The organism is Novipirellula rosea (genome assembly GCF_039541335.1).
Taxonomy (GTDB): domain Bacteria; phylum Planctomycetota; class Planctomycetia; order Pirellulales; family Pirellulaceae; genus Novipirellula; species Novipirellula rosea.
Genome location: NZ_BAABGA010000018.1, coordinates 230687 through 288357, shown reverse-complemented (window position 1 = coordinate 288357; position 57671 = coordinate 230687). Strand labels below are relative to the sequence as shown.

Below are 57671 nucleotides of genomic sequence, written 5' to 3'. Positions count from 1 at the left end.
AGTGGTTTGCTTAAGAACCGTTTGAGCTTCAGGTGGCGAGAGGACTCGTAGCGGAAGTCGTCAAGACTTTCGTGAATGGCTGAACAGGTTGAAACTCTCGCGTGAGTTCTGCGGCGTCCAAAATCGTTGCGATGGGGCCTTACTAGCGTCGTTTACGGCGAGGGTCACTGTTTAAAGTGGATCTCGCAGGCATCGTTTTCGCACGATTTTCCAGCGATCTTGTATCGCCGTTTGGCGACTTGGTTGTACATCCACCGCCACAGCCCCGCAGATCCGGGGATATGCAGGATCGGGGCGGCGATCCAGATCGTGGGCAAACGACGGGTCAAATAACGGACCGCATCGGCACCGCCATGGCGTCCGCCGTCTCGATCGACGACGTACATCTGCTTCATCAAATCGTCGTACTGTAGGTCCGGGTACCGATCCGCCACCCGTTTGTCGTGCAGCGACAGGTAGGTCAGTCGCGATCCACCCCAATCGAGTCGCCGCAGGTTAGACACTTGTGAAGTGCAGAAATTGCACTGCCCATCGTAGATCACAACATCGGCGTCGGGATTTTCGTCTGGATCAGGCAGTTTTGGCGAGTTTTTAGGCACTTGAGCCCTGGGTGGAAAGCGGAATGCAATGGTTCGCTCTCATTTTAGGCTGCCCGATGCGCTATACTAAGGGGGAGAGCCTCTTTCTACGCAGGAAATAAGTGATGAACCAAATCGAATCGCGAGTCGCCAGTGCCCGCCGACGTCTGATTTTCGCCCAGTTCGGCCGCAATCTTTGCTGGACGTTGTTTGCCGCCATTTTGGTGGCGGTCATCGCGATCGCGGTGCCGGCGATGCGAGTGATGGAGGTCGATTTCTCGCTTTGGACGAATGCGTGGTTGGTCGGAGCCGGCGTGGTGGCGGTGATTGCTGCGGCAGTGCATGCGATCGCAACGGCGCCATCAAAGCAGTCGGTCGCTGCCGAGGTCGATCGTCGCTTTGGGCTTCGTGAACGATTGAGCAGTTCGATCAGTATGGATGCCGACTCACGCAACAGCGATTTTGGTTTGGCCTTGGTGAGCGATGCCGAGAAAAAGGCGGCGAAAATCGCCGTGGCTGAAAAGTTCTCGCTGCAGCCCACGCGATTAGGGTGGCTGCCGATTTCGCTGATTCCTGTTTTGGTGATTGTGTTGGCGTTGCTTGAGCCTGCAACCAGCACAAACGCAGGCGGCACTCCCAAAATCGATATCGCCGAAGTGACGCAAGTGAAGACGGCGGCGACTCAGTTGAAAAAACGGATCCAACAACAAAAACGCAAAGCCTCGGCCGAAGGGCTAAAAGAGGCTGAAGAATTGTTTGAAAAGATGGAAGCGGATCTCGATAAGATTTCCAAACGTGAAAACATGGATCGCAAAGAAGCGATGATCGCGCTGAATGATCTGAAAAAGCAACTCGAAGAACGTCGTGAACAACTCGGTTCCCCGGATCAAATGCGCCGTGCGATGTCGCAAATGAAGGGGCTCGAGTCGGGGCCGGCCGACAAAATTGCCAAGTCGATTGAGAAGGGTGAATTCGGTAACGCCAAAGATTTAGTCAAGCAGTTGGCCAACAAGATGCGTGATGGAAAGCTGAGCGAGGAAGAGAAGTCGCAGCTGAAAAAGCAGGTTTCTCAGATGAAAGAGCAGCTCGAAAAAGCGGTCAAAGAGCACGAAAAGAAGAAGCAAGAGTTGCAGCAAAAGATCGACCAAGCTCGCAAGGAAGGTCGTGGAGAGGATGCTGCAAAGATGCAGCAAAAGATGAACGAGATGAGCCAAAAGGATGCTCAGATGCAGCAGATGCAAAAGATGGCCGAAGCGATGAGCCAGGCCCAGCAGGCGATGCAGCAGGGAGACGCCGGGCAAGCCGCCGACGCGATGGAGCAGATGGCCGATCAGTTGGGCGAGATGCAGCAGGAGATGTCCGAGCTCGAAGATTTGCAGTCGGCGCTAGAGGATCTTTCGCAATCCAAAAGCCAAATGCGATGTGAAGGTTGTGGAGGAGCAGGGTGTCAACAATGCCAAGGCGGCGGTATGGGAGGCATGGGCGAAGGGCAAGGGCAGGGCGATGGTTTGGGGAAAGGCAGTGGGGCTGGTGATCGACCCGAAGACGAAGTCGATACCAATACCTACGAGACTCAGGTCCGCGGCAAAGTGAAAAAGGGCAAGGCGATCATTGCCGGGTTCGCCGATGGCCCCAACCGCAAGGGGATCACGCAAGAGGACGTCAAGCAATCGATCGAAGCGGCGCTGTCAAAAGAGAGTGATCCATCGGAGAACCAGACGCTGCCACGGTCCGAACGCGAGCACGCTCAGCAGTACTTTGACCGTCTTCGCGAAGGCAAGTAAAGCGTTCGAAATTTACCGGGCGGTTCGCGCCGCTCCGCTGTAAAAACCACCCGGTTAGGGCCAACGCAGATGGCATTTGCCTCGCGTCACCAACGCCACTAAGGACCGTCGGAAGAGCAGCTGGCGGCGTCTTCCGTAGTGGGCGAGGCGACGAGTCCTTTTTGGCTCAGTGAAGCTGCAGGGACTCGTTGCCTCGTCCACTACCGCCCGCCATTTTTTGTTCCGAACGTGCTAAAGCGGATGCCGCCTTAGAGGTTGGCGAACGCGGCGTCGATCAATTCGGCTTGCTCGATCTTGTGAGCCGCCATGCTGCCGGTGCTTGGGCTGGCTGATTCGTCTCGCGAGATCACCGTAAACTTATGTTTTTCGGCGACCATGTCGCCGAAGTTCAGTTTGATGTAGGGCCACGCGCCCATGTTCGTCGGTTCGTCTTGGACCCAGCGAATGTCCGTACCGGCGGGCAATCCGTCGATGGCAGCGGTCAGCGTCTCGGCTTGCAGCGGGTAAAGCTGTTCGATTCGCATGATCGCCACATCCTTGATCTCTCGCGACTCTCTGGCTTCGAGCAGGTCGTAGTAGATCTTGCCGGTGCACATCAGCAACCGCTTGCAAGTCGCCAGTGGGATCTGGTCGTCGCCGAGGATCTTGTGGAACTGCCCTCCGGCAACCTCTTCAATCGGGCTGACGACAAGCGGGTGACGAAGCAAGCTCTTGGGGGACAGTAGGATCAGTGGCTTTCGCCATTTGCGAAGCACTTGGCGTCGCAAAAGGTGGAAAAGCTGAGCCGGCGTCGTTGGCTGGACCACTTGGATGTTGTGCTCGGCGCTCATTGCGAGGAAGCGTTCAATTCGAGCACTGCAGTGTTCCGGCCCTTGACCTTCGAAGCCGTGCGGCAACAGCATGACCAGTCCGCTGAGCCGATTCCATTTGTCTTCGGCGCTGGCGATAAATTGGTCAACGATCACTTGGGCACAATTCCAGAAGTCACCAAATTGGGCTTCCCAGGCGCACAGTCCATCGGGCCGGTCGAGCGAGTAGCCGTACTCGAATCCGAGCACTCCGGCCTCGCTAAGCGGGCTGTTGTAGAGTTCCACGCTCGCTTGGTCTTCGCTGAGGTGAGCGAGCGGCATGTAGGTTTCGCCGTTCTTGGTGTCGTGCAGAACCGCGTGGCGATGGCTGAATGTACCCCGCTGGACATCTTGGCCCGTCATCCGGATCGGATATCCCTCGGTCAACAAGGTTGCAAACGCGGCGGCTTCGGCGCTGGCCCAATCGAGTGGTTTTTTGCCTTGAGCCATCTCACGGCGAAGTGCCATCGGGCGTTTCAGCTTTTTGTTTGCCGCAAATCCTTCGGGCAATCGCGTCAGCGAATCAAGCAGTTCGCTGAGCTTGGTTTGGTCGACCGTCGTGTCGGTGGTCTCTGACGGTTCAAGTCCCCCATAGTAAACCGACCAATTTGCGGCCAGTGTTTGGGTGTCAGGAACAAAGGGTTCGTTTTTGCTCGCCTCGAACTCGCTCTCGAGTTTCTCGGTTCGCTTTTGCTGGATCTCTTCGCCCTCTTCGACGCTGATTTCACCGATTTCAACCAAGCGATTGAGGTACTGCTCTCGCACACTGGCACGTCGATCGATCTCGGAGTACATCCGCGGCTGGGTGAACCGAGGCTCGTCCCCTTCGTTGTGACCCCAGCGGCGATAGGCGTACAGGTCGATGACGACGTCGCGGTGGAATTCTTTGCGGAAATCCATCGCCAGCGATACGACTTGCGCAACCGCTTCGGGGTCTTCGCCGTTGACGTGGAAGATCGGAATTTGCAGCATCTTGGCGATGTCGGTCGCGTAGGTCGTGCTGCGGCCTTGGCGCGGTTCGGTGGTAAAGCCGACTTGGTTGTTGATGACGATATGCAGCGTACCGCCCGTGCGATAGCCTTCCAGCTCGCTCAGGTTGAGGGTTTCTTGGACCACGCCTTCGCCAGCGAATGCCGCGTCGCCGTGGATCAGGATCGTCATCACTTCGGAACGCTTGGTGTCTTTGCGATAGTCCTGTTTACAGCGGCAGCGTCCCAAGGCGACGGTGTTGACGTATTCCAGGTGGCTGGGATTAAAACACAGCGAGATATGGATCTTGTCACCCGTTGCGGTGACCCAATCACTGCTGTACCCGAGGTGGTAGCGGACGTCACCTCCCCCGCGACTGAGTTCGGGATCGGGATCGTCGAACGACCAGAAGATGTTCATCGCCCGTTTTTTCAGGATGTTCGCCATCACGTTCAAGCGACCGCGATGGGCCATCCCCATCACCACTTCCTTGACCTGGTGTTGACCCGCTTTTTCGAGCGCAAGGTCCAACATCGGGATCAGGCTTTCGGCGCCTTCGAGCGAGAATGTTTTCGCACCGACAAACTTGCGGCGTACAAATTCCTCGAAAATCGAAGCATCGGCGAGTCGAGCGTAGATTCGTCGCTGGACTTGGTGCGATAACTCGAGTCGATTTTCGGTGGTCTCCATCCGCTTCTGCAGCCAATCGCGGATATTGCGATTGTCGATGTGCATGAATTGGGCACCAATGCTGCGGCAATACGTGTTCTGCAGCTTGGTCAAAATGGCGTGCAAAGTACTGCCGCTGACGTTCTCAAGAGCACTGCTATCGAGAGGCCGCTCGAGGTCTTGGTCGGAAATGCCGTAAAGCTGGGGGCTCAATTCCGGAGAATCCGATTTCAGGATTCCCAGCGGATCGAGTTGGGCAGCCAAGTGGCCACGGACTCGGTATTCCCGCACCAATTGGTTGACGCGATCTTGGATCCGCGACATCCAGATGGCTTGATCGGTGGTCTCGTTGCCGGTGGAGCCTCGGCGATCCACGGTAGTGGTCGCGTTGCCCGCAGCGGCGGAGCCAGACGTGACGTCCCCGTTCTTTTTGAATGAGCTCTTGTTCGAAACGACAAGAAATTGTTCAAAATATTGACGCCAAGTATCCGAGACACTCGAAGGGTCCCGAACGTACTGGACATACAAGTCGTCGATGTAGTCCAAGCTGTAGCTATTCATATCGGCAAATTCGCCGTCTGGTTGCTGGAGGGCAGGGGAGGGTAGGGGAGGGGAGGGCAGTTTGACCGCCTCGATCCTACCAAAATCCATGATCGTCTCTAACCTTCAGAATTTAGAATATCGACCGCTAGGTTCCTAGTGGTTGTAAATGAGTTGTTGGGAAAGTCGACGTGCGGCATCGTTATCGGCCAAGACGGTCCTCATCGCGGTCCCTCCTACTTTGGGATTTGCCGTCGGACTGATAAATTCCCACTCCTGCGGCGGTTATTGGATCGCCGATTTTTGTTGCCGCAAGCAAATTTGGAACTGGTTCGATTTGCTCGCAATCGTAATCTCGTTGTCGCCCCAAATTATTTTTTTTGAACATGGCTGTACTGCTCCAACTCCGTGATGCTCACAAGCGATTCGGCGATCAAGTCGTCCTCGAGGGGGCTGATGTCTCCCTGGTGGATGATGTGAAGGTCGGTTTTATCGGTAGAAATGGGGCGGGCAAATCGACCCTGATGCGAGTCCTGCTGGGCGAAGAAGAGCTCGAGCGAGGCGAAATCATCACCCATCCCTCGCTCCGAATCGGCTACCTTCGCCAACATGATCCATTTCAGCCCGGTGAATCCGCACTCGATTTCTTGATGCGAGACAGCGGTCAACCCGAATGGCGATGTGGCGAAGTCGCGGGCGAGTTCGAGCTCAAGGGAGCCTATTTAGAGGGGCCGGTCAAAGCGCTCTCCGGTGGTTGGCAGACGCGTGTCAAGTTGGCCGCACTGCTACTGCACGACCCGAACCTATTGATGCTTGACGAGCCCACGAACTTTTTGGACCTTCGAACCCAAATTCTGCTCGAGCACTTTTTGCGTGCGTTCAACAAAGCAGCGTTGATCGTCAGCCACGATCGGGCGTTCCTGAAAGCCACTTGCTCGCAAACCCTCGAGCTTTCGCGTGGCAAGTTGACAATGTTTACCGGCAAAATTGACGCCTACCTCGAATACCGCGAAGAGCGTCGCGAGCACGATCGGCGAGTGAATGCGACCGTGATCGCAAAACAAAAACAGTTGCAGCGGTTTATTGAAAAGAACCGCGCAAATGCGTCGACCGCCAGCCAAGCGAAGAGCAAGGCGAAGCAGCTCGAACGTTTGCAGACCACCGAGATCGAACGTGACGAACCGACCGTGCACATGCGAGCGCCGCGGGTCGATCCCAGACAGGGCACCGTGTTCCGCTGTACCGAGTTGGCGATCGGGTATCCCGATCACACCGTCGCGGACGGCATCACGCTGGAAATCGAGCATGGGCAACGCGCGGCAATCGTCGGGGATAACGGGCAAGGCAAAACAACGCTGCTGCGGACGTTGGTCAATTCGCTGGAGCCGATAGCGGGGCAGATGAAGTGGGGACATGGCGTCGAGATTGGTACCTACGCGCAACATGTTTACACGAGTTTGGATGAGCGGATGACGGTCATCGAACATCTCGAATACAACTCGCTTCCCGGTACCACGCGACAAGAATTGTTGGCGATGGCCGGTGCCCTCTTGTTCCGAGACGACCAAATTCAAAAGAAGGTCAAAGTGCTCAGCGGGGGCGAGCGCGCAAGACTCTGCATGGCCGGATTGCTGCTCAGTAATTCGAACGTGCTAGTGCTCGACGAGCCCGGCAACCACTTGGATGTCGAAACGGTCGAGGCGCTCGCCGGGGCGCTCGAGCAATATCAGGGGACGGTCGTGTTCACCAGCCACGATCGTCACTTTATGCGCCGCGTGGCGACCTGTGTGATCGAAGTGCGGGACGGCAGTGTGAAAAATCACTTCGGCGATTACGACAGCTACCTTGCCGCGATCGAAAAAGAGGTCGACGACAGCGAGGTGGCGCGTGGGAAAACTCCACTGCCTAAGGATGACAAACCGGGCAAAGGGGGTGGCGGCGACCATCGGCAAGGGCAACGGGATCAGCGCAAAGCCGAGAAAGAACTGAAAAACGTCGAAAAGAAGATTGCCCGCCTGGACGACGAAAAACGAAAGCTCAACGATCAACTGCTAACCGAAACGGATCCCGATGCCGCAGTAAAACTGCATAATCAGGTCAAGGCATTGGAAGTTGAACTCTCGGAGGCCGAAGAGCGCTGGGTCGAGCTCAGTGCCGACCAAGAATGGTAGCGGCGGCTTTCCTGTCGACCTCACCAGCGTGGAAAAGGCCGGTTGTAGCAGTGTTGTCGCTTGTATCGACTTTGGTCGTCAAAGCGGACGCGTGTGAGTTCGGATACCGATGGAATCATTAGCAACCGTTATCGTCGGTTCATTGAAAATGATTTCACTCGCCAGGAAGTGCTTCGGATGTTACTGCGTTTTGCTCTCGCTTGTTGCTCGTTGGGGTGTTTAGCGTCGGTTTCGATGGCTGACAATTTCGATCGCCGTGCGCTCGCCGACAAGCACGCTCCGGCCGGAATCATGGGAGCTCACCTGCATGACAAAGGCGAGTGGATGGTCGAGTACAAGTACATGAATATGTACATGGAAGACAACCAGATTGGCGAAAACAAAGTTTCCGATGCGACGGCTCTGGGGACCGCAACTCCCGTCGGGCCGCCGGGCCCTGGGATCACGGTCGATGGCGTCACCACCAATCGCGGTGCGACTCCGACCCAGATGACCATGGAAATGCACATGGCTCACATCATGTACGGTGCGTCCGAAAACGTCACGCTGTACACGATGGCGATGTTGCCGAGTATCACGATGGACCACACGCGGGCAAACTATACCGATTTTACCACTCATAACAGCGGCTTCGGCGACACGGCTTTCGGAGCGTTGCTGAGAGTTTACAGCGATGAATGCCAAGATTGGATTTTTAATCTCGGTTGCTCGGTTCCGACCGGAGATATCTTTCGCGAGACCTCGACTCCTACCGGTTCGCCGACCGCATTTCCGTATCCGATGCGTTTAGGCAGCGGTACGTTTAACGCACGTCCCGGGTTGACCTACCGTCGCTTTCACGACTGGTACAGCTGGGGAGCTCAATTTCAAACCGATTTGCCGATCGGAAAGAACTATCGTGGCTACAGTGTCGGCGACGAATTTCGCTTCAACAGTTGGACCAGTGTGTTGTTGACCGATAATCTTTCGGTCTCGCTGCGGGGCGAGCACCTGTGGCGTACCGAATACGATGGGCAGGATCCGGCCGCCAATGGCACGTTGATCAGCACCAATGTCGAGCAGTTTCGCGGCGGCTATTGGTACAACCTCGGTCTGGGGGCTCAGTATCTGTACCACGGCCACTATCTCAACGCGGAATTCGTGCCCACGATTAGCCAGGACCTGAACGGAATCCAGCTTGAAACCGATTACGCCTTCATCGCCAGCTGGTCCAAATCGTTCTAAGAGGCGAGCAGGCTCAGCAAGTTGAGGGATTGATGTTCGGCTGCACCCTCGCAATCAGCAGATTTGCGCGGGGCGATTCGCTTCCCAGCGATATCTTTGTAAAGTGGAGGTTGAGAGAGCGAGGATATTGCGTCCTTGCTCGGTTTCGCGACTCCCTTTGCTTATCGCTCGACGTTTATGGTTGCTCCGCTAAAAATCGGTGATCTCGTCATCGATCCGCCCATTCTGCAAGCTCCGATGGCGGGATTCACGAATGCTGCGTTCCGCCAGATCGTTCGCGATTTTGGTGGCGCAGGGCTGTTGGCTACCGAAATGGTCAACGCTCGCGGTTTCGTGTGGATGGATGAAAACGAAGCCGAGCATCCCGACCGCCTGTGGGGGGTGGCCGATGAAGCTCGTCCACTGGCCGTCCAAATCTGGGATAATGACCCCGAAACGATGGCCAAGGTCGGCAAGCGATTGGCCGAAGAGTACCAAGTCAGCGTCGTTGATATCAACTTTGGTTGTCCCGTTCGCCAAGTGACGCAGAAGGCACACAGCGGTAGCTACCTGCTGCGTGATCCTCGCCGGATGTTTGATATCATCAGCCAATTGGTGAAAGCCTGCAGTCCGACGCCGGTTACGGCGAAGATTCGGCTGGGTTGCACTCGCGACAACGTCAACTGCAACGATGTCGCCAAGGTGGTCGAGGAAGCCGGGGCGGCAGCGCTGACGGTCCACGGCCGGACCGCACAAGACATGTTCCGGGGCAATGCGGATTGGGACAAGATCAGCGAGATCAAAAGTCGCCTGAAATCAATCCCGCTGATCGGAAACGGGGATCTTGATTCGGCTGAAAAGGTCGTTGCGGCGTTTGAGAAATACAATGTTGACGGCGTGATGATCGCGCGGGCTTGTCTCGGGCGACCTTGGTTGTTTTCGCAAGCCGCCGCGGCTCTGCGGGGCGAGCCGATTCCGGCTGAACCGACGATGACCCAGCAGCGTGACGTGATGCTGAAGCACTATCAATTGGTGGTCGATCGGTTTGGCGAAGAGAAGGGGACGGTGCTGATGCGAAAATACGCCTGTTGTTACGCCCAAGGCAAACCGGGAGCTCGTCATTTCCGCTCGGGAGTCGCCAACGTATCGACGCCCGAAGAGTTTTACCGGATCGTCGATGAGCATTTTCCCGTCGAAGCACCGACGGCGTAGTTGTTTGCCGGCCCGTTTTTGTAGGCCGGGCCGTTTTTGTAGGCCGGAACGCAGCGGAGCGAAATTACGGCATCGCGGCGGTAGCGAACGCGGCGTCAATTATTCCTGACGCAGCTGATTGACGTAACTCGGGAACATTCGCATGTCCGTTGGCAACTCGCCAGGGCCGACGATCAGCGGTCCTTTCTCTGCCGGCGGATACAGCCCATGGCTGCCGCGCACCAGTGTCGCGTCCAGCGGAATCACGTCCATCGAATAGCGAAAGCCTAGCTTCTTTCGCAGCACTTTTCGGATCGCACGAAACTTGCTTGTCATAAATAATTCGCAAGGGTCGTAGCCCGGTTTGCGATGAATGTCGACGGTGCGAGCAAAGTCGGGGGCATCGTGATCATCGAGCCAGTAATAATAGGCAAACCATGCGTTCGGTTTCGCCAACGCGATCAACTCGCCACTGCGAGGATGATCGAGTTCAATCTCTGCCGGATCGACGACGCGATCGATCCCTGCGACCGATTCCAATTTAGCTTTGACTTCGGGGATCAATTCGGGGCGTGCAACGTAGACGTGAGCCAGTTGGTGATCGCAAACCGCAAACGCATCACATTCGCCGGGGATCATCATTTCGCCGAACGGTCCATTGCGAACGCCGAGCCAGCCCTCGGATCGTAATTCGCGATTGATCATCACCGGTTGGTCCACCGGAACCAAGCCGTACTCGGAAACCACCACCACTTGCGAATCGATCGCGGCGGCGGCGTCGATGACCGTTTTCGCACAGGCATCGACTTCGCGAACGCGTTGAACGTCGTGGTCCGAGTATCGCTGGAAATCGTAATCCAGGTGCGGCAGATAGACCATCGTCAATTCGGGCTGCTTCTCTCGCATCACCAGCGCCGTGGCGTCGGCAATCCAGCGAGTGCAGGGCAATCCCGCATTGGGGCCCCAAAAAGTAAAGAACGGAAACGGCCCCAGTTTTGCCGTCAGATCGCAATCGGTATGGTCCAGGATGTCAAAGACTTTGGATCCGTCGCATCCGTAGTGCGGTTTGGGTGTCGCACTGTAGCGAACTCCCGAGGACTGGTTAAACCACCAAAACATCTTTGCGGTTTCGACGCCGTCGTAGAACTTGGGGCCTTGGACCAGCGAGTTGGCTTGTTGCCAAAAACGTACTTCTTGGGTGTCACGGTAATACCAGCCGTTGCCGACGATGCCATGCTCGCGTGGGGCGAGTCCCGTCAACATCGTCGCTTGCGAGGTCGCGGTGACTGCGGGCAGCGGGCTTTTCCAAGCCGCTGCGTTTCCCACTGCCGCGATGTGCGGCGCGTGCCGCAGCAGTTCGGGCGTCAATCCGACGACGTTGATAATGCAAACGCGATTCATGAGCGATCCTTCCGCGGCGTGCCTATTTCATTCTTGGGAATTCGCCGTTTTGGTACTTCTTCCAATACGAATCGAGTTGCCGTTTCACGACGCCGCTGAGCAAAAAGACACCCAGCAGGTTAGGGAAACTCATCCCCAGAATCATCAGGTCACTGAAGTCCAAGATGTTGCCGCGAGTGATGATCGATCCGAGGACCGTGAAGCACAAAAACAGGCACTTGTAGATGATCGAGCTGCGAACGCCAAACAGTTGAACCCAGCTGCGTTCGCCGTAGTACGACCAACTGATGCACGTGGAGTAAGCGAACATCACGACCGCCGCGAACAGGACGTAGCGGAACCAATCATGGCCGCCGACGACGAAGGCCTCCAGCGTCAATCTTGCGCCCTCGTTGTTGGCGATCACCTCTTGCATCTCTGGCGCCTCGTAGACACCCGTCACGACAACGACCAACGCGGTGATGGTACAGACCACCACGGTGTCAATAAACGGCTCCAACAGTGCCACGATACCTTCGCTGACCGGTTCGTCGGTCTTGGCCGCCGAGTGGGCGATGGCGGCCGACCCCACGCCCGCTTCGTTACTGAACACGGCTCGTTTGATGCCAATCACAAGGATGCCCAGGAAGGCGCCCCAACCGGCCTTGAGCGAAAATGCTTCGCTGACAATTTTGGCTGCCGCCGCCGGAACCTCCGAGGCATTGGTGCCCAAGATATAGAGTGCGGCAATCACATAAGCGACACACATAAACGGCACGACTTTTCCTGCGACCGCAGCGATGCTGCGGATGCCCCCGATGATGACCACGCCGACAGCGACAGCCATCACGACCCCATAGATCCAAGGATGGCTTTGCAGAATGTCAACGTCGCCGCGAATCGCTTCGAGTGATTGTCCTACCTGAAATGCATTGCCGCCTCCGAAACTTGCTCCGATGCAAAGCAGTGCGAACACTACTGCCAACACGCGGCCTAAGCCGGGAAGTCCAATGTCTTTGAGTCCGTAACGCAGGTAGCGCATGGGGCCGCCCAGTACATGGCCGTCTTCGTCGGTGACGCGATAGAGTTGGCCCAAGGTGCACTCGGTGAATTTGGCGGTCATTCCCAGGAAGCCTACCAAGATGATCCAAACGGTCGCTCCGGGCCCCCCGGTACCGATCGCGATTGCAACGCCAGCGATGTTGCCCAGTCCGACGGTGGCCGAGAGAGCTGCAGCGAGCGCTTGGAAATGCGTGACTTCGCCCGGTTCATTGGGCGTGTCATAAACGCCTCGCGTCAAGTCGATCGCATGTCGAAATGCTCGCAGGTTGATAAAGCCCATGCGGATGGTCAGGAAGATTCCGCCGCAAAGCAGCCAGACGACGACAAACGGGATGCTGACACCAAATCGATCTTTCGTGCCAAAATCATAAAAAATCACGTTCGCAGCGTTGGCGACGACATATTTGCCAAACGTGGCGTCGATTTTCTGCATCCAGCTCGGCTCGTCTGCGTCGCTGTGTTCTTCGCTGGACTCTTCGTTGCCGGTCTCGCTATTTTGCGGCGACTGGAGTTTGCCGTTTTCGCTTGTCGCCTCTGCCGGTTCCAGTTCGGTATTTTCCAAACCGACTTCGGCGGGAGGCGCCGTTTGCGTGGTGGTGGAATCTTGCCCCATCGCAACATACGGGCAACTGAGTGCACTTAACGCAATCGCTATCCAGGCGAACAGGGAGAGCCGGATCGACGAAGCGAAAGTGAGCGGGAAGAGGGCGAGTGTTGTTTTTGGCATCGATAGTGACTCGTGGAAAAACGTAAGCGAGGGCGCGGACGCGTATCAAACCAAGCGTAATCGGACACTCAATGTAGCGCACCGCGAGCGGTATCGTAACAAATTTTGTGACGATGTGATTTTGTGATTTCGAGCGCTGCGTTAGCTGAGACTCTGGATAACACTCGCCCGTTCTTAGTGGCGTGGCGTATTGCGTTGTCCGATCGAAGACTTTGGACGAACGTAGCGTGACAACAGTCGGAGGATCGTTCCCGCCGTTCGCCAGGTAAATGTCACGTGTGGCTGCTTGATGGCACGCCACCCAATGGTGCTGGCAGCAACCACAGGGGACGAATCTCGATCGTCAAGTTTTTCGACGAGCCAATCATTCCAGGGGACTCGCAATCGTCCCAATCGCGACGCGTTGGCCAACGAGGTGCCAAGCGAGGCTTCCAATTTATCACGGATCCGCTCGGATTCTTGCAGGAAACGATTGGCCGCTTCATCCTGCTTGGCAAACTCGACGACCGTTTTAGATTCCGCATGAAGCCGAAAACGGGCGCCGACACTGGTCGAGTAATGCACGTTGGGATTATCGGCGAGATAACGAACCAGCAGGTCCCAGTCAAAGCCATAGTTCAAGTTACGGTCAATCCCGCCGCAATCTTGAATATACTTTGTGCGAAACCAAAGTCCGGGTTGGCTAAAGGAGTAGCGATCCGCTCGCAACATCGCCGTGGCGGACAAGTTATGGTTGTGCATCAGGTACGATTTCACATCGTCGCCGAACACTTCGACCGAGAAGGTGTACAGATCCACTTTGGGACGGCAGCGTGAGGCAAGTTCCCAAAGCGTGCCGGGCATCAGCAGGTCATCGGAGTTGATCCAGTTAAAGAATTCGCCGTCGGCGAGTGCAAGCCCTTTTGCGATTGCATCGGATTGTCCCTCATCGGGTTCACGAATGACCACCGAGAGATGTTCGTTGTACTTATCCAGAATGGCGTGACTTTGGTCGGTGCTGCCCCCATCGACAACGATGTATTGCAGATTCGGATAATCTTGAAGCAGTACCGAACGGATCGTTTGCTCCAGAAAATCACCCTGGTTGTAACTCGGCGTGACAACGGTAATGCGGGGAAGGTCGCTGGCGTGGAGAGGTGCTTTACGCTCGATGCTCGACTCCCAAGGCCAGCCATGATGATTTGTTGGAGGTAGATTCACAGTGGAAATAACATCGACGGAGGAAGTTGTCAGAGTGGCAAGCACGCATGTGAGGAATCGCTAATCCGCGCTTAATGAAAAATGGTGGATCCGAAATCCCATCGTTGCCCGTTTGGAAAGCCATGTGGAAGGAGTGGATTGGGTGCTAAGTTGGATGCGAATGACCAGAGATCCGTAATCCGATATCGACTTGTTCACCCATTCGGGTTGAAGTGAGAAATTCAGTGTATGGCGTTGCTTGATAAGTTTGTGTGCCACCTCTGTCTCTCCGACGTCAAGAGTGAGCCAAAACGAATCTTCCGTGGGAGGGCTCAGTTCGACCTTCAGCGTCGTCACCTGTTGTGTGGGGCGAAGGGGGATCACCACTACCATCGGGGCGCCGCCCATTTGCACGAACTTCCCTGTCTCAAGATCCGTTTGCACCGACGCTCCTGAATGTTGTGATGCCAGCGTTTCCAGTGGAATGGTGTACACACCGTCGTTGATGTCGACAGGAGATGTCTGCTTAAAGCGACCGTCGAATGTATGGGGCGAATCCACTTGTGGCTCTGGGGCTACTTCAATATTCGTCAGTCGATGTGGTTCATCTCGATCGAGAAAATGTTGAATCGTGCGTTCGTTGCCAAAAAAGATGCTTAGGTTGTCGGGTACCACAACTTTGAGTTGGTCTTTCCGCCACTGATTGGCTTGCCCCGTCATCAGAATCCAGTCGTTCGAAGGGTGCGGCGATTGGAAATAGATCCAACTGTCGACAGGCAATTGCACTTGGCCGTTTTGCAAATACAGATCGCGGCCCTGCATCGGGCGATAGCCGGTGTCCGAGATCCAGCGGTCATTGTGAATTGGTTTGGCGGCCACGACTAGCAAGGCGACGCAGCAGACGATCGCCACGATCCACTGCGTCGTTTGGTTCAGAAAACATTGCAAAACGCCTGTGAATAGGCAAATGTTGAGAAAGACCAATGCATAATTAATGAACGCGTTGAATGCGAACATTTCGCCATCCATCATGCATCCCCACTTGAGCGTCAGGATTTGGGCAAGGATGGAAATCAATAGCAAGCTGCTGGTCCACCACAACCATCGAAGCGGCATGGTTCGACGTTTCCATGCCAAGCCTAGCCCCGCTAGCGTCAACAGCATGACGGCCGACCAGCCGCTATAAATCCACGGGAATGAACTCAGTAGATCGCGAAGCTCATCGGATTCAGGTGCGTCGTGAAAATCCCAGTATCGATAGAATTGCAAGTAGTAGTTTAGTGATTGTTCGAGGGAGTGGTCCGGTTCATTGTGAGAGCGAATGTGCGAGAGAATGCGAGCGAGATTGCTGTCGCGTAATTTCAGCCAGTCGGCAAATAAGGGGATAAGAAAGGGAATCGTAATTAAGACGCTCCCGCCGACGTCTCTTTGCCACAATGCATCACGGACTCGAGTCCAATAGGTTGCTTTTGTTGGCGAGGGAGTCTGACGCTGCCAATAAATGACGGCGGCAATCGCGACGGCCGTTAGGGGAAGAACAAAAAGCGGCTGTGCTACATGTCCGTGAACACAAAAGCACGCAGAAAGAACAAATAGCCATAGCCATTGTCGACTTCCTGCCACAATCGATGCGGTTGACAGTAGCAAGCAAGCGAATGGCATAAGCAATTGATGAGGTGGCCAGATGCTAATGAATGCTTGCTCGCAAAGTTGAAAATGAATGAAGCTTAGGCTGGCGATGATCAAGACCGGTTTCCATCGCCGTGCATGGGTGTAGATCACGCTAATCGCGAGTGACCAGAATGCTGTCTGGAACAACATTCCCGAAAACAGCTGTGCATTGTGTTCCTGAGGACAGATGCCAATCGTGTAATGGAAAATGAGCTGACCGATTGCATAAACATAAAAGAACGCTGGCCCGGGGTGAGAGAATTCCCACCGTGAGTAGTTGCCGTAGATCTCATGCAGCGTCATTGCGTCTGCGATTTGAAGGCTGTTGGCCGCGAAATCACCATCTTCGAACAGATGAATGACAAAGTAGTGTTGGAATCCAGTGACGGTAAGGACCGCAGCAGACAGCAGGAAGCAGCTGAGAAAGCATCGCCAGTATGACGGGTAGCAATGGGAATCGTTGTTTGGGCGAAGTTCACTCATGTTGTAACCGAATCAATTCGCAGGCCGGTCAAGAATTTCTCGGCGATGAGACCTGTGGTGAATGAGTGGGTAGCGTGAGGGTTCGTAATGATTTTCTGCGGTGTAGGGAGCTAGGAAGTGGTCACCTACGAGGTCTTCGCGGACGAAGAACGCGTTGGTTCCAGTAAAGTCGCACCCCACCAGTCGATATCCTTGCTGATGTCCAAGTAATTCGAGCGCCTTCAAACTCGCGCCGTAATTTTGCGTTCCGTCCCATGACCTTGTTGGCGAGTAGTTCGCTTTCCAGTCGATGTAGGGGGGGACGGTTGCGTTGTATTCGATTGCAACCACACGCGGCCGATATGTTGCAAGCCCCTCCCACACATGGTAGGTGTTTTGGTCAATGTCGAGTGACAGAAAGTCGAATTCGGTTGGGATGCCAGCGTCGGCGAACACCTCCGTCACGTTCTCTCGCGTTACCATCGCGGTGATTGTTTTTAAGTCATTGGCGGTGATGTCATCGCGATGCTCGATGGTTTGTTTCATCGCGGTACCGCCATCGATCCAGTAGCCGGTCCATCCGCAGGCGATTAAGAATGCGGTGTTGCTCTCGCGGCCGTCCTGCAGTCCGATCTCGACAAAGCATTTCGATTCGCTGCCAATTCGCCGAAAGATTTCCGCGATCATTCCGTCTTCGCCGTTCTGTGAGTTGACTTGGGCTGCAAAACTCAGCAGACGTTTGGGATCTCGAAAACGCTCATTCGAGGACCATTCGTTTTCAATGGAGCGAATGGCTTCGGTTTTTCGCAACGATGCAACCTCCTGGCGAATGTCCTGTAGGACTCCTGAGATTTCGCGGAGTGCCTCGTAGATCAGGATTTGGTGCCGCAGTCCTGGCAGGCGAATTGCAATTTTTCCGAGAATATTTCTCATGATCGTTTCACCAAGGGGCATCTTGCATCGAGGTCGCGAAAGGGATCGGGCTATTCTATCGACTCGATCGCACGTTGATAGGCATTTACTGTCATCTGGCCACACTGTTGCCAACTAAAGCGTTGTGCCCGTTCCATGCCCGCAGCGGATAGAGAACGCCGCAATTGATGGTCGGCGTAAATTCGTGTCATGGCATCGCCCAGTTGGACAGGTTGCTCGGCATCCACCAGGATGCCGGCATCGCCAACCACCTCGGGCAGCGACGAGTTATCCGAGCAGATGACCGGAGTGCCGCACTGCATTGCTTCTAGCGGAGGAAGCCCAAAGCCTTCGTAGAGCGACGGATAAACGAATGCGATCGCGTCGCTATACAACGGAGCCAAGTCTTCTTCGTCTACTTTTCCCGGTGTCAGGATGTTCTGGTTCCCCGATTTCGCAAGGTATTGGATCAGCGAGTCGATTTTCCAGCCCTTGGCTCCTACTAATACGAGGTAGGTGTCTTTGTCGAGTTGGTTGAGGGTTTGTTCAAAGACAGAAACCAGATGCCGAAGGTTTTTTCGTGGTTCGAGGGTGCAGACACTGAGGAAGTATTTGGCATCACGAGGGATATTCAGTTTTCTGCGGACGTGCTCGATTTGATGGGCGTCGGTGCAGCGTGTGAAGTGTGCGGCGGCCGCCAACGGGGTCACCACAACGTGATCGGGGTTCACGGTGTCGCAGAAATCGAGCAGATCGTTACGAGTGTTTTGTGAGTTGCAGATGATCCAGTCACGCCTCGTTAATTGCGCCAAGGTTTGTTGCTGGGTCAGCGCAATGGCGGGATCAAACAGTTCGGGGAATTTAAGCGGAATCAAGTCATGTACCGTTAGAAATCGAACAGGCCGCGGTTGCGAGTAATCGAGCGTTGGAAAGGAGTGAAACGGGCTATGGATGATGTCTGCGTTTTTCAGGTTGTGTTGTGAAAAAGTTGCACGTTGTTGCATCTTTTTGCACGGCTCGATGAGGGGGCGTACCAGAGGGTATGCATGCGTCGAGGCGAGGTAATGGACGGGGCGTGCAACGAAGTCGACACATCGTCGCTTGGTCAGGGATGCAGTAATCGGTCGTTGGAGCGTCGGGTCACTGTGGAGAGCCTCGAGCACATCCCATGTATGATCCGTGTTGCCATAGGGGGTCCAGCGGAGATCGATATCGGGTTGTTCGATCAGAAAACGAGCGAGGCGATCGACGTAGCGAAACACTCCCGTGCGTGATTGGGGATGTGCATGAGCGGCTCCTAGGACGGAGATGTCAAAAAGGACACGAAGTTTCATTGCGAGATCACGCGACATTCAAATGGGGGTGTCGGCTTGTTTAACAGGGTCACGTAACGGGAGAGCATGTTGTTTGAGTGATTTTTCAGGCCGTTCCGTTGCACTTCGGGTTTCATGACTAACGGTTTTTGATGGCGTCGTTGTAGGCCTGGGCGGTTAATTCGCCGCATCGTTGCCAGGTAAACTTTTCTGCTCGGGCGATCCCTTTTTCGCTCAGGCGATCCCGCAGGTCAGCGTCGTGAAAAAGTTGAATTAGCGCGTTCGCCAGGCGCTCTGTCGATTCCGCCGGAACGAGAATTCCCGCGTCTCCGACGACTTCGGGAAGCGACGAGTTGTCCGAGGTGATCACCGGGGTGCCACACTGCATCGCTTCAAGCGGCGGTAAGCCAAAGCCTTCGTAGATCGAGGGGTATACGAATGCCATCGCTCCGCTGTAAAGCGGAGCGAGTTGGGCATCGTCCACATAGCCGGTGACAATGATTTTTCCTAACGTGTCGGCGGCGATGTCGTTTAGGAATTCTTCGATGTGCCAGCCTTTCGTGCCCACGAGGACAAGGTACGTTTGGTCATCGAGTTCACGGTGGACTTGCTGAAAGACAGAGACGAGGTGTCGTAGGTTTTTTCGTGGCTCGAGAGTGCTGACGCTCAAAAAGTATCGAGCTTGTTGGGGGATTCCCAACGTGCGTTTGGTTGCTTCGATTTGCTCGGCATCGTGGCAACGCGAGAAGCTGTTTGCGGCGGCCAGTGGCGTCACCCGGACATGTTCGGGGTCTAAATCAGGGCGGTAGTTAAGCAGGTCGTTTCGTGTCCATTCCGAAATGCACAGAACCCAATCTTCGCTGCGAATCGCATTGATGGTGTGTTGGAAGCGTTCACACGCGTCAGGTTCAAAGAAGTGGGGGAATTTGATGGCGATCAGGTCGTAAACGGTTAAGAATCGAGTCAGGGAGCGTTTAGAGGGAAGGTCGGGTAAAGCATTAAATGGGCTGTGCAGAATATCGAATCCATTGGCAAGTTTCGAGTTAAACGTCGTTTGCCTGCGCAAGCGTTCGATCAAGGGGAGGGCGGGACGGACCAAAGGGTATGCATGAGTCGAGGCGAGGTAGCGAATCGGTTTCGAAAGGGTCTCGACTGTGTGCCGGGCAAATGGCATCGCGATGACGTCGCGGTGAAACTCGGGGTCGGTTTTGGCAATTTCGATGACGTCATCAAGATGGTTGATGTTGCCGTAGGCGGTCCAGTGGATGTCAATGTCTTGCCGGCTAAGCAGGTATTTGGCTACTTGCTCGACCACGCGAAAGACCCCGGTTCTGCTTTTGTTGGTGACTCTCGCAGCTCCCATCACCGACAAGTCGTACAGGACGCGCAGTTTGCGATCCTGTGCATGAGTGAACGGTGGCGATGGTAGAGATGTCACAAAGATGCCTTTATGGATTTGTCGAAAAAGGGTTGGCTGGGTCAGAAGCCAGCCCGTTCTTCGACGGTCCACTTCAGTTTGGGGCGTACCACGCCCGGCAACGGTTCCGCGGTGATGCCGTGTCCCTCGACATCCGATACATCGAATCGGATGCATTCTTCGTCTTGGAAGGCTTCGATGTGGATCGGCACGCAGTCCACTCCTAAGTCGACGGTGTAGGTGCCTCGGTTGAGTAGGTTTCCGGGGACAGTGCAGGAAGCCTGAAGCTTCTTGCAGCGGAGGTCTTCCGCCAAAGTGGTGTTCGAGCCAAACAGCGTGACATTGTCTGCGTTGCGAACAAGTACGCCAACACGAAGACCGGCCATGGGACGCAGTAGTTCAAAGTCAAACCGCAATTCGATGGCTTGGTCAGTCGAAAATACCGCAGTTGGTTCGGTATTGGAGGTGTAGGTTGCAAAGCGAAGCGGCCGCAGGCAGGGAGTGCCTCCGATGTCGATGGTTGTTCCGTCGGGCCAGTTTCTAACCGCCCCAATCTGGTCCCCTTGCTGTTGTAAGTAGTGCCCGATGACGTCATTGATTTCGCCGATCTTAGCCGTACGCCCCTGCTCCATCAGGCAGGCGCGAGAGCATAGGCTCCGTATCGCGCCCATGTTGTGGCTGACGAACAGCACCGTGCGTCCGCCCGTGGCCACGCTTTTCATTTTGCCGAGGCACTTGTTTTGAAATTCGGCATCACCCACCGTCAAGACTTCGTCAACAATCAGGATCTCGGGTTCAAGATGTGCGGCGACCGCAAAGCCGAGCCGAACTCTCATCCCCGATGAGTAACGTTTGACCTGCGTTTCAAGGAACTTGCCAACGCCTGCGAATTCAATGATTTCATCAAACTTTTGGTTGACTTCTCGCCGCGTCATTCCCAGTAGCGTCGCGTTCATGTAGATGTTTTCACGACCCGTTAAGTCGGGGTGAAATCCCGTGCCAACTTCCAATAGGCTGGCGACTCGTCCATTCAGGTCAATCCTGCCAGTGGTGGGACTGGTGACGCGTGAAATCAGTTTCAGCAGCGTGCTCTTGCCGGCACCGTTGCGGCCGATGATTCCAAAAACCTCGCCGGGCTGAACATCAAAGTTGACATCGCGTACGGCCCAGAATTCGTTTTGCTTGGGGGGGGCGTCCGTTGGCCGGTCGGTGTGCCGCCGCCCCGGAAGAATCGATTTGAGTTTGCGAGTCAAGCCTGCAGCTAAATCTGTCAACGAGTCCGCATGGGTTAGCCCGAGTTGGTATCGCTTTGAAAGGTTTTCGACATGGACGGCAGGTTCATTCATAACATCGTGCTGGGCGAGCTCTATCGTCTTCGTTGGGAAAAAAAGGGGGGGGCTATCCGGGTTAGACGATGTCCGCAAATGTAGATTCCGTTCTTCGGAAAAACACTAGGCCGGTCAGCAGTAGGAAAGTGGTCAACAGCATCGAAACCGAAAACCATGTCCAATTCGGAGGCTCGGTGCCCAATAGCGACCAGCGAAACCCTTGTACAACACTAAACATCGGATTTAAGTGGAGTAGCCATTGCCAGCGTTGGGGGACGATTTCAACAGGATAAATTACGGGGGTTAAATAGAGTAGCGTCTGAATCAGGAACGGTACGGTGTGTTTGATGTCACGGAATCGCACGTTCAGCGCCGTCAACCATACGCTCATTGAAAATGAGACAAGGCTCGAGGCAATTAAAAACAGGATGGCAACGGGGGCGTAGGTCGACACCGCTACGCCATAGATGACCATCAACACCACTAGGATGGCGAATTGGATCAAAAAATCGACCACGGCAACGCCTAGTGCGGACAACGGCAGGATCAGACGTGGAAAGTAAATCTTTGTCAGGATGTGCGACTGAGAGACAACGCTTTCAGATGCATTGGCTAACGAAGAGGCAAAGAAATTCCACAGTACGAGTCCCGTCAGGATAAAGATGGGATACGCAACCTTTTGAGTTTGATCAAAACCCGCGAAATGCCCAAAGATCAGTGAGAAGATGATCGTGGTGATCAGCGGACGAACAATTGCCCAGCCTACTCCGAGGATGCTTTGCCGGTAGATCAGAGAGATGTTTCGGGCCGTTAGAATCTTTAGAAGGTCTCGGTAGCGAATTAGCTCATGGAAATCTGGTAGTGACCAACCTGATGACGGCAGGATGGTCGTTCTGTAGTGGAGGCGGTCGGGCTCGGAAGTTGCTTTCGCCGACATGTTGCGATCAGTCTGTGAGTAGTGCGGGGCTCATGCATGTTCGGTGGTGGTCAGCAATGGGGCGGTTCCACTGAGCGAAAACGTTTCGTTGTAGTCTAGTTCGCTGCGGCTTTGCCGTATAGCTAACGCCGTGTCGAGGCTGGATTGGTATGCCGCAATTGGGGGTGATTGGTTGGGTGTAATTGTTCGGCGAAATTCAGTGGGTCAGGGTTCTGATGTTGCTTGTTGGTAGACGTCGAGTATCTGGGTTGCTGCGTTGTCCCAGCTGAATCGGCGGACGTTTTCTCGCCCGTTGTCGATCAGTCGTTTTCGCACCACGGGGTCACCGATGTGGTTGACTTGCTCTGCGAGCTGTTCGCCCAAGCGGGGGTCGAAAAAGAGTGCCGCCTCGCCCGCGACTTCATGGAAAACCGCGATGTCGCTACAGACAAGCGGGCACTCGAGTGATTGAGCCTCCAGGCAAGGAAGGCCAAAGCCTTCTTGGAAGCTCGGGAATACGAGGCAGCGAGCCATACGGTATTCGTTTCTCAGTTGCTCGGTGGATAAATGGCCAAGGTTGCGAATTCGGTTCGAGAGGTTCAAGCTGCGGATGAGCAGTGTTTCTGCGCTCGAAAACTTTGGCCCCACCACGTTTAGTTGCACATCGGAAGGCCACTGAGGAGTCTGCATCGCGTCGAGCAGGCAATGGAAATTCTTGTAGCCCGTTCGCTGGCCGATGTAGAGCGCATTCTTTGCCGAGTCGGCGGAGGTTGATGACATGGAGCCCGTTGATAGTAGGTGCTCCGCCCCGTGATGAATGACTCGCGTCTTGTGTTTCAGCTCCGGGTAAAACCGCGATAATTCGGATGCCGTGGTATGGGAAACGCAAACTAAAAGCTTGGCACGCTGGAGTGTCGCTTGCTTGATCGGAATGGCTTCTTGTAGCTCTCGTATTCCGATCGGGAAGTGCGATTCGGCGATCATGTCATGGAGGGTGGCGACGCATTTTGTATGGCGTTCGATTGGAAGGGTTAGCCCGGTGGGGTGGAAGAGATCGGCGCGAGCGAGTTCTACTGGGTCGCGCCGGAGCGTGAATCGCCGTCGTAGGCGAGCCGGAAGGCGGTGTCGAGGTATTTCCGAGCGGCCCAGGTCTCGGTAGACACGAACGCCAGCGGGGATCGGTTGTAACGGTTTGGACCGTAGCCAAAGCGTGTAGTCGACGTCGCGGCTGGTCCGCGACATGATTTCGTAAAAAACCCGCCAGATCCCGAGTTGGCGAGGGTTTTCGAATGCGCTGCCGTCGATCCAAACTTTCATTTCGAGCGTTTGCGTCCCAGGGGGTCAGGCGGATTCGAGGCGAGGGTGCAGTTCACACTGTGTGGGTGTTCAGGTGATGTTGCTCGGCATTGGCCCGTCTTTATGTTGGCCTGTCTTTATGTTGGCCATGTCTCATGGTTATGGCCCAGGGACGCAATTTGTTCAGCGGTGGCTGATTTTAGTTGTTGCCACCGTATTGCATCTAAAAATCTTGGCGGCCGCTACAAAGACTCGTGTACAGAGACTCTAGGCCGCTAGGCGGTGTGAAATCGCGGGGCAAATCGCCAGCGAGGCGACTGAAGAAAAGAAGTGGTCAGAGGCGGGCTCGAACCGCCGACACCGGCCTTTTCAGGGCCGTGCTCTACCAACTGAGCTATCTGACCGTTCGCGTTTCAAAAAGTTGAAACCGCGAATTTCCAAGAGGTTAATATCTACCTTGGGTGTCACGCAAGGGTATGATGAAATATCTTTATTTGAAGTAAACTTCTTTTTGCTTCTAAAATGGCTTTTCACCGTAAATGACGTCGGTTTTGCGATCGGTGTTACATTAACTCTTTTCCAAGAATATCGCTGTCATGGCTACAAAGCCCCACGTTTTGCTGCTTTTTCTTGTCTCGCTTTTGACCGTTTCGTGTTTCAATAGTCGGGATGTTAATGCGTACACGTCGGAAGATCCCGTTGTTCTGAAGATGGTCGACGGTGGAATTCGGTACCTCGAAGCGAACTTAAAGGCCCAAACGAAGTACCCCCTGAATGTCTTTTATTCGGGCGGGTATGGAGAGCACGCGTTGGCGGGGTATGCCCATATGAAAATGAGGCATGACCCGCAGAATCCGGTTGTGCAGCAGGGAATTCGCTCGGCATTGTCGTTCGTCCGGGCTGCGTCGGGCCGCGATAACGGCGGACACGAAAGCAAGTCGGTCTACGTGGCGGCCGTTTCGACGTTGCTCTTGGCGGAGGTCGATCGGATCAAATATCGCAATGAATTGGAGCAGCTTGAGAAGTATTTTCGCCGAGTTCAGTTTCGCAATGGCGGCTACGGTTACCCGGGAGATCAGCAGGGCGATGTCTCACAGACGCAGTACGCAATGCTGGCAATTTGGACACTCGATCGTGCTGGCTTGGTCGTGGATTACGAGGGGGTTGCGGCTACCATCAATTGGTTGATGCGGGTGCAGGATCCCAGCGGAGGGTGGCCTTACAAAGGAATTGATCCAGGCAGCGGTAAACGCGTAAAGCAGCAGAATATTAAGGTTGCGATGACGTATGCAGGTGCGAGCGCACTTCTGATCGGAGGAGACGCGTTGCGGCTTTGGGGCGGCGGGCCGGAGGAGGATGGCTCTGGAATCACAGGGCTTCCAAAGGCTGTGGGGCTTTTTAAGGAAGGCTTTGAAAACATCAGTGCCAAACGTCCGCAGCTTCCTGTGGAGCCCATTCTGTCATCCATCGAAGAGTGTGAGCGTTGGTTGGCGGCGAACAAAAAGCTCGGGGCGGATTGGCCTTATTACAACATCTACACCATCGAACGCTATGAAAGTTTTCGCGAGATCGCTCTGAAGTTAGAGAAAAATCCGAGTCCGGCCTGGTACAACGAGGGTGTCGAATTTTTGAAGTCAAAAGAAGAGAACCGTGGGGGGTGGCCCCCCGGGATTATGTATTCGGCTGCTCCGATTTCGACTTCGTTAGCGCTCCTGTTCTTAAGCCGCAGCACGCAAAAGGCGATCGAACAGGCTAGTTCCGGCGCGACTCAGGGTGGCTGGGGGTTGCCCGAGGATACCACTGCGATCAAGGTCGAAGGGACTCAGATCAAGGGCAGCGCACCGGCAAACGAGGTCAACGATCTGCTTGATATGCTTAGTGACGATGAGGGCGGGGGGCTCGAAGGGAAATCGATCCCTGAAGACCTGAAATTGGACCCCGATCCAAAGAAACGTGCCGCTCAAATCGATCGGCTCGAACGGCTCGTTCGCGGCAGCCGGTCATGGCAGGCACGCCGTGTCGCCGCTCGCTTGCTCGGCCAAAGTGATGAGATGAGAGTCGTGCCGACGCTGATCTTTGCGCTGAGTGATCCCGATCCGTCGGTTCCCCGTTATGCTCGCGATGGGTTACGGTTCATCAGTCGGCGTTTTGAGGGGTTCGGGATGCCGGACAAGCCAAATAAGTCGGAGGTCACGCAGGCTCAGATGCAATGGCGAGAATGGTACCGAAAGTTTAATCCCGGTTACGTTTTTATCGATTACGATTTGTAACCGACTCGTCTTAGAGATAGGCTTTTCGTCTATCGATTCGCGTGAATTTCTTGTTTTTGCTTCTGTCGTGTAGGTAAACGATGTCGTCCGCTGTCGCTGATCATCATTCACAATCGCCCTCGTTAGAGGAGCTGCGCGAGGAGCGTCGTCTCGAACGCGAGAAGCTTCGCACCAGTAAATTTGATCTGGTCACCTCGCTGTTTACCGCGTTGATCCTCTTTATTGGCACCTTTGTGCTGATGTTGTTCATCGTTTGGTTGACCAGCCGGATGTCGTTTCCGCCGCAAGCGATCAAGCCGATCATCGAAAATCCGGCCGGGCGTGGGGAAAATGCCGAGGGCTTCGAACGAGACTTCGAGCCGCCGGGAGCCGAGGAGGTCGAGGAATTGATGGAGCCGACGCTGCAGGACACCATCGAAGCGGTGACCGATGCGGTCAGCAACGTCGCGGCGACACTCGACACGATGAATACCAATGCGACCGCTTCGACCACCGGCACCGGCAAAGGGGATAGCCGTCCGCCGGGCCCCGAGGGCGAAGGCGAAGATATTGTTCCGCGTTTTGAGCGTTGGCAGCTCAATTTCACCGCGAAGGCGCTGGGGGATTATGCCGCCCAGCTCGATTTCTACGAGATCGAACTGGGGGCTATCGGTGGCTCAATCCAGGGGGTCGATGTCGCCAATAATTTGGCTGGAAGCCCGAAATCGCGGCGAATCGTCGATACGAAAAGCGAAAAACGATTGTATTTCATGTGGACCTCGCCCAGCCCATTGATGCAGTTTGACCGCCAATTGCTGCAAAAGGCTGGCGTCCAATTGGCAAATCGGCAAATGATGAAGTTCATTCCGACCAACCTTGAAAACCAGTTGGCGCATATCGAACTGGAGTACGCGACTGCGAAGGGGCATCCCTCGGTGACCGAAATCGCCAAAACGATTTTTGAAAGCACGGCGGATGGAAATTCGTACAAGTTCGAAGTGATTGATCAACGCTACCGAAAACCACGCAAGTAGCTAAATCGCAGAGGAAATTTGATGGTGGCAAGCTCCGCAGATTCCGTTGGGTCGAGGCTATCCGTCAGGGCGAGGCAATCGTCCGCTCCATCGCGGTGGGGAAAACCTTCCCGCTCTGCGATGCGGACGACGTGGTTTGATTCCATTTCTTCGCTTCTAGTTGCCCTGCTGGTGCTGGTGGCAAGCACCGTCAGCGTGCTGTTTCTGCTGTGGGTTTTCCGCAGTGAAGAGAAGGTGAAAGTTAACCCGGTTCCACCGGCCCAGTGGGTTTCTGCGGGTAGTAAGGCAGGGGCAGTCTCGGGTTTTGTCGTCCCGCTGGATGAAGAGGTCGCGGGCCTTGAGGATCTGCCCGTCGAGAAGTCGCTGGATCAGGTTGCCCAGTCGGCCGCCGAGGTGGCTGCGCTATCGAGTTCGCCCAATGGTCAAAGCGGCGATGCTGCGGAGCGTGGCGCGGACGGCCGCTCTGCGGGGCCTGATTCGGGTTCAAGCTCGCTTGTACCACCGGCACAGCGCTGGCAATTGGTCTTTGCCGCCAACGATATAGCGGATTATGCAGTCAAGCTCGACCATTTTGCGATCGAGTTGGGAGTCGTTGGCGGAGGGCAATCGGGGGTGGATTACGCATATGATCTGTCGCATTCCGGGGGGCCCAAACGCCGGCATCTGTCGGCGAGTTCGGCGGAGCAGCGGATTTATTTTCGCTATACCGATTCGAGTCCGTTGAAGCAGTGGGACCGCGAGTTGATCCGACAAGCTGGAATCAATCTGGCAGCAGGGCGAGTGGAAATGATGTTCATCCCGGCGGAATTGGAGCGTCAATTGTTGGCAATCGAACTGGCCTATGCCAATCGCAACGGACGCGAAACATTGCAAAGCGTGCGGCGAACGGTGTTTTCGCTCGAACGTTCCGCTGGCGATCTGGTTTGGCAAGTCGCGTCTCAGCGGTACCGAGACTCTAAGTACGAAGCATCCGAGTAACGCGTTTGCCAGTGGGGGGCGCGTGTACCATTCACGCTTCGTTGCTACGCTCGTCAGAGCGTGAAGGGGTGCAGTGGAATTGCGAATCACCACCTTTTCGCTGGGAAGCAACATCTGTTTGCAGGCCGATGCGGGCAGGGAAATTGCGTTTTGCGCGGCTATGCGGAACGGTTGTCACTTTTTCGATCCGTTTTGCTCGTTGCAATCGCGCCAAAAATCGGTGGATTCGTTAGGATAAAGCTGGAATTGCCATCCTCTTTGAGTGAACCTCTATGGGGACGGCTGCTTTAACCCTTTTCTACTGATCCACCGAAGGACGAGATCCTCGATGCTTTTCGCTGAAATATCTATCTTCGATATCATCTCGCAAGCGACGTATGCTGCCCTTGCGGGAGCCGCTTTGTGGGGACTTTACTGTGCCACCGTGGTTTGGGCGCGAGTGAACCAGAAGCGGTTCAAGAGCGAAGATGAGCAAGATGTCTTCATGGACGATGTCGAACAAATGCTCAGCGGTGGGGATTTCGAAGGAATCGCAGAGTATTGTGAAGGCGATAATCGCGCGATTCCGCAGATTATCGAGATGGCAATGCACCACCGCGAACTGGGCTACAAACGGGCACGCCAATTCGTTTTGGACCGTTTTCAGCGTGACGTTATGAGCGATCTGGAATACCGGCTGTCATGGGTCAGCACGGTGATCAAGTCGGCTCCGATGATTGGGTTGTTCGGAACGGTGTTCGGGATGATGGGAGCGTTTAAGACATTGGCAACGTCCGAATCCGTCGAGCCTTCGTTGTTGGCCGGAGACATCAATGTCGCACTGCGAACCACCGCATGTGGTTTGGCGATCGCGATTCCGCTGATGATCCTGGTGGCCAACGTCAATATTAAGATTGCCAAAATGGAAGACCTTGTCGGTTCCGGTTTGGCTCGCTTTATGACTCAGTACAAAGAAGCTCTTCTCAAATGGCCCGGTGGTGGGCCGGCGGCCCCTGCGTCCGCGGCGGCCGAGCCTGTTGAAACAGTCATGCAGTCGCCGCAGCGTTAGCGTCGGCGTGGGAAATAAATAAAACAAGTCGAGTGATGGTTGCGATCGTTATCGCTCGTAACGACGAGGAACGCAGAGGCGTCGCAATCGCCTCTGCCGCGTGCGGTCACTGCGGACGCAATGTTCCTTTTGCAGATGGTGTTCACTTTTAGGATCGATCGATCATGAGTGCAGATGCAGTACACGAAGATCTTCTCGAAGAAGAGGATGATCTGGCGATGCCACGCAAGAAGCGTGACGATGAGGAGATGGATATCACGCCGATGATTGATATCACCTTCTTGCTGCTGATCTTTTTTGTGGTCGCTTCCAAGATGGACCCGACCAAGATTGGCACGATTCCGTCGGCGGATAATGGCTTGGCGGTGTCAGCGGACGATTCGGCAATCATCTTTGTCGATCCCGGTGCGGGCGATGAAGTGATCTTGAAGAAGCGTGACGGCAGCGAGTTCAGTCGAGACGAAGCGACTCAGTCGACCGAGATCATTGAATACATCACCTCGGAGCTCGAGAAATCAATCGGTAAAAACAAGAATCAAGTCATGTTGCTCGGTGATGCGAACGTCAAAGTCGGCAAGGTGACTCGCATTCAACAGATTATCGGCGATGCATTTGAAGACATCGAATCGACTTACATCGCGGTCAAAGAGGAATAGAAGATGGCTATTCCCGTTACATGTTCACAGTGCCATGCAGTGCATAACGTCCACGACCGCTTTGCCGGAGGGCAAGTGCGTTGTCCCGATTGTGATGCGCAGGTGGATGTGCCTGAGCTAGTCGAGTCGCAGCAACCCGTCGACATTGTTCCAGCCGAGATTCCCGAACCGATCGTGGATGTGGCATTGGTCGACGACGAATTCGGCGACGACGATTTCACCAGCTTCGGCAATGACAAGGATCTCGAACCGTCGGCGTCGAGTGAATTTGCTTCACCAGCAGCGGTGGTTCCAGCAGCGGCCGCCGTGGCGACTCCGCCCCGCGTTGCCGCAGAGCCTGCCGTCGTTGACGATGACGACGACGAAGTGCCCAAACGTCAGCCTCGTCAGGATGATGAACTGGACATGACGCCGATGGTCGATGTGACCTTTTTGTTGTTGATCTTCTTTATGGTCACGGCGTCGTTCAGTCTGCAGAAATCGATCGAGATGCCTCGCCAGCAAACCGACGCGCCCAGCAGCAACCCGGATCCCGAAGAGACCGAAGAACTTGATTCGGTGGAAGTCCAGATCGATGATCGCGGTTCGTTTTTGGTGATGGCTGCCGACTGGGAACGAGAAACGCCGGGCAAGCAAAACTTGATTTCAGCGCTCAAGGAAGCGGTGCCGGGCGGCAGCGATGCCATGAAATTGGTCATCAAGGTGCACGAGATGGCAAAACTACAAGCTCTCGTCGATGCCATGGATGCGGGGACGATTGCAGGGTACACCGAATTACAAGTCACCCAAGTCGAAGAGTTTGACTAGGGGCACCATGTGAATTCGCCGGGGGTGAACTGCGGGTTTAGGGGCATCGTATGAAACACGGAGGTGTGATGGCGTTGGCTTCGCATCACCCACCCATTGATTGAGTCTTATCACAGAATAGAAATAGTCGTTAAACATGCTTGCAAATGAACTGATCGATCGGCTCGAACGCGGTGGATTGCTCGACCAGGAAATCATCGAGGCGCTCCGTGAACAATTAGAGCAGGGAACTCGAGTCACTCCCGAGGCGGTAGCCAAGCTGCTGGTCGATAATGGGCAGCTGACACGGTTTCAAGCCACCAAGTTAATTGGCGAGCTTCGCTCGGCGGAGTATGCCCAACCGGGTGACGAAGTCGCCGACGTTGCGGTCATGGACGATCTGGCGATCCTGCCCGAAGAGGAGGGCGAAGAAGTATTCGAGGTCGCCGCCGAGGACGATGGATCGGGCGAGCTTGTTGCCGAAGCCGTGCCAGTGGAAGCGGTTGCCGTGGAAGCTGTTCCCGTGACGGAGAACGGACAAGGCAATGGTGCCGCTGCTTCACGCCCTAAACGTACCCGTCCGAAACCTCCAGAGCACAAGTCGGTTTGGGATTCGTTCAAGATCTATGGGTTCGCTGGCATCATCGTATTGTTGCTGTTGTCCGGCTATGGCCTGTTCTACATGTTGACGCGGCAAAGTGCGGATGAATTTATCGCCAATGCCAACAAACTCTACGATCAACAACAATTTACGCCTGCGCAAGATTCGTACATCAGTTTTCTTGATTCCTTTGGCGAAAACCACCAGTACTCGTCGATTGCCCGCGTGCGGATCGTGATGTCCAAGTTTTATCGGGCAAAGGAGATGACCGATCCCACCGAAGCGTTGGAGCTGCTGAAGAAAGAACTGCCCACGATCGAAAACGAACAGGGGCTCAATGAAGAACGCACCAATTTGGCGGCGCTGTTGGTGGATGTTGCCTACGAGATCGGTCGTGTGGCCAATAAGGAAAAAGAGACCACCGAGAAAGAAAAACTGCTTGGCAAGTTGGACGAGCAGTTGGCGCTAACGGAAAATCCAAACTACATGAGCTCCGCCATGAAAACGACTCTGGGCGGGAAGTTGCAGGAAATCTCGGAGATGCGCCAACGCGTCCGCCGCGAGATCAATCGCAACGTGCGGTTGGACGAATCGGTCGTGGCCATGGATGCGTTCCTCAAAGACATGAAAACCAAAGAGGCTTATGACGTTCGCGCCCAATTGCTGCGAGAGTTTCCAGAGCTGTACGAGAACGAGCGGTTGATGTCGTTGATTGTGACCGCCAGCGACATTCAGAAAACGTTGGTGAAACCCGCCAGCGAAGTGCCCAAGGTGGCGGATGCGAAAGAACAGAACGCAAACGATCGCTCCATCGTGTTGACGGCAATGGAAGGCCGCAAAGCGGTCGATCTTAGCGGCGAGATCTTGTATCTGCGTGCTGGCGGATCGATGTTGGCATTTGCCGGAGATACCGGTGGATTGTTATGGCGCAAATTTGTTGGCTATGGCCAAGATCATTTGCCGGTGCGATTGGATGATGGTTCCGGAGTCCTGCTGAGTGAATCAGCCAAATTAGAAGTACAACGATGTGACGGCAAAGACGGCATCCTCCGCTGGCGTAGTGTGATTGACGAGTTCTTTAGCGAGCCGGTTACCGTTGCCGATGAGGTATACGTCTCGACCGAATCAGGCCGCCTTGCGTCGCTGGATGTCGACTCGGGCGAGGCAAATTGGGTCGCACAGATTCCTCAGCCACTGGAAGTGGGGCCGGGGATCGATAAGCGAGCCAAAGTGGCCTATGTGCCCGGTAATCATAGCAACCTGTATGTGCTTAATTCGCGTGACGGTTCCTGTTACGAGACGTTTTACATTGGCCATGCCGAAGGCACCGTAGCCGTGCCACCGGTGGCGTTATTGGGACACGTCTTTGTGCTCGAAAATGCGGGGACCGATTACACCCGAGTGCACATTTTAAAGGTCAACGAACAAGGCCAAGCGTTGAAAGTCGCGCAGCCATCGATTCGCTTGGATGGGAATGTAAAAGTCAAACCGATCATTCAGGACCGAAAATTAATCGTGTTGACTGACCTTGGCCAAGTTTCGGTGCTCGAAGTCGAACCGACGGCCAAACGTGAGCAAGTCAGCGAAGTGGCACGCCAAGTCGCCTCGTACGATGTGCCAACCTCGACGCAAATGGCCGTGGGGCGATCGCAGATGTGGATCACTGGGACGCGAATTGGTCGCTACGAGTTGCAAATCAACACCGGCCGAGTGGTCCAGGACTGGTTCAAACACGAGGCGGACCGCTTTATCGGCCAACCGTTTACAAGCGAAAACACCTTGGTTCATGCCCGGATCCTGCGAGGCACGTCGGCCATTCGGGTGACCGCTGCGGATGCGAAAACGGGTGACGAAATTTGGCGAACGGACGTCGGTGTTCCGATCGCCATGATTGTCCCGATCGCAGGTGGCGGTGGCTTTCATGCGGTGACAACCCAGGGGGCCTTGTTCGAACTTGATCGCGATGCGTTGGCGAGTGGCTCGACTGCGAATCCGATCGAAAACCCCGGAGGATCGGGGATTGCGATGCGTTTCGAAAACCCCATCAAAATCGACGAGACTCGGCGTTTGATGCTCAATCAAGCGACGTCCGAAGACGTGATTGTTTACGATCCAACACGCCGCCAAGAGAAGTTGCGGAAATTGCAATTGGCATTGTCCGGCAAAGCCAGCGGCGGTGCGTTGTTCGCCGGAGGTGGCTTGTTTGTGCCGACCGCGTCGGGCCGCGCTGTTTTGATGAATTGGCAAACCGGGCAAATGCTGGGTAGCCCGTTTCAGCCTGCGAGTGCACCGGAGGGGTCGGTGACTTGGTCAAACTCGGTTGCGATGCCAGACGATCCCGACCAAGTGGTGATCGCCGACAGCCGCAAACAGCTTTATCGATTGCGGGTGGGGGAACAGATTCGTGAACTCGCCAAGAAGACGTTGGAGGCTCCGTTCTTAGGCTCCACTGCGGCGGTCGGAAGCAACTTGATGGCTTCGGTGGCTGGTCCTGCTGCCGATTTTGTCGTGGGGCATGATTTGACCAGCCTGGACGAAAAATTCAAAGTCCTGCTTAACGGCCGCATTAATTGGGGCCCCGTCACGGCGGGGGACTCGAGTGAATATGGATTGCTGCGAACGGACGATTCGGTGCTGCGGGCGTTTGACGCCGAAGGCAAACAGAAATTCGAGTTGCCCGTCCCCGAAGGCGAAATTGTCGGAGCCACCGTGCTTAGCGGCAACGTGTTATTAGTGGCGGGTAAGGATGGATGGATGGTGGCGCTGGATTCTGGCTCCGGTGAATTGCTTGGCCAAAGTGATTTGGGGCAGCCGATTTTTGCGTCGCCACTGAGTGTCGGTAAGAACTTGCTGGTACCGGGGGCTGAAGGGGTTGTTTATATCACCGATGTTCCATCGAAATCATAAAGGGAATCTGATGAACATCAAAATACAAAGCCTTCTTTGTGCTGGGGTCTGGTTGCTGTGCACCGTCGGGGCAGGATCGGCGTCGGCGCAAATCGTCAACTATTCTGACTCGGGAGTTCCCGATCGCGTTGGCTTGGAATTGCTGCAGGAAGAACCGCACGACATCATTTATCTCACCGAGGAATCCGGTGGCGGCTGGGTCAAGGCTCGCTTGTTGGATTTTCCAGGGCGGAAAATTCCCAGCGAACCCAAGGGAGTGCTGCAGTTTGAGGTGATTGGGATCGAAACAAAACAATTTGTTACCGATTGGAAGAATATCGAGAAGATCGATCTCTGGGAAATTCGGCTGGAACGAGAAACCGCCCAGATGATTGCGGAAGAAGATTTTAAGGGAGCCTATCCTTTCCTCTCGGTTTTGATTCGCGACTATCCCAATCGACCCGGGCTGCGGAAGTTGCGAAGCGAGTTTTTGTGGAAGGATGCGATCAAGCGAGCCAAGTCTGGCGAATTCGAAGCCACCTTGGCGATGCTCGAAGAGCTGTGGCGGTACGCGCCCGAGTTTCAGCCGAAAACGGTCCTGGGCGCCCTTAGTGGTGTCACTGACAAATTGATGATGAAGCTTGTCAAAGACGGGGATCTCGAACATGCCCAGCAGATGCTCGCCCGCTTGGAAAAGGATTATGGCGAGAGTCGCTTGGCATCGATTTCGAAGTGGAACAAGCTTTTTTTGCAGTTGGCTCAGAAGAAACAAAGCGAAGCGATCGCCGCACTCGAAGCCAAGGACTATCGCGCCGCTCGGGCGTTGTCACGCGAAAGCGTTGCCGTGCGACCTGATATCGACGGGGGCAAAGAGCTGATCCGCAAAATCGACACGATCTATCCGCTGGTGCGAGTCGGCGTTTTGCAAACCGCCACCGTGCTGGATCCAACGCGAATTGATAATTGGGCATCGCGTCGCGCGGGTCGCTTGGTTTATCGCACGTTATTTGAAATGAAAGGCGCGGGGCCCGAGGGTGGCGAGTATGACTTTGTCTTCGGCGAAACCGAGACAACTCCTTACCGAACCCAATTTGATTTGGTGTTGGAAACAGAGAAGTTAAAGCCGCCTTTGAGTGAGATTCAAGGTTTCACTATCGCCGACAAAATTGCCGAACGCGCCACTCGCAATACGCCCGAGTATTTTTCGCCTTGGGCCGCAGCGGTCACTGCCATTGGGATGGACGGCCCCAAGCGAGTCGAGTGCACGCTGCGTCGACCGCATGTGTTGCCGTCGTGTTTGTTGCAGATTCCCATTGATGGAAGCTGGTTTGGGGGCAAAGAAGGTGCACCCACCGGTGCTTACAAACGTGATGCCGAAAGCGAGGATACGGTTCGTTATATTCTGGCGGCTGAGCCGGAGAGGCCGGAACAGCTTCGCGAAGTGGTGGAGATACGCCAAGCATCGGCCAGCGACGGAGTGAGTATGTTGTTGCAGGGCGAATTGGATGTGCTGGATCAACTGTTTCCCGCCGATGCGGTTCGGTTGAGCAAAAGTCGCGACATTCGTGTCAAGAACTATCCGCTGCCCACGGTCCATATGTTGGTCCCTTGTTCGGATCACGCGTATTTGGCCGAACGAACGTTTCGACGCGCGTTGGTGTATGGCATCAACCGCGCAGACATTCTTAATGGGGAACTGCTCGAGGGACTTGAGGTGCCAGGATGCCAAGTTGTTTCGGGACCGTTCCCGGCAGGGATCGAAATGGATGACCCGTTGGGGTATGCCTATGACAAGAGCATTGCACCGCGTCGCTACGAACCTCGCTTGGCTAAGTTGTTGATGACGCTCAATGCCAACCAGATGAAAGCGATTGCCGATCGTAAGAAAGAGACGGTGCCGGAGATGAAGCCGATTCGGTTAGCGTTCCCGGCAGACAATTTGTCGCGAGTGGCATGTGAAGCGATCATGAGCCAGTGGCAGTTATTAGATTTGAAAATTGAGTTGGTCGAGCTTCCTGTGGGGCGAACGTATCCTGATCCGGGAACCGCCGATATCGTCTACGTCTCTGCTGCGATCTGGGAACCGATCATTGACGCGCGTCGCTTGCTCGGGCCCGAGGGGTTGGCGGGAAGCAGCGACCAATTAGTGGGCTTGGGACTGCGGCGAATCGAAGAAGCCCGGGATTGGAGAATGGTGCGTGATGGCTTGCTTGATTTGCACGCGATCGCACACCATGAGCTACCGGTATTGCCGTTGTGGCAAATGGTCGATTCGTATGCCTATCGGCGCGAATTGACGGGGGTCGGCAACGATATCGTCTCGCTCTACCAGAACGCGGATAAATGGCAATTGAATCAATGAGTCGCCGCCTGCTTCCGTTGGGAAGACGTGGTGTTTTTGGATTTCTCGATATGACAATCTTCGCTAGGAACCTCGGTTATTGCGTCGCAGCCACGCTGTTTCTTGTGATGCAGCTCGGTTGCTCTGAAGATTCGCCGAATCGGGCTGCGCAGCCTGCGGTATCGCTAACGGGAGCCGAGGGAGTGACTGCTGAATCGCCCCCCGCGTCGGTATCAAGTGGTGCGGCGGCAGCAAATTCGACGACCGCCAGCGCGGCCGCCCCGGACGAAGATGCCGAAGCCGAGGTCGAGCCGTGGGATTATTCACCGTACAAGGTGCTTGTTTGGATCGTCTCGGACGAACCGCGAGTCAATGCGGAATCGGTGCGCCAGCCGCTTCAAGAGTTTCTTGATCGTGATTTTGCCGCGATTTGGCAGTTGGACTGTGCCGATGCGCCCCCAGCGGTCGTTAATGCGGCCAACCGAAATCTTGGTGGGATGACCTACGAATCGATTTCTGCCTCCGATCCCGTGGTCGCCGTCAAACGCGATCACGAGGATGCTGTCCGACTACGCACGGCCGCGAACGTTGGCGAAATTGTCAGCGATGTGTATACCACTCGGGGCATGATGGACGAGGTTCGGCGACGAGCGGCCGAGATTGGAAACGATTCGATCGATGGGGTCAGTGACAAGCTACGCGCCCTAGAAGGGGATGCGATTGCGGTCAGTAAAATGTGGGAGGATCCTACAACCGAGGCTATCTTGGTTTCACGCGGAATGGCGCTGCTGCTCGATAAACCCGAGGCCAAGATCATCCCGGTGCCCCTGAGTGGTTTGGTAATTGAAGCGATCGATTCCTACGACAAAATTTTCGTGGTTCGCATCGAAGAGAATGTGGCACCCGCCTCCGTCAGTGTGGTCGAGCTCGATACGTTGATGCGGCATTTTGGTCCGGTGGCGACTCGGCACTTTGTGCAGCCCTCGGAGATGCCAGGAACGATTGGGCGGGCAATGATCGAAGCCTTTGCACCGGTGGTTCGCATCGAAGACGCAGGCCAGAAAAATGCGAAAGGTTTGCTTCGCGCTGGAGGTTTGATTCTCGATGATAAGTCGCCTGCGATGGTCCACGTTGGTGATGTGCTCGAACCGATGACTCGCAAAAACGATCGAAATGGAAACCCGATCCAAATTGGGCCGATCGATTGGGCCTATCTGCTGGTGACCGAAAAAAATGATTCGTTGATGGAAATGGATTTTCATGCGGGCCGCGCCGGTGGGTTGCAAGGCCGTAGCAACAAGCGAACGTTTCGTATGGCGCTGCGGAGTCGACCGTTCGGAAAGTCGACGATGTTGCGTCTGCATGCTCAGAAAGATCCCGATTTTCCGCTGATCGGTTACGAGATTTATGACAAAAATCTCGAGACCGGTGACATGTCCTTTGTGGGGCGAACCGATTGGAACGGGCGTTTGGACGTCGAGGCAGAGGACTCGCCACTGCATCTGTTGTACGTGAAAAATGGCGGCGCGATTCTAGCAAGATTGCCAATGGTGCCAGGATTGAACCCGCATGCCGTCGCCGACTTGAGCGGCGATGATATGCGACTGCAAGCGGAAGCCTACATCCGAGGTGTCCAAAATGCGATCATCGATCTTGTTGCGATTCGCGAACTGTTAGCGGCACGCGTGCGACTGCGGCTTCGCAAGGGCGAGATGGATGAAGCACGAGAATTGCTGCACTCGTTACGTGAACAGCCGACGCATGAACGAATTGCCGACGACATGGACAAAAAGCTGACGGCGTTTTTAAACCAGCCCGGAGCCAAAAATCCGAACCAGCGAGCGAAGATCGACCAGATGTTCACTCAGACGCAGGAATTGTTGTCCAAGCAGATTAACCCGGAAAAGATTCGGGCTCTCGAAGAGGACATGATCACTGCTCAGAAAAACGGAGGTCGTTTGCCCGCCGAGGAGAAAGACGAAGACAAGGCTCAGGCGGTCGACACCACCAAGGTGGTCGAAGAGGCCCCGGCTGCCGAATAGGTCCGCCAAATAGGTCCGCCAAATAGGTCCGCTGGGCGATGATTACGACTCGTCTTTGTCACGCCATGAGGGGCGTTTCTTGCGAGCGTTGGGGTGATGTTTGACGATCAAGTGGGGCGCATCGCGACCCGATAATTTCTTGCCTTCGGGGCGATTGCTGCGACGCACCAGTTTCGCTCGCAAACGATTTTCTTTGTCGTAATAGTCGTCGTCTAACTCGTACTCGACCCACATGTACTCGTACGGAAGCACTTCGCGATCGTAAGGGCCGCGTGGGGGGGCACCTTCGAGGGTGCCGTCAAAGACGGATCGATGAAAGAACACGTCCTCGCGAAAATCTTCAGCATCGATAAAACCGAATTCGCCATCGGGGCTGACGAAACGGATCGTGCCCAAGCGTCGCTTTTGAATTCGATAGGGACGTTTAATTTCCTCGTCGTCGTCGTGTCGCCCCATGCGATTACAATCTCTCGGTACGGTAGTGGTGAAGGGTAATGGCACCGATTGGTGCGCAAAGGTTTGAAAGGCTCGGGGCAACCGAGACGATCAAGGCGACCATGTTACGGAATATCGTCGCACTTGGAAGTCCATGACACAAACAACCGCGTCGATGCGACACTTAGTTTAGTTCCGCATTGCCCGTCATGTCGGGAATTCCGATCCAACGCGCCACCGACCGTGACGTCGCTCGGCGAATCAAGCGTGGCCACATTTCGTCGGCGTTCTCGAAAACGACATCTGCCGTGGCCGGAACAATGTGCCAAAGTCCTGCCTCGACCTCGGCGTTCAGCCGTTCGGTTTCCCAACCAAGGTGGCCGATAATCAACCGATAGGGACCTGGTTGTTTGTTTACCAGGCCTTCGAGATGCTGCTTCTGAGCGGCGACATAGATGCCGTGGCCCGTTTCGGCTTCGGCATACTCGCTCAACTGATGGATCGCGACGACAGGGCCTGACAACGGCCCTCCGAAGTGGACCATGCCGACGGGGGAATAAGGTGTCGGTGGAGTCGAAGGTTGCGAGAGAGATTGCCCTTGTCCGTTTCCTGGCAATCGACTTTTGGACTCTTCCTCCAATTTTTCTGGTTCTGCAGTATCCTCATCAGGCGTCTGGGACGCCATTTGTTCACCGAGCATCGCCATCAATGCTTGCGGATTCGGATGCATTGGACGGTTGAGCATGACGCCAATCACGCTCTCCTGGTCATCGTGAACCAGTAGGCAAACCCCTCTGCTGAGAATGGGGTCTGTCGCAAGCGAGGAAGCAACTAGAAGATTTCCAGTTAATGATTCCATCGTAAATATCCCGAAGGTAGTTAGAGATGTCTGTCATATTGGCAGTTTGCGTGTAGCATTCAATAAATGAGGCAAGCGGCGCGCCAAAGCAGGTTTCTTATGCAAAAAGCCAGGGTTTCGTGGCAAATTGATGGCAAGAATGCTATCAAAAATGCCGGTTTTTAGTTTGTTTTTGGACACCAAGACGGTGATGAGGAGTATCGAATGTCGATCGAGAAAATGCGACGAACTTACACGCTCAGTGGACTCGATAAAAAAGACGTCGATCCCGATCCGATGGTTCAGTTCGATAGGTGGTTCACGCAAGCCAAAGAGTCGCCGTTGCCGGAATGGTTCGAGGTCAACGCGATGACGCTATCGACTGCGGACCCTCAGGGAGCGGTGACCTCAAGAGTGGTATTGCTGAAACAGGTCAAAGAGGGTGAGTTCTATTTTTTCACCAACTACGACTCAATCAAGGGAAAACAGTTGGCCGCCAATCCTCAAGCGGCCCTTTGTTTCTTTTGGCCGCACTTGGAGCGGCAAATTCGCATCGAAGGAAGCGTCCGCAAAGCATCCCGGGCGGATGCCGTTGCGTATTTTCAGAGCCGTCCGCGTGAGAGCCAATTGGGGGCGCTGGTCAGCCGCCAATCGAGCGAAGTGAGCTCGCGAGAAGATTTAGAAACTCGGATGCAAGAATTGATTGCCGAGCACGAGGGAAGCGAGGTTCCTTGTCCCGAAAATTGGGGCGGCTATGCCTTGAAACCAAGTTGGATCGAATTTTGGCAAGGACGCCCCAGCCGACTGCACGATCGCATCGCCTATAGGCAAAACGATCACGCATCCGCGGAGGGGCACGCGTCCTGGGATGAGGGGTACCCGTCCTGGGATATTGTGCGTCTGTCCCCTTAAGTGTCATTCGTCGGTTTACCGGAATGTTCGGGGACGGGGCGTCTTGAAATACGTTCCGCTTACTGCAATTCGCCAATCGGGACGAAGAGTTGCTCCACTCGGTAAACTCCTGAGTGTTGAAGATGAATTGCGAGAAATTCAATGTTCTCGCTTAGCGAAAAACTGGGGAGCTGAAGCAAATCAATCGTTTGTATCAAGCGGGCGTCATCTGACGCCGGCACGTCATGTTTGGTTTCACTCGTGAATAACGATGACCGGAACGAAAGCGTCAAGGCAATGTTTTCGGTATCGTCCGCTTGTTTTGGGGGGGCGATTGCCATCTGCAACTGAAATCGTTCTGCACTTTTCCAATCGGGATATTGCAGCACAATTTTCGTTCGACCATCACTTCGGATCAGCCATTCGCCAGTATCTTGATGTTCGGATTCAACGGCGTCGACGAGGGTCAACGGATGCGGTCGGTTTTCAACATCTTGCGGCGTCGGGGGACGTGTTTGTGTATCCAATCGTGCCGGTAACGAATAGAGTCGATTCGCTTCCCCGCTCGTCTTAATTAAATTCAAGAACTCAGGGCTGACATCTTTGTATAAATTGCGAGATACGGTTGGGCTGGGGAAAACAAGTTCCGTGGCATATAGGAATTGATAGCGGCGCGGCTTATCCGTTAACACATCGACCATATAGGACAATTGCGGTTCGTATCCCCAGGGAAAACGGAGTGCGGGATATTCGCGAGCAAGAGTGTTGCCATTGATATCGACGATCCGCAGCATGCCTGTTGATGATTCATCCAGCGGCACAAAGATCGTTTCCTTCAGCTCTTGCATCGCCGCAAATTCGAGTTGGTGTTCACGAATCTCGCCGCCACGTGTGGTCTCGAAAAATGGCATTCCCCAGCTGCCTAAGACGCTTGCAGCACTGTGTGACCCCAAGGCAATCATCACGCAGAGCAAGCAGAGTTTGATGTAGATCAATCGTCCTTTTTCGGGAACGCGCTGCCATCCCCCATCGAACGCTATTGCAATGGCAATGCACGTCCACGTGTAGGGCATAAACAAATATTTGGGTGGAATGACATGTCCAATACCTGGGACAGGCCGTCCCAGACAGACCATCAACACGACGCCACTCATGATCATCAAGACCGAGATAATTTGAAATTGCAGCGAGCGGCTGGGAAGTGCAGGCCAAGTCCAAAGGATCATTGCAACAAACATCCCTGCACTGCAGATCATCGCGAATTCGAGCAATCCAAAATCGACGAGATGGTGGGGAATCGCGATGGGGATGGAGATCAGCGAGGTGGTGACGGTGTAAAACCACTGCAGGATCAATCCCATCAGTCCTCGCTGAGGGCCAGCCGCCGACAAAAATTGAGGTCCGTTTGGATGATGGTACGCGTGATAGTAGAACGCCATCGCCGCGACCATGGGAGCGCCGATTGCCAGGTAATGCCGCCAATGTTGCCCCAACCGACGAACGCGGTTCGAGACTGAGTTCCCAGCGATATCACACGTCAAAAAAACAATCGCGGCGCAGGCCACCCAAAATCCACTGATGTTGATGAAGCACGCGTATCCGACCAACAGCGACGTCAGAACGCAGTAGAGCCATGCATGGGGCGCGCGAAAACGCAGGGTGGTCCAACCAATCAACAGTGCCGCCGTCATCAATGATTCATGCATCAACAGGATGTATTCGCCCGAGGTGAGTTCGCCCCACAGGGTCCAGCCTACTAACAGAAACGTGAAGACCAGGGTTCCGACGCGTGATACGCCTGCTTGGCGAAGATACAGACATCCAGCCCACACTAAAGAAATCAACATGCCGACAGCAAGCACGTTGTACGCAACGACGTGAGTGCCGAATATCCAATGAAATATGCGAATGAGAATGCGGCCCAATGGATACACGTGATCATTCATCGTCGCATACATGACCTCGGGAAAAGCAAGCGTGCGGTTGTCAATCAATAAGTTAAAGTCGTCGGATTCAAAGTAGCCCCAAACGAGGGCGGGCCAGTCAAATGCGAGAACGAGTGCCGAGCACATGAGCCCCCAGAAAAAACTCTCTCGATAATTCGATCGGTCAGACTCAGCCTTGGGGGATACGTTGGCGAATTGCGTTGCCAAGCGCCAGAGCACTCGATCCGTTTTGTCTCCTAACAGCCAAGCGGCTAACGCGACGATAGCAGCGAGAAGAGACAGGCCCCCAAAAAAACGGGGTAAGAGAGGAATGATCTGCTCCGCCGATCCGCCCGACTGGCGTTTCAAGACGGATTCGTACAAGGAGGCTGGAAGGATTGCCAGTGCGGCAAACAATAGCAGCGCCAATACAGCTGACCATCGCACCAGAGGCCATGAAACGGGATGACTTGTATTGGATGATTCCGTCATGTGATTTGCAAAATCAAAAGAGATGAAACATTATCCGTTGTTCTTCGTGGCAACCGAAATCGCACCGAGTTCGTATCGCGTTTTGTTTTGCAGTTCGTTGGTTTCACAATCGTGGTCCGGGGGGCTTCGCTTTAAGCCCGGTCGGTTTGAGCAGGATCTGATTGAGCAGGATCGGATTGAGCCGCGTATACTTCTTTCGGCCCCGTTGTATGTCGATTGCTTTCCGCACGTACATCGTCGGACATCAACACGCGCTGGAAGAAAAGCATCAGCAGCGTGCACAGATAGCGGCGTCCCATCTCTCGCATTCTTAAGTTGCTTGAACCCCATGTTCGGCCTTCCCACTGGATTGGGACCTGCTTGATTTTATAGCCGCAGATTAAGGCGCTGAGCGACATTTCCAGCGTGATATTGAAATGGCACGCACGATACGGGCCGCACTGGTCAATGACTTCTTTGCGGTAGGCCTTGAACGCATTGGTCAAATCGTTCATTTCGGTCCAGAACATCCACTGAACCATTTTGTTAACGATTCGGTTAACGACAAGTTTGACTCTGGGATATTGTTTAACCGAGGAACCGCTGATAAATCGCGATCCAAAAACACAGTCGTAACCTTGTTGGATTGTGTTGTAATAGCAGAGCACGTCAGCGGGGTGATCGGAACGGTCTGCCATGTAAATGACGACAACGGATCCGCGAACAAACTCGAGTCCAGAACGAATGGCGCGGCCAAAACCACCGGGCGGCTGACGTCGTATCAACCTTATCGTTGGCCAGCGTTTGACACGTTCAAGCACCTCGGCCTCGGTCTCGTCATGGCTGTTGTCATTCACAACGATCAGCTCGGTGTCGATGCCGTGCTGATCAACAAGAAACGACATCAATTCGTCAATGCAGGGACCGATGTTGCCTTGTTCGTTGTACGCCGGAATGACAATCGATAGCGGAGGATTGACTGTCATGACGCGGTTGCTTGTTGAAGATCGGGCGAGTACAGGAGAATCGAGCGTGCCGGCAACGCGATGACGTTGGGCGGCAAACGTCTGCTTCGCTGGGATTTTATTAGATGATATCGATTTTAAGAAATTTCCAGCCACGCGGGGTGTTGTCGAGCATGTTCCGCGATTTCGGCCAAAATGCGATTGGTCGACCGAGAGGGCTGCCATTGCCATGCGTCTCGAGCAAGACGCGAATTGAGAACGATCCATGGCAAATCGAACGGACGCTCTTCGTCGGACGTTGCGATCGTATGGTTGCCAAACTGCTCGTTACACCACTGCGTCAATTGAGACAACGAACGAGCCGATTCAACGCCACCGCTCACGTTTGCGATGACTGGTTTTGTGGGGTCTATGCCTGACGTGATCTGCTTGTCGATAAGCTGAGCGACGTCCCAAGGGTGCAAGCAGTCGCGAACCTGTCGTCCAGAGCCAGCAAAACCAATGTAGCGAAGCGGACGCTGTTGCAGGTGTGAATGGATCCAATAACTAAAGATACCTTGGTCGGCGCGACCAAATTGCCCCGCACCCGCTAGAACGCCGCAACGATTGATTCTTAGCGGGAAATCGAATGCTTCAGCATATTCCCAAGCCATCGTTTCAGATGCCCGCTTTGTGGCGCCATAAAGCGAGACTGGCGGCGTTGTGGAAAACGACTCGTCGATTCCATCGTGGGAAACGCCAGCAGGCAGGCTCGATTCAGGGTCAAGTGCGAAGGCATCTCCCGCTTCGGTCAGTGGCAATGAAACGAGATCTCGGATGGAGTAGACGCGGCTCGTGCTTAGTAGGATCAAGCCGCTTTGATGTTGCCGGCAATACTCCAGCAGATTCAATGTTCCGATTAGGTTGTGTTCAATTAAGTTCCGCGATGAACCGTGCCCTGCCGTCCCCGCGAGGGCACTCGGTAGAGCGGCACAATCGATCACCCAATCGACTTCGGGAATCGCATCAAGATCGCTTCGGTTTCGCAGGTCACCGTGGACGAAGTGGATACCCAATGACTGGATTTTTTGACGATTTAACTCGCTGCCCGAGCGAGCCAAGTTATCAATTCCGAATACTTGCAAATCGGAGCGGCTTTCCAGCAAACCTTCGGCAATCCAGCGTCCAACGAAGCCACAGATGCCAGTGATGAGAACTTTCAAGGGAATCGACTTACGCGTTGGATGGGTGTGTTGCGTGAGCGTTCTATCGTAACCTCCCCTTGATTAATTTGCGACAGTTTTGTGCAGCTCAAATCCGGTTTCTCTTTCTCCCTTATGCACTGCTTTATCAACAGCTGGCTTGTGAAGGAAGGACTACAGCATATCGATGGGGTCGATGTCGACGACGTATTGGACGTCGTCCTTCTCGGGAATCGTGAACGAGTCGGTGGCTCGGCGAATCGTCTCCCCTAGCTGAGCACTGTCGGTGGATTGTAGTAGCAGGTGGAATCGATACTTGCCACGCAATTTGGGGATGGGCGGCGGGGCAGGGCCCAGGATTCGGACTTCCGACCCAAGAGCTTGCCGGGCGGCTTCGAGTCGTCCCAGCAGCGAATCGGCCACCGCTTCGGTGACATCTTCGACGACGCCGCGGATGATGATGCGAGCGACCGAACCGAGCGGCGGATAATTAAACTTGCGTCGATTGACCATCTCGTCCGTCGCGAATTGATGATAGTCGTGTCGCGATGCTGCTTGGATCGCCGGATGCTCGGGCGAGAATGTTTGTACGATCACACGGCCGCCGCGATCACCGCGGCCGGTTCGGCCAGCCACTTGCGTGACCAATTGAAACGTTCGTTCGGCCGCGCGGAAATCGGGAAAGTGTAGTGCGCTATCCGCATTGATCACGCCAACCAACAACACGTTCGGAAAATCGAGCCCTTTGGCAATCATCTGCGTGCCCAGCAGGATGTTAACCTCACCACTGCGAAATGCTGACAGCACGCGTTGATGGCTGCCGGGGCGTTTCATCGTGTCGCTATCCATGCGAGCGATGCAGGCATCTGGAAAACGTGCTTTGACTTCGACTTCCAAACGCTGTGTCCCCAATCCGCCGTAACGAATGCCATCGAACCGGCACGCGGGACACCAAGGCGGCGTGGCGATCGTGTAATCGCAATAGTGGCAACACGCTTTTCCACCGTCGCGATGATGGGTCAGCGGCATATCGCAATCCGGGCACGCGACAACGTGACCACAGGAGGGGCACTGAATCGTGGTGGCAAACCCACGCCGATTCAACAGCAGAATCACTTGGCCTTTTTCGTTCAGCGTTTCTTGCACGGCGAGATGTAGCGGACGGCTGATTGCACCGCGAGTCCGATCGTCACGAATTCGCAAGTCCACCAATTCGACACTCGGCATCGGGCGTTGGTTAATTCGCTCGTTCATCGGAATCAATTCGGCATGCCCGGTGGACGTGGCGTGCCATGTTTCCATCGACGGCGTCGCACTGCCTAAGATCAGCGGAATGCCAAGCGACATGGCGCGGGCGTGAGCCACTTTGCGAGCGTGATAGCGTGGTTGTTCGTTTTGTTTGAACGAGGCATCGTGCTCTTCATCCATCACGATCAGCCCTAATCGCGGCATCGGCGCAAACACGGCGCTGCGGGGGCCGACCACGACTTGCACTTCACCGCGGCGAATCCGCTGCCACTGGAAATGCCGTTCCGACGGAGTCATTTGGCTGTGCAGCACCGCGACCGTTTCGAATCGCCGCTCGAATCGGCCTCGCGTCTGCGGCGTCAAGCTAATTTCGGGAACCATCACGATTGCGCCGCGACCAGCACGCACGATCTGCTCAATGGCCTTGATGTACACTTCGGTCTTGCCGCTGCCGGTCACTCCGTGCAGCAGTAGTGTTTTGCCGGTGCCCGATTCAATCGCGGCACTGATTCGCTCCAGCGCCGCAGTCTGCTCTTCACTAGGAACATGCGTTTGTTGGCTTTCCCCGTCATTTTTTTGCCAACGCATCGGCGTCGTGGCAGTCATTTCACGCTGCATCGAAACGTCGATGTACCCTTTGGATTGCAATCCGCTAACGGGACCTCGCGTGCACTTGGCATGCACCATCAATTCGGATGCTGTCATCGGTCGCCCGGCGGCGATCAGAAATCGAAAGGCCGCCTGCTGCTTTTTAGGCAGTAGCTCGATTGATTTTTCGTCACTGCGGTCGGGGTTGGGGGTCAAGTAAGCCCGCTCGCGAGTTCCCGCATTCGATCGCACACTCGAGGGGATCAAAGTGTCAAAGACTTGCCCCGTGGGCGCTTGATAGTAATGACTGATCCACAATACCAAACGCACCAGGGCGGGGTCACACAGCGGTTCGTCGTCGAGCACTTCGACAATTTCACGCAAAGACCCTCGTTTTCCCTTATAACCAATCCGCGTCTCGATGCACCAACCCATCATCGGATGGCGACGTTTACCGAGCGGGACGCGGACTCGCATCCCCGGTTTCAAATGCTCGCGTTCGGCCTCGGGGATTTGGTAATCGTAGGGACCGTAGGGAGCCTCGCTAAACACGATGCGGCCGACGGCGATGTCGTCCTCGACGGTCAATTCCCATGGCGGAGGCTCGGTTTCAAACAGTTCGGCTTGCTGCGCTTTTGCGCCGTCATCCTTTTTTGCGGCCTCTTGATCCGCGTCATCGGTAAACATCGATGCGTCGATCGCCAAATCTGCGGACAAATCAAACGCTTCGGATTTGCCCCCTTCATTCGGTTGGGGCTCTTCCGCCGATGAGCTCGGGGCCACGTCAGCATCGTGCTGCGTTCGGGGGCGAGAATCAAACTTGGACATGGTCGGGGTGCCGACGGTTGGCGGAACTGGATCGGATGGTATGGAGGTTAGCATAGTGTATGTTGGATAAAAGGAAGAATAAGGGAGGAAGAAGGCCATGTTCCGTGCTCACCCATAGGAATGCTCACCCATAGGAATGCTCACCCGTAGGAATCGCTTCCCTCGCGCGAACCCCCTCAGCTCCTCTATTTTCCTGGTTTGTTGGACAAGTCTGGTCAAGCGATCCGCAGCGAATTTCGCTTTGCCAACGAAATCGCTCCCGTTGGCCCCCCTAAAGAAAGAATCGAGATTGATGAGAATTGGACTTTTCGGAGGCTCATTTGACCCCGTCCATGTGGGGCATTTGTGGATCGCCGAGGCGGCGCTAGAAACACTGTCGCTCGATCATGTTCGCTGGATCCCCACTGCAACGTCGCCGCTGAAACTAGCCGGCGCGGTCGCCTCGAGCGAGGATCGTGTCGAGATGCTAAAGCTGGCTTTGGCGGATAACCCGTACTACGAATTGGACGAGCGTGAGATCGCCCGGGGTGAGATCAGCTATACCGTGGACACGGTGGCGGAATTGATCCAAGAGATGCCCGAGGCTCAATTTTTTATGATCATCGGCAGCGACTCTTTGGCGAGTCTACCGCTCTGGCATCAACCGCAGCGGCTGCTCGAATTGATTACGCCTGCGGTGGTCCAGCGCGGAGGCGAAGCGGCAATTGATTTTTCGGTGCTGCAGGGGCTGGTGGACCAAGACCGCATTGATGACATCGCGTCCCGCGTGATCGCAATGCCGATCATTGAACTCTCCAGCAGCGAGCTTCGCCAGCGCGTGCAACAGGGGCGAAGCATTCGGTACCGCACCCCGCGTGGCGTCGAAGCGTTGATTCAGCAGCGGGGGCTGTATCGCAGCGACCCTTGGACCGCTGGGGCGCCGAAAAACGCTAGAGCGATCGATTGATCGCGTCGGCAAGCTTCGTTGTTTCGCTGACCAACATGTTGACGCGTTGCTGGATTTCTTCGTCAGCCAATCCATCCCCTTCGAAGGCATCGCCCGTGGCGTAAATGAACCGTGGCACAATGATGCAGCGAAAATCAAGCATCAAGCTGTTGGCCAATCCCATTGCCGACATGTAGCTTCCTTGACCACCGGCAGCCAGCATCAAGCTGACTACTTTTCCGGTCCATGCTCGTCCCGTTAGTTCCACCGCGTTTTTTAACGCCGCGTTGACGTCATAGTTGTACACGGGGGAGGCGACGAGAATGGCGTCGGCATGCTGAATCAACTCCGCCAATTCTTTGACGTTTGCGTCCGCATACGCCGAAGCGCCGTCGCATGCGGGTAGCTTTTTGATCACTAAGTCGAAAAGAGTGGCATCGCGTCCGGTTTGCTGCAGCTGTTCGACGGCGGCGCGAGCAAGGATACGGCTTCGGCTAGTGGGGTGCAGGCTTGAGCTGATGACGAGAAACATGGCTTTGCGTTATCGTTGGCGACACGTTCGAAGAGATATGAAACCACGAATACTCTCAGACCTGCAGCAGTTTGTCGAGTCGCAAACGGGAACGAGGCCGGTTTCCGCCGCGAATTACTGCATCGCGGAGCGGCGCAAGCCGCCCGGTAAATTTCGAACGTTTGACTCGCTGCAACCGGGCGGGCCCCGCGCCGTACCGCTACCCAAAGTCGATGGGATTGGTATTGGGCTTACGCGGGCGTCCAGAGCAACCAAGCCGACCGTCAGGCGTATTCTTCGTAATCGTCCAAGAACATTTCACCATCCATTCCGAGTCGGTGTTTCAGCTTTTCGAACTCGGCTGTGAAGCGTTCGCTGCTGCTGTGAACATGTTCGGCCTCGGTGATGAATTGCAGCTCGTCGTCGGGATAGACATCGCCCTGGATCAATGTTTGCGAAAAATTGTCAAGGGGATCGCCGTATGCGATCAGCAGCTTGTGTTCGTCCAGTTGGACTTCCTGGCGTTTGCTCGGATTGATCACGGCGATGCCGGTGCAACCATCATTAAGCAATAGGTCCTCGAACTCCCACAGCATGCTTTTCAGCACAGGTGCGTCGATGTGTTCCCGATACAGATCCTCGGGGTGAGGGTTGCCTTGGTGGCTGGTTTCCAGCACGACATCCACCACAGGGCCGAGCTGATCCACCAGTTCGAGGAACAGGTCCATGATTCGGTGGCGAGTCGCCGATGCCAGGATCACCGGGGTGCTTAGCCCCGTTTTTTCGTCGACATATTGATCATATCGAAAACCCTGTTTTGGCACGACTTGCAGATCATACGACGGACGAACCGCATCGGTGAGCTCGAACACACCATAGGAACGAATCCCCATGTGGGTTTGCAGCTCGTCATCGGTCAGCGTTTCAAAGCTTCCGTTGGAAGCCACTCGAACCGCTTCGTCGCTGGTACCATTTCGAAGTATACGCTTGAGAAAACCCATTTCGGTTTCCAGTCCCGTTCGCAGCAAGAAAATATAGGTGTGAAATAACGTTGGGTGCACCGACTTCGGTTTCGATTGAATCAGTACACCCAACGCTAGGTCACGTTCTTCACGGGATCAGGCAAAGACCACCTAAGCGGAAAAGACGGCGAGTATTTGCGACTGTATATCCAGCCATACCCGGATATCCGTTACAGCCGGCACCTTGCTGGTTGGCTGAGCCAATCCCCGCTTGGGTGGAATTGCCGCGATTTGTCTCGAGAACAAGCCGCTTGGGATGATCCAATCCAAGCGATTACGACACAGACATTGCGGTGCGGACGCTTGCTTGGACCGCCGTCACTTGGATGTCGCACTCGCTGGACATCGCACTCGCTGAATATGGCACTCACTGGGATATGTCGCTCACTGGGATATAATGAAAACCGATTGGACACCGAGGGCAAAATTGGACGCCTTTTTGTCGCGTCGAGAAGGTTTAATATTGAGGTTCAACATTGAGAATGTTCAGCGTTTCCCTTTTTCTCTTCTGATTCGAAAATAGACAGCTTCATGCTTCGATTGCTCACGTTCCTTGCCGGCTCACGCTTCGCTTTGACGGGTTTCCGCACTTCACTGGAGCGTTTTGCCACGTTCAAAGCTGTCTGGATTACCGGTTTCTTGCTGGGCTGGGGGCTGTTCAGTGGTTGCGATATTCCCGAGCGAGTGCCGTTGGTCCCGCCGGCGGATCGGTATCTTTCCGCCGACCCGCCGAGCCAAGGTGATGCGGAATCCGCGGGCGAGCAGGTCGCTCGCGAAGATGCGACGCAGGAGAACCGCAAATTTCGCGGTGATTTCGAGGCCTGGGATGCCTATTTCGTGGGTGACAAGCACGTCGGATACAGCCACATCTCGGTCACCGCGACTCGCGATGCGGACCAACGTGATCCTGAAAAACAGCATGTCGAGCTGAACATCGAAGATTGTTTGTTGATTCATCGAGGATCGGCGTCCGCCTTTGTTCAGCGTCATTCGCATCAATCCAGCGAGACGATTGACGGACAATTGCAGCACTACAAAAGCAACTTAAGCGTCGGTCCGGTCATCACCACATGCGAAGGGACAGTGGACGAGTCGGGGCTGACTGCTGTCAAAACACGCGGTGCCGCAGTGACCACCAAGAAATTCCCTTGGGGCGCCGAGCATCGTGGCTTGTTGGCGGTGGAAGAGTCGATTCGCCGCGCGCCGCTTCGCATCGGCCAGAAGCGAACGTTTCAAACCCTGGCTCCGATCCAGCCGCTGGTTACCACCGTTCGAATGCACTGTGTCGCTAAGGCTACGGTTCCGATGATCGACGGAAAACCACGTGAATTGCTGGAAATTGATGTGGAAACCGATTTGGGTGAAGATCGCAAAACTTATCACGTGATTTGGATCGAGCCCGATGGAGCGATTCGTCGCGTTATGTATCCCGCATCAAATTTGGTCACGTACCGAACCGACAAGGAGATTGCAACCAAAGACATCGAGTCGCAGCAGACTGCGATCGCGATCGCGTCCACGTTAACCAACAGTGAGCTTGAACGCCCTAGCGAGACAAAACGTGTGGGGTTCAAGTTGGTGCGGACGGCACTGCCGCTTGCGGCGGAAAAGTCGATTATCAAACCGCAACCGAATCAATTTGTGCGGAAGTTGGACGAGACCTCTCTGTTGGTTCTGGTTTCGACATTGGGGGAAGCTCCTAAAAACGGTTTCCAACAAGGAAGTTTTCCGGTGACCGATGCGGACCGTAAACCGAGTGCGATTATTGATTCGTCAGAAACGATGGTGCGGCGAATTGCGCAAGCTGCCGGGGGCTCCGGAAAACTCGGTGAGCGTGAACTTGCGATTGAGTTGGCTCGATCGGCGAACCGGTTAACTCAATTGAATCCCGCCTCGGGCACTTTTCAACGCGCTTCGGAAGTCGCCCGCAATGCGCAAGGCGACGCAACCGCCTATGCGGTGTTGTTAGCCGCACTGCTACGCGCCAAAGGGGTGGCTTCGCGAGTCGCGTTTGGTTTTCGGTATCAAGCAACTCCGTCGCCACGAATGGTGTATCACGCCTGGACGCTTGCTCATGTCGACGGAGATTGGTTGCCGCTAGATGCGACCTCCGGTGGAATTGCGGCGGCGGATCGTTTGACGGTTTCCACAAACGATCTGAGCAATAGCGATATTGGCGAGGCGATGATGCCTGTGCTGGATTTTCTCGGGGCTTATGAAATCGAGATCGTCGCATCGGCAACCCGCTACTAACGGACGGGCAGATTGGTTGGAGGCTGCAACCGGAGATTGACGCGTCAGCAGCGTCATGGTCAATGACAAGCCGGGATGTTCGTCTCGCGTTTGATTCCGGCTCACTCCCGTGACTTGTCGTTGGCTTATGACTCGTCGTGAGCCTATGACTTGTCATGGGCAAGGTGCCTTGCGACCGCCGCCAACAGCGGATCGATCGTCTCCGCTTGGATGGCATGAGGTGGATTCCATGGGAACCATTCCGCCGCATCGTGCTCGGTCAGCACGAGCTTGGGTTGGTGGTCCAAATAACCCAGGAAATATTGAACTGTTTTTTGAAAAACCTGCGAGCCTGTTTTTTTGTACGATACCGGGTAGCGAATTTCGAAGCAGAACTCGGGGTCGATTTCGATGACGGATGGATCGATGCCGGTTTCTTCCTGAGTTTCGCGAATCGCCGTCTCTTGGAACGATTCCCCCGCTTCGCAATGGCCTTTGGGAAGATCCCACCGCGTAGGGTGCCGCATCAATAGAAATTGTCGCGTGGGGCTTTTCAGCATCAGTAGAATGCCGGCGGCACGCACGCCGCCATCGGGAGATACTTTCATCGAGGGATTGACTCTTTGTGGATCGTGGATGTCGAGAAGGTTACAACATAGAGGGAAGGGGCAAAACCGTGTTCTTCGTTCACCCCGTGTCATTGGTCAAACCAGAAGTGATTGCATCGAAATGAAAATTTACACACGCACGGGCGATGCGGGCAGCACAGGTCTGTTTGGCGGGCCGCGAGTCGCCAAAGACGACGATCGAATCGAAGCCTATGGAACGGTCGATGAACTCAATGCTGCTCTCGGCTTGGTCCGCTCGGCCGGCGTTTCAGCGACGATGGATTCCCAGTTGTGTCAAATCCAACATGCCCTGTTTTCGATCGGAGCGGAGTTGGCGACGCCGAACCCCGACGAACATGGGATGCGGATCATTGATGAGGTGCATGTCAAACAGTTGGAGGGGTGGATCGACGAACATGAGTCGGTATTGCCACCGCTGAAAAATTTCATCCTGCCGGCCGGCGTCGCAGCCGCGACCCATTTGCATTTGGCACGTTCGATTTGCCGCCGTGCCGAACGACGCGTGGTCACGCTGGTTCGGCGGCACGAGGCGAGCGTGTCGGAGGAGTTGATTGTTTATTTGAATCGATTGAGCGATTTATTGTTTGTGCTTTCTCGGGTCGCCAATTTCGACGCCAATGTCGAGGACGACCCTTGGCAGCGGCCGAAGTAAGCTGTGTGCGAGAGCTCGCGCCGAAGATAAGCCACCCTCCTTCGCTTGCGGAGAAGCGAAAGGGTAGGCCCGTTCGCGATTTTGGGCCCGTTCACGATTTTGGGGCGGATTCGCGTGACTTTGAGACCGCTGGTGGGGTGTGCTCGCCAGTGTACAATATGTCCAAAACGGTCGGAGTGCCGTTGTTGGTTTGGGAATCAAGTTTTAGCGAGGTATCGTTGTGAAGAAAGTCGAAGCCATCGTCCGTCATTTCAAGCTAGAGGACGTCAAGAATGCCTTAACCGACCATGGCGTGCACGGCATGACCGTTAGTGAGGTGCGTGGATTTGGACGGCAAAAAGGGCATACCGAGATCTATCGAGGGACCGAGTACGCAATCGATTTCGTTCCGAAAGTAAAGATCGAAGTGATTTGCACCGACGAGAACCTGCAAATGGTTGTCGATACCATCTTGCAAACGGCCCAGACGGGGCAAATTGGTGACGGAAAGATTTTTGTTACCAATCTCGAAGAATCGATTCGAATTCGTACCGGTGAACGCGGCGAAGACGCACTGTAATGTGGCGATGCCCTCATCGATCGCAACGTTAACCTCGTCGCAACGTTAAATCGATTAGGGCGTTAACAAAGAGGCTTGATTCTTGACACCGAGGCGGAAGGTGGGCGAATCGATGTCTCGCAACGTCGTCGCGTGATGCGTTGGCGTTGCCATTCTGTTTTCAATCAACGTTCATCGAGACTTGGCATCGATGGATGTCGCGGACACTCGTGGAATCGGTTGGCGATCGAATCGGAAATCGTGGATTTAGCGATCCATGACCTGGATCGATTCCAGGCTTTGCGTTCACCGACGCGCACCAGTGACTGTAGTCGCTTCTTTTTCTGCATGGCTCATGGCTGCAAGCACTTCATTACGTCCCGTCGTCATCCGCTGCCGCCAACGTCTTCGCGAGGGCCGGGCGAAGGCTCAGATACAACACGAATCGGGTTCCCAAGGGATTCTCGTTTCCGCCCGACTTGCGGATCTGTACGACGACATCGTGCTGGACGTGTGGAGCGATGCGATCGAGCAGTGCGAGGATGATCGCGCCATCAGCGGTCTCGCACTGGTGGCACACGGAGGATTCGGACGGCGGGACCTGGCGCCCTATTCCGATGCCGATTTAATGTTGTTGACGACGCGGGGATCGGAACATCTTGCCAATAGCGTCGCGACAAATTTGACACGAGATCTCGTCGACGCAGGGATCGTCGTGGGCTTTTCGATTCGCTTGGTTGGCGAAGCCTGTATGTTGGCGTGGCAGGATCCTGTGGTGTTCACGTCGTTGACCGAGTCACGCTTGTTGTCAGGCAGTTTGCAGGTCTACAGCAAGTATTTCAACGCGTTGCGACAAGGCGCGATGCGGCGTCAAAAGAGACTGATTCACGACTGTGTCGCGGCGCGGCGTGAGGAACGCCGCAAATGGGGCGAAACCAATTATCTGCTGCGGCCCAATGTCAAACGCTCGCGGGGCGGACTACGCGACATTCAATTGATTCGTTGGATCGGGTTTGCTCGCTATGGCGAAACCGATCTTGAAAAATTGGTGAAACTCGGTGGATTGCCCGAAGAGGATTATCGGGTGCTGCGGAAAGCAGCGGAGTTTATGTTGCGTGTTCGCAATGAAATCCATTTCCGCGAAAAGAAGAGCCAGGACGTTTTGGATCGTCCGATGCAAATGGAAATTGCCAGTGCATGGAACTATCCCGGCGAAGAGGGAAAGTTGCCGGTCGAGCAGTTCATGCAGGACTACTTTGAAAACACCCGGGCAGTTCGTTACGCATCCGGATTTTTCGCCGATGATTCACTCGCTCGTCCGCTTGTTTATCACCTGCTGGAAAAAATCTTTTCTCGCACGATCTCTGAGAATATTCGGCTCGGTCCCACGCATATCTGGGTTCCCAATGCTCATCTCGAGAAGTTTGCATCGAGTTTGCCGGATGTGTTGCGTTTGATGTTTTTGGCAAACCAGCACGGCCGACGGATCACGCACCAAACGTGGCAAGCGATCCGCTTGGCGATGCAGGAACGGCCCGCTTCGGTTCCCGATCCGAATTCGATTGGCGCGTTTTTGTCACTGTTGAGCCGTCCCGGACGGTTGGCAGAATTGTTGCGGCGATTGCATGAGTTAAAGATCATTGAGCAGTTCATTCCCGCCTTCGAACGGACGCGTGGATTGCTGCAGTTCAATGCCTATCACAAATTTACCGTCGACGTGCATTGCATCCGTTCGGTCGAAGCGGCGACCGATTTGCAAGATCAACCCACCGCGATGGGACGTCGCTATCGACGACTCAAAGACAAGGGGTTGCTGCACCTCGCCTTGCTTATTCACGATATTGGTAAAGGCTACGAAGAAGATCACTGCATCGTGGGCGCTCGTATCGCATTGGAAACGGCGGAGCGTTTAGGGCTCGATCGGGCGTCGGCCGAGACGCTGCACTGGCTCGTACTAAAGCATCTGCTTGTCAATGTCATCGCGTTTCGACATGACCTCAGCGATCCTCAGATCGTACTCTCGTTCGCCGCCGAAGTGGGCTCGATTCGTCGACTCGAATTGTTGATCGTGCACGCGGTGGCCGATTTGCAAGCGGTTGGCCCCGACGTGCTGACCGATTGGAAATTGAATCTGATCGAAGAGTTGTATGTTCGTACGCGGCGTTATTTTGATACTGGCAATTTGCCCGGCAGCGAAGATGATCCCGAGATCGATCTGATCCGAGCCGATGTGCAGAAACGTCTTAAAGCCAACCGTGCTCCCGACAGCTGTTCTCAGTTACTTGAAACGCTGCCTCTTTCGCTGTTGACGCGAAGCGAGCCCGAGCAACTCGCCCAACAACTGTGTGACGTTGCCGATAAACTCAATTCAAACAGTGAATCAATTTGTCTCGCGTGTTTCGATCCTGTCTTTTCGGCGATGCGTTACACCGTCGTTCGTCGCGAGCCGCAGCAGTCGATTGGCACATTCGCGCGTGCCACCGGAGCGTTCACGACCGCCGGGCTCTCCATTTTGCGTGCTCAGGTAGAAACCGTTGGCGATGATTTGGCCTGGGATGATTTTTGGGTCGCAGACCCGCTCTACCCCGAATGCCCACCAAGCCATCGCATCGAAGAACTGCAATTGCGTGTTTGTAAACTGCTTGATTCGCCCGACAAACCGCTGCCGGCTCACCCTCGAAAATGGTCGACCCAAAATAGTGAAGGAGATCAGGTCAATGTGTTGCCCACCAAGGTGACGTTTGACAATGATACCGTTGACCGATTTACCATCGTTTCGTTGTTTGCGTATGACGAAGTGGGGTTGTTGTACCGTGTCGCAGCGACCTTCGCAGAAATGGATGTCGTCTTGCACTTTGCCAAAATTGATACGCATCTGGATCAAGTTGCGGACGTCTTTTATGTCTCGGATCGGATGGGTGGCAAAATCCTCGATCCTGAACGAATGAGCCGAATTGAAAACGCGTTACTCGGAACGACCCATTAGACGGCATGTTCCCTTTTCTCCAAACGCAATCAGGACGAACTCGGGTGTCAAACTAGTGCGTTGACAGCGATTGATCGGTTTCGGGAAACCTTCGCGACGGCAACGATTCCAGTGGGGTAGTAAGGTCTTTTCGTCGGCAAAAAATTTGCTTTTATTTGCCAACCGCTTGACGCGCGGCCATGCTTGTTTAGGTGCCAGGATGCCCAGGATTCATCTCGGTGCTTCGCAACTCGGATCGACTCGCTGCAAAGGGGGATGAAACGAGGTGCGGCTGTTCGCGGCCGAGAACGTCTCGATCGCGTTTCCCCCTCTTTCCCTCTCAACATGGAAGTTCATTCTATGCTTAAGCGAACTCCCGCTGCACTCGCAGCGATAGCGATGGTTTGTTCAGCAACCTTGGTAACACGCGTGCACGCCGAGAGCGATCTTGACGTTTTGCTCGATAGTCTGACTTTTGCCGATGCGCCGATGGTCGGCGAGGATCCCGCGATCGATCGGCCTACTCAGTTCGTTTCTGATGTCGATTCAGACCAAGAGGCCGTCAAGAGTTTGAGCGATCGCAATTCGCC

General features: G+C 54.8%; 42 protein-coding genes and 1 tRNA gene (2 of these 43 running past the window's edge). 21 read left to right on the top strand and 22 right to left on the bottom strand.

Annotated features, from left to right (window positions below; genetic code table 11):
* Window positions 1-14 carry the final stretch of a phosphoribosylformylglycinamidine synthase subunit PurQ gene (locus ABD971_RS07685; protein ID WP_339939341.1) on the top strand. Its footprint begins 787 nt before the window's first position, so 14 of the gene's 801 nt are visible here — the last part of the coding sequence; its start codon lies off the left edge, out of view; it ends in the stop codon at window positions 12-14.
* 150 nt (window positions 15-164) lie between these two features.
* On the opposite strand, the gene ABD971_RS07680 is transcribed toward ABD971_RS07685, so the two are convergent.
* Entirely contained in the window at window positions 165-599 is a 435-nt protein-coding gene (locus ABD971_RS07680) for a thiol-disulfide oxidoreductase DCC family protein (protein WP_345320872.1), read from the bottom strand.
* A gap of 104 nt (window positions 600-703) precedes the next feature.
* On the opposite strand from ABD971_RS07680, the gene ABD971_RS07675 reads away from it, so the two are divergent.
* Window positions 704-2362 carry a hypothetical protein gene (locus ABD971_RS07675; RefSeq protein WP_345320870.1) on the top strand — a complete coding sequence of 553 codons (1659 nt, stop codon included), beginning with the start codon at window positions 704-706 and terminating at the stop codon, window positions 2360-2362.
* A gap of 248 nt (window positions 2363-2610) precedes the next feature.
* Here the strand turns inward: ABD971_RS07675 and ABD971_RS07670 are convergent, their stop codons facing one another.
* On the bottom strand, window positions 2611-5409 hold the full coding sequence (locus ABD971_RS07670) for a 2-oxoglutarate dehydrogenase E1 component (RefSeq protein ID WP_345321065.1): 2799 nt from the start codon (window positions 5407-5409) through the stop codon (window positions 2611-2613).
* A gap of 365 nt (window positions 5410-5774) precedes the next feature.
* Between ABD971_RS07670 and ABD971_RS07665 the strand changes: the two genes are divergently transcribed.
* The 3 genes from ABD971_RS07665 to dusB all read left to right on the top strand — a co-directional run bounded on the left by ABD971_RS07665 (window position 5775) and on the right by dusB (window position 9974).
* Entirely contained in the window at window positions 5775-7559 is a 1785-nt protein-coding gene (locus ABD971_RS07665; RefSeq protein ID WP_339939350.1) for an ABC-F family ATP-binding cassette domain-containing protein, read from the top strand.
* Window positions 7560-7652: 93 nt separating this feature from the next.
* Window positions 7653-8783 (top strand): transporter, encoded by a 1131-nt coding sequence (locus tag ABD971_RS07660; RefSeq protein ID WP_339939352.1) that lies wholly within the window; start codon window positions 7653-7655, stop codon window positions 8781-8783.
* A 177-nt stretch (window positions 8784-8960) separates the two neighbouring features.
* Window positions 8961-9974 carry a tRNA dihydrouridine synthase DusB gene (gene dusB / locus ABD971_RS07655; protein ID WP_345321063.1) on the top strand — a complete coding sequence of 338 codons (1014 nt, stop codon included), beginning with the start codon at window positions 8961-8963 and terminating at the stop codon, window positions 9972-9974.
* A gap of 99 nt (window positions 9975-10073) precedes the next feature.
* Here dusB and ABD971_RS07650 read toward each other — a convergent pair whose 3' ends face one another.
* The 11 genes from ABD971_RS07650 to ABD971_RS07600 all read right to left on the bottom strand — a co-directional run bounded on the left by ABD971_RS07650 (window position 10074) and on the right by ABD971_RS07600 (window position 24020).
* Complete coding sequence (locus ABD971_RS07650) at window positions 10074-11354, bottom strand: alkaline phosphatase family protein (protein WP_345320868.1); 1281 nt, start codon at window positions 11352-11354, stop codon at window positions 10074-10076.
* 22 nt (window positions 11355-11376) lie between these two features.
* Window positions 11377-13122, bottom strand: coding sequence for an alanine/glycine:cation symporter family protein (locus tag ABD971_RS07645; RefSeq protein ID WP_345320866.1), 1746 nt, complete (start codon window positions 13120-13122; stop codon window positions 11377-11379).
* Window positions 13123-13296: 174 nt separating this feature from the next.
* Complete coding sequence (locus ABD971_RS07640) at window positions 13297-14322, bottom strand: glycosyltransferase family 2 protein (RefSeq protein WP_345320864.1); 1026 nt, start codon at window positions 14320-14322, stop codon at window positions 13297-13299.
* 60 nt (window positions 14323-14382) lie between these two features.
* A complete protein-coding gene (locus ABD971_RS07635) occupies window positions 14383-16455 on the bottom strand; it encodes a hypothetical protein (RefSeq protein WP_345320862.1) in 2073 nt (690 codons plus the stop codon).
* A gap of 12 nt (window positions 16456-16467) precedes the next feature.
* Entirely contained in the window at window positions 16468-17367 is a 900-nt protein-coding gene (locus ABD971_RS07630; RefSeq protein WP_345320860.1) for a hypothetical protein, read from the bottom strand.
* A 50-nt stretch (window positions 17368-17417) separates the two neighbouring features.
* The gene (locus ABD971_RS07625; RefSeq protein WP_345320858.1) at window positions 17418-18680 is read right to left on the bottom strand and encodes a glycosyltransferase family 4 protein; all 1263 of its coding nucleotides are present in this window, start codon (window positions 18678-18680) and stop codon (window positions 17418-17420) included.
* A gap of 118 nt (window positions 18681-18798) precedes the next feature.
* Window positions 18799-20097: a glycosyltransferase family 4 protein gene (locus ABD971_RS07620; protein ID WP_345320856.1), complete on the bottom strand. Its 1299-nt coding sequence runs from the start codon at window positions 20095-20097 to the stop codon at window positions 18799-18801.
* Window positions 20098-20138: 41 nt separating this feature from the next.
* Window positions 20139-21422, bottom strand: coding sequence for an ABC transporter ATP-binding protein (locus tag ABD971_RS07615; RefSeq protein ID WP_339939367.1), 1284 nt, complete (start codon window positions 21420-21422; stop codon window positions 20139-20141).
* A gap of 61 nt (window positions 21423-21483) precedes the next feature.
* Window positions 21484-22341, bottom strand: coding sequence for an ABC transporter permease (locus tag ABD971_RS07610; RefSeq protein ID WP_345320854.1), 858 nt, complete (start codon window positions 22339-22341; stop codon window positions 21484-21486).
* 204 nt (window positions 22342-22545) lie between these two features.
* Entirely contained in the window at window positions 22546-23637 is a 1092-nt protein-coding gene (locus tag ABD971_RS07605) for a glycosyltransferase family 4 protein (RefSeq protein WP_345320852.1), read from the bottom strand.
* Window positions 23638-23947: 310 nt separating this feature from the next.
* Window positions 23948-24020: transfer RNA gene (locus ABD971_RS07600), tRNA-Phe, on the bottom strand.
* Window positions 24021-24212: 192 nt separating this feature from the next.
* Here ABD971_RS07600 and ABD971_RS07595 point away from each other — a divergent pair.
* The 9 genes from ABD971_RS07595 (at window position 24213) to ABD971_RS07555 (ending at window position 38237) form a co-directional block, all read left to right on the top strand.
* Window positions 24213-25886, top strand: coding sequence for a hypothetical protein (locus ABD971_RS07595; RefSeq protein WP_339939373.1), 1674 nt, complete (start codon window positions 24213-24215; stop codon window positions 25884-25886).
* 80 nt (window positions 25887-25966) lie between these two features.
* A complete protein-coding gene (locus ABD971_RS07590) occupies window positions 25967-26899 on the top strand; it encodes a hypothetical protein (protein WP_339939375.1) in 933 nt (310 codons plus the stop codon).
* Between the two features lie 120 nt (window positions 26900-27019).
* Window positions 27020-27877 carry a hypothetical protein gene (locus tag ABD971_RS07585; RefSeq protein ID WP_345320850.1) on the top strand — a complete coding sequence of 286 codons (858 nt, stop codon included), beginning with the start codon at window positions 27020-27022 and terminating at the stop codon, window positions 27875-27877.
* A 328-nt stretch (window positions 27878-28205) separates the two neighbouring features.
* Window positions 28206-28925, top strand: coding sequence for a MotA/TolQ/ExbB proton channel family protein (locus ABD971_RS07580; protein ID WP_339939379.1), 720 nt, complete (start codon window positions 28206-28208; stop codon window positions 28923-28925).
* 164 nt (window positions 28926-29089) lie between these two features.
* Window positions 29090-29581, top strand: coding sequence for an ExbD/TolR family protein (locus tag ABD971_RS07575; RefSeq protein ID WP_339939381.1), 492 nt, complete (start codon window positions 29090-29092; stop codon window positions 29579-29581).
* Window positions 29582-29584: 3 nt separating this feature from the next.
* Complete coding sequence (locus ABD971_RS07570) at window positions 29585-30388, top strand: ExbD/TolR family protein (protein WP_339939383.1); 804 nt, start codon at window positions 29585-29587, stop codon at window positions 30386-30388.
* Between the two features lie 136 nt (window positions 30389-30524).
* Entirely contained in the window at window positions 30525-33875 is a 3351-nt protein-coding gene (locus ABD971_RS07565) for an outer membrane protein assembly factor BamB family protein (protein ID WP_345320846.1), read from the top strand.
* Between the two features lie 10 nt (window positions 33876-33885).
* The gene (locus ABD971_RS07560; protein ID WP_345320844.1) at window positions 33886-36216 is read left to right on the top strand and encodes an ABC transporter substrate-binding protein; all 2331 of its coding nucleotides are present in this window, start codon (window positions 33886-33888) and stop codon (window positions 36214-36216) included.
* 50 nt (window positions 36217-36266) lie between these two features.
* Window positions 36267-38237 carry a hypothetical protein gene (locus tag ABD971_RS07555; protein WP_345320842.1) on the top strand — a complete coding sequence of 657 codons (1971 nt, stop codon included), beginning with the start codon at window positions 36267-36269 and terminating at the stop codon, window positions 38235-38237.
* A gap of 42 nt (window positions 38238-38279) precedes the next feature.
* On the opposite strand, the gene ABD971_RS07550 is transcribed toward ABD971_RS07555, so the two are convergent.
* Both ABD971_RS07550 and ABD971_RS07545 read right to left on the bottom strand, forming a co-directional pair.
* Complete coding sequence (locus ABD971_RS07550; protein WP_339939391.1) at window positions 38280-38693, bottom strand: cold shock domain-containing protein; 414 nt, start codon at window positions 38691-38693, stop codon at window positions 38280-38282.
* Window positions 38694-38856: 163 nt separating this feature from the next.
* On the bottom strand, window positions 38857-39531 hold the full coding sequence (locus ABD971_RS07545; RefSeq protein ID WP_339939393.1) for a YqgE/AlgH family protein: 675 nt from the start codon (window positions 39529-39531) through the stop codon (window positions 38857-38859).
* A gap of 204 nt (window positions 39532-39735) precedes the next feature.
* Between ABD971_RS07545 and pdxH the strand changes: the two genes are divergently transcribed.
* Window positions 39736-40422 carry a pyridoxamine 5'-phosphate oxidase gene (gene pdxH, locus ABD971_RS07540; RefSeq protein ID WP_345320839.1) on the top strand — a complete coding sequence of 229 codons (687 nt, stop codon included), beginning with the start codon at window positions 39736-39738 and terminating at the stop codon, window positions 40420-40422.
* 59 nt (window positions 40423-40481) lie between these two features.
* Here pdxH and ABD971_RS07535 read toward each other — a convergent pair whose 3' ends face one another.
* The 4 genes from ABD971_RS07535 to priA form a co-directional block, all read right to left on the bottom strand.
* Window positions 40482-42473, bottom strand: coding sequence for a hypothetical protein (locus ABD971_RS07535; protein ID WP_345320837.1), 1992 nt, complete (start codon window positions 42471-42473; stop codon window positions 40482-40484).
* Between the two features lie 476 nt (window positions 42474-42949).
* Window positions 42950-43783, bottom strand: coding sequence for a glycosyltransferase family 2 protein (locus tag ABD971_RS07530; RefSeq protein ID WP_345320835.1), 834 nt, complete (start codon window positions 43781-43783; stop codon window positions 42950-42952).
* Window positions 43784-43899: 116 nt separating this feature from the next.
* Window positions 43900-44964 carry an NAD-dependent epimerase/dehydratase family protein gene (locus ABD971_RS07525; RefSeq protein ID WP_345320833.1) on the bottom strand — a complete coding sequence of 355 codons (1065 nt, stop codon included), beginning with the start codon at window positions 44962-44964 and terminating at the stop codon, window positions 43900-43902.
* Window positions 44965-45117: 153 nt separating this feature from the next.
* The gene (gene priA, locus ABD971_RS07520) at window positions 45118-47466 is read right to left on the bottom strand and encodes a replication restart helicase PriA (RefSeq protein WP_339939626.1); all 2349 of its coding nucleotides are present in this window, start codon (window positions 47464-47466) and stop codon (window positions 45118-45120) included.
* A gap of 433 nt (window positions 47467-47899) precedes the next feature.
* Between priA and nadD the strand changes: the two genes are divergently transcribed.
* Window positions 47900-48553, top strand: coding sequence for a nicotinate (nicotinamide) nucleotide adenylyltransferase (gene nadD / locus ABD971_RS07515; protein ID WP_339939401.1), 654 nt, complete (start codon window positions 47900-47902; stop codon window positions 48551-48553).
* Here nadD and ABD971_RS07510 read toward each other — a convergent pair.
* Both ABD971_RS07510 and ABD971_RS07505 read right to left on the bottom strand, forming a co-directional pair.
* Window positions 48537-49064 (bottom strand): NADPH-dependent FMN reductase, encoded by a 528-nt coding sequence (locus tag ABD971_RS07510; protein WP_339939402.1) that lies wholly within the window; start codon window positions 49062-49064, stop codon window positions 48537-48539. The two genes, nadD and ABD971_RS07510, sit on opposite strands and share 17 nt — an antisense overlap.
* Window positions 49065-49327: 263 nt before the next feature.
* The gene (locus ABD971_RS07505; protein WP_339939404.1) at window positions 49328-50104 is read right to left on the bottom strand and encodes a hypothetical protein; all 777 of its coding nucleotides are present in this window, start codon (window positions 50102-50104) and stop codon (window positions 49328-49330) included.
* Between the two features lie 492 nt (window positions 50105-50596).
* On the opposite strand from ABD971_RS07505, the gene ABD971_RS07500 reads away from it, so the two are divergent.
* Window positions 50597-52318 (top strand): transglutaminase domain-containing protein, encoded by a 1722-nt coding sequence (locus ABD971_RS07500; protein ID WP_345320829.1) that lies wholly within the window; start codon window positions 50597-50599, stop codon window positions 52316-52318.
* A gap of 143 nt (window positions 52319-52461) precedes the next feature.
* Here the strand turns inward: ABD971_RS07500 and ABD971_RS07495 are convergent, their stop codons facing one another.
* Window positions 52462-52905 carry a bis(5'-nucleosyl)-tetraphosphatase gene (locus ABD971_RS07495; protein ID WP_345320827.1) on the bottom strand — a complete coding sequence of 148 codons (444 nt, stop codon included), beginning with the start codon at window positions 52903-52905 and terminating at the stop codon, window positions 52462-52464.
* Window positions 52906-53026: 121 nt separating this feature from the next.
* Between ABD971_RS07495 and ABD971_RS07490 the strand changes: the two genes are divergently transcribed.
* The 4 genes from ABD971_RS07490 to ABD971_RS07475 form a co-directional block, all read left to right on the top strand.
* Complete coding sequence (locus tag ABD971_RS07490; protein WP_339939410.1) at window positions 53027-53578, top strand: cob(I)yrinic acid a,c-diamide adenosyltransferase; 552 nt, start codon at window positions 53027-53029, stop codon at window positions 53576-53578.
* A 220-nt stretch (window positions 53579-53798) separates the two neighbouring features.
* Window positions 53799-54137, top strand: a complete 339-nt coding sequence (locus ABD971_RS07485) for a P-II family nitrogen regulator (protein ID WP_146592695.1) — start codon at window positions 53799-53801, stop codon at window positions 54135-54137.
* 334 nt (window positions 54138-54471) lie between these two features.
* Window positions 54472-57102, top strand: a complete 2631-nt coding sequence (gene glnD / locus ABD971_RS07480; RefSeq protein WP_339939415.1) for a [protein-PII] uridylyltransferase — start codon at window positions 54472-54474, stop codon at window positions 57100-57102.
* A 339-nt stretch (window positions 57103-57441) separates the two neighbouring features.
* Window positions 57442-57671 carry the start of a hypothetical protein gene (locus ABD971_RS07475; protein WP_345320821.1) on the top strand. The gene runs 526 nt beyond the window's last position, so only the first 230 of its 756 coding nucleotides appear in the window; it begins with the start codon at window positions 57442-57444; its stop codon lies beyond the right edge, outside the window.

What these genes read in the sequence shown, in the direction of transcription:
- ABD971_RS07535 (WP_345320837.1), bottom strand. Translation starts at nt 42,473, where the DNA reads ATGTGCTCGGCACTCGTTCTCGCATTTGACTGGCCCGCCCTCGTTTGG.
- ABD971_RS07650 (WP_345320868.1), bottom strand. Translation starts at nt 11,354, where the DNA reads ATGAATCGCGTTTGCATTATCAACGTCGTCGGATTGACGCCCGAACTG.
- ABD971_RS07565 (WP_345320846.1), top strand. Translation starts at nt 30,525, where the DNA reads ATGCTTGCAAATGAACTGATCGATCGGCTCGAACGCGGTGGATTGCTC.
- ABD971_RS07675 (WP_345320870.1), top strand. Translation starts at nt 704, where the DNA reads ATGAACCAAATCGAATCGCGAGTCGCCAGTGCCCGCCGACGTCTGATT.
- priA (WP_339939626.1), bottom strand. Translation starts at nt 47,466, where the DNA reads ATGTTTACCGATGACGCGGATCAAGAGGCCGCAAAAAAGGATGACGGC.
- pdxH (WP_345320839.1), top strand. Translation starts at nt 39,736, where the DNA reads ATGTCGATCGAGAAAATGCGACGAACTTACACGCTCAGTGGACTCGAT.
- ABD971_RS07550 (WP_339939391.1), bottom strand. Translation starts at nt 38,693, where the DNA reads ATGGGGCGACACGACGACGACGAGGAAATTAAACGTCCCTATCGAATT.
- ABD971_RS07670 (WP_345321065.1), bottom strand. Translation starts at nt 5,409, where the DNA reads ATGAATAGCTACAGCTTGGACTACATCGACGACTTGTATGTCCAGTAC.
- ABD971_RS07605 (WP_345320852.1), bottom strand. Translation starts at nt 23,637, where the DNA reads ATGAAAGTTTGGATCGACGGCAGCGCATTCGAAAACCCTCGCCAACTC.
- ABD971_RS07575 (WP_339939381.1), top strand. Translation starts at nt 29,090, where the DNA reads ATGAGTGCAGATGCAGTACACGAAGATCTTCTCGAAGAAGAGGATGAT.
- ABD971_RS07635 (WP_345320862.1), bottom strand. Translation starts at nt 16,455, where the DNA reads ATGAGTGAACTTCGCCCAAACAACGATTCCCATTGCTACCCGTCATAC.
- ABD971_RS07645 (WP_345320866.1), bottom strand. Translation starts at nt 13,122, where the DNA reads ATGCCAAAAACAACACTCGCCCTCTTCCCGCTCACTTTCGCTTCGTCG.
- ABD971_RS07580 (WP_339939379.1), top strand. Translation starts at nt 28,206, where the DNA reads ATGCTTTTCGCTGAAATATCTATCTTCGATATCATCTCGCAAGCGACG.
- dusB (WP_345321063.1), top strand. Translation starts at nt 8,961, where the DNA reads ATGGTTGCTCCGCTAAAAATCGGTGATCTCGTCATCGATCCGCCCATT.
- ABD971_RS07630 (WP_345320860.1), bottom strand. Translation starts at nt 17,367, where the DNA reads ATGAGAAATATTCTCGGAAAAATTGCAATTCGCCTGCCAGGACTGCGG.
- ABD971_RS07500 (WP_345320829.1), top strand. Translation starts at nt 50,597, where the DNA reads ATGCTTCGATTGCTCACGTTCCTTGCCGGCTCACGCTTCGCTTTGACG.
- ABD971_RS07510 (WP_339939402.1), bottom strand. Translation starts at nt 49,064, where the DNA reads ATGTTTCTCGTCATCAGCTCAAGCCTGCACCCCACTAGCCGAAGCCGT.
- ABD971_RS07585 (WP_345320850.1), top strand. Translation starts at nt 27,020, where the DNA reads ATGCGGACGACGTGGTTTGATTCCATTTCTTCGCTTCTAGTTGCCCTG.
- glnD (WP_339939415.1), top strand. Translation starts at nt 54,472, where the DNA reads ATGGCTGCAAGCACTTCATTACGTCCCGTCGTCATCCGCTGCCGCCAA.
- ABD971_RS07545 (WP_339939393.1), bottom strand. Translation starts at nt 39,531, where the DNA reads ATGGAATCATTAACTGGAAATCTTCTAGTTGCTTCCTCGCTTGCGACA.
- ABD971_RS07530 (WP_345320835.1), bottom strand. Translation starts at nt 43,783, where the DNA reads ATGACAGTCAATCCTCCGCTATCGATTGTCATTCCGGCGTACAACGAA.
- ABD971_RS07610 (WP_345320854.1), bottom strand. Translation starts at nt 22,341, where the DNA reads ATGTCGGCGAAAGCAACTTCCGAGCCCGACCGCCTCCACTACAGAACG.
- ABD971_RS07625 (WP_345320858.1), bottom strand. Translation starts at nt 18,680, where the DNA reads ATGAAACTTCGTGTCCTTTTTGACATCTCCGTCCTAGGAGCCGCTCAT.
- ABD971_RS07590 (WP_339939375.1), top strand. Translation starts at nt 25,967, where the DNA reads ATGTCGTCCGCTGTCGCTGATCATCATTCACAATCGCCCTCGTTAGAG.
- ABD971_RS07665 (WP_339939350.1), top strand. Translation starts at nt 5,775, where the DNA reads ATGGCTGTACTGCTCCAACTCCGTGATGCTCACAAGCGATTCGGCGAT.
- ABD971_RS07615 (WP_339939367.1), bottom strand. Translation starts at nt 21,422, where the DNA reads ATGAATGAACCTGCCGTCCATGTCGAAAACCTTTCAAAGCGATACCAA.
- ABD971_RS07490 (WP_339939410.1), top strand. Translation starts at nt 53,027, where the DNA reads ATGAAAATTTACACACGCACGGGCGATGCGGGCAGCACAGGTCTGTTT.
- ABD971_RS07560 (WP_345320844.1), top strand. Translation starts at nt 33,886, where the DNA reads ATGAACATCAAAATACAAAGCCTTCTTTGTGCTGGGGTCTGGTTGCTG.
- ABD971_RS07495 (WP_345320827.1), bottom strand. Translation starts at nt 52,905, where the DNA reads ATGAAAGTATCTCCCGATGGCGGCGTGCGTGCCGCCGGCATTCTACTG.
- nadD (WP_339939401.1), top strand. Translation starts at nt 47,900, where the DNA reads ATGAGAATTGGACTTTTCGGAGGCTCATTTGACCCCGTCCATGTGGGG.
- ABD971_RS07570 (WP_339939383.1), top strand. Translation starts at nt 29,585, where the DNA reads ATGGCTATTCCCGTTACATGTTCACAGTGCCATGCAGTGCATAACGTC.
- ABD971_RS07555 (WP_345320842.1), top strand. Translation starts at nt 36,267, where the DNA reads ATGACAATCTTCGCTAGGAACCTCGGTTATTGCGTCGCAGCCACGCTG.
- ABD971_RS07595 (WP_339939373.1), top strand. Translation starts at nt 24,213, where the DNA reads ATGGCTACAAAGCCCCACGTTTTGCTGCTTTTTCTTGTCTCGCTTTTG.